Source organism: Streptomyces lucensis JCM 4490 (assembly GCF_014650035.1).
GTDB lineage: Bacteria > Actinomycetota > Actinomycetes > Streptomycetales > Streptomycetaceae > Streptomyces > Streptomyces lucensis.
In genome coordinates this window covers 855689-912161 of record NZ_BMUE01000001.1, presented here as the reverse complement: position 1 = coordinate 912161, position 56473 = coordinate 855689, and the positions used below count along the sequence as shown (strand labels likewise).

53 protein-coding genes (2 of these 53 cut by a window edge) are annotated in these 56473 nt (G+C 71.7%); 25 read left to right on the top strand and 28 right to left on the bottom strand.

Going from position 1 to position 56473, the window contains the following annotated elements; translation table 11 throughout:
* Nucleotides 1–475, bottom strand: partial view of a cation:dicarboxylate symporter family transporter gene (locus IE177_RS04140; protein WP_190013305.1) — the 5' portion only. 905 nt of this gene lie to the left of the window's left edge; 475 of the gene's 1380 nt are visible here — the first part of the coding sequence; its start codon is at nucleotides 473–475; its stop codon lies beyond the left edge, outside the window.
* A 161-nt stretch (nucleotides 476–636) separates the two neighbouring features.
* On the opposite strand from IE177_RS04140, the gene IE177_RS04135 reads away from it, so the two are divergent.
* Together IE177_RS04135 and IE177_RS04130 are read left to right on the top strand one after the other, a co-directional pair.
* Nucleotides 637–2286, top strand: a complete 1650-nt coding sequence (locus IE177_RS04135; RefSeq protein WP_190013304.1) for a sensor histidine kinase — start codon at nucleotides 637–639, stop codon at nucleotides 2284–2286.
* Entirely contained in the window at nucleotides 2283–2972 is a 690-nt protein-coding gene (locus tag IE177_RS04130; RefSeq protein WP_190013303.1) for a response regulator, read from the top strand. The genes IE177_RS04135 and IE177_RS04130 overlap by 4 nt, the downstream gene beginning before the upstream one ends.
* A 298-nt stretch (nucleotides 2973–3270) precedes the next feature.
* On the opposite strand, the gene IE177_RS04125 is transcribed toward IE177_RS04130, so the two are convergent.
* A complete protein-coding gene (locus IE177_RS04125; RefSeq protein ID WP_190013302.1) occupies nucleotides 3271–4296 on the bottom strand; it encodes an ATP-dependent 6-phosphofructokinase in 1026 nt (341 codons plus the stop codon).
* Between the two features lie 207 nt (nucleotides 4297–4503).
* Here IE177_RS04125 and pta point away from each other — a divergent pair, with 207 nt between their 5' ends.
* The 3 genes from pta (at nucleotide 4504) to pyk (ending at nucleotide 9373) form a co-directional block, all read left to right on the top strand.
* Complete coding sequence (pta, locus tag IE177_RS04120; RefSeq protein WP_190013301.1) at nucleotides 4504–6633, top strand: phosphate acetyltransferase; 2130 nt, start codon at nucleotides 4504–4506, stop codon at nucleotides 6631–6633.
* A 23-nt stretch (nucleotides 6634–6656) separates the two neighbouring features.
* Nucleotides 6657–7868: an acetate kinase gene (locus tag IE177_RS04115; protein WP_190013368.1), complete on the top strand. Its 1212-nt coding sequence runs from the start codon at nucleotides 6657–6659 to the stop codon at nucleotides 7866–7868.
* Between the two features lie 80 nt (nucleotides 7869–7948).
* Entirely contained in the window at nucleotides 7949–9373 is a 1425-nt protein-coding gene (gene pyk, locus IE177_RS04110; RefSeq protein ID WP_190013300.1) for a pyruvate kinase, read from the top strand.
* Between the two features lie 116 nt (nucleotides 9374–9489).
* Here the strand turns inward: pyk and IE177_RS04105 are convergent, their stop codons facing one another.
* The 4 genes from IE177_RS04105 to IE177_RS04090 form a co-directional block, all read right to left on the bottom strand.
* Entirely contained in the window at nucleotides 9490–10914 is a 1425-nt protein-coding gene (locus tag IE177_RS04105) for a hypothetical protein (RefSeq protein ID WP_190013299.1), read from the bottom strand.
* On the bottom strand, nucleotides 10904–11494 hold the full coding sequence (locus tag IE177_RS04100) for a DUF6114 domain-containing protein (protein ID WP_190013298.1): 591 nt from the start codon (nucleotides 11492–11494) through the stop codon (nucleotides 10904–10906). Before IE177_RS04100 ends, IE177_RS04105 begins: the two co-directional genes overlap by 11 nt.
* Nucleotides 11495–11612: 118 nt before the next feature.
* Nucleotides 11613–12260: a DUF6230 family protein gene (locus tag IE177_RS04095; RefSeq protein ID WP_190013297.1), complete on the bottom strand. Its 648-nt coding sequence runs from the start codon at nucleotides 12258–12260 to the stop codon at nucleotides 11613–11615.
* Between the two features lie 624 nt (nucleotides 12261–12884).
* A complete protein-coding gene (locus tag IE177_RS04090; RefSeq protein WP_190013296.1) occupies nucleotides 12885–13859 on the bottom strand; it encodes a tetratricopeptide repeat protein in 975 nt (324 codons plus the stop codon).
* A gap of 209 nt (nucleotides 13860–14068) precedes the next feature.
* On the opposite strand from IE177_RS04090, the gene IE177_RS04085 reads away from it, so the two are divergent.
* On the top strand, nucleotides 14069–14686 hold the full coding sequence (locus IE177_RS04085) for a TetR/AcrR family transcriptional regulator (RefSeq protein WP_190013295.1): 618 nt from the start codon (nucleotides 14069–14071) through the stop codon (nucleotides 14684–14686).
* 52 nt (nucleotides 14687–14738) lie between these two features.
* Here IE177_RS04085 and icmA read toward each other — a convergent pair whose 3' ends face one another.
* The 4 genes from icmA to IE177_RS04065 form a co-directional block, all read right to left on the bottom strand.
* Entirely contained in the window at nucleotides 14739–16442 is a 1704-nt protein-coding gene (gene icmA, locus IE177_RS04080) for a coenzyme B12-dependent isobutyryl-CoA mutase large subunit (RefSeq protein ID WP_190013294.1), read from the bottom strand.
* Between the two features lie 74 nt (nucleotides 16443–16516).
* Nucleotides 16517–16855: a DUF3817 domain-containing protein gene (locus IE177_RS04075; protein ID WP_190013293.1), complete on the bottom strand. Its 339-nt coding sequence runs from the start codon at nucleotides 16853–16855 to the stop codon at nucleotides 16517–16519.
* A 43-nt stretch (nucleotides 16856–16898) separates the two neighbouring features.
* Nucleotides 16899–17408 (bottom strand): MarR family winged helix-turn-helix transcriptional regulator, encoded by a 510-nt coding sequence (locus tag IE177_RS04070; protein ID WP_190013292.1) that lies wholly within the window; start codon nucleotides 17406–17408, stop codon nucleotides 16899–16901.
* 11 nt (nucleotides 17409–17419) lie between these two features.
* Nucleotides 17420–18727: an MFS transporter gene (locus IE177_RS04065; RefSeq protein WP_190013291.1), complete on the bottom strand. Its 1308-nt coding sequence runs from the start codon at nucleotides 18725–18727 to the stop codon at nucleotides 17420–17422.
* 75 nt (nucleotides 18728–18802) lie between these two features.
* On the opposite strand from IE177_RS04065, the gene IE177_RS04060 reads away from it, so the two are divergent.
* Nucleotides 18803–19783 (top strand): ArsR/SmtB family transcription factor, encoded by a 981-nt coding sequence (locus IE177_RS04060; RefSeq protein WP_190013290.1) that lies wholly within the window; start codon nucleotides 18803–18805, stop codon nucleotides 19781–19783.
* Between the two features lie 8 nt (nucleotides 19784–19791).
* Here IE177_RS04060 and IE177_RS04055 read toward each other — a convergent pair whose 3' ends face one another.
* Nucleotides 19792–20082, bottom strand: a complete 291-nt coding sequence (locus IE177_RS04055) for an MTH1187 family thiamine-binding protein (RefSeq protein WP_190013289.1) — start codon at nucleotides 20080–20082, stop codon at nucleotides 19792–19794.
* Complete coding sequence (locus IE177_RS04050) at nucleotides 20079–20423, bottom strand: DUF3817 domain-containing protein (protein ID WP_190013288.1); 345 nt, start codon at nucleotides 20421–20423, stop codon at nucleotides 20079–20081. The genes IE177_RS04055 and IE177_RS04050 overlap by 4 nt, the downstream gene beginning before the upstream one ends.
* A 183-nt stretch (nucleotides 20424–20606) precedes the next feature.
* Between IE177_RS04050 and IE177_RS04045 the strand changes: the two genes are divergently transcribed.
* The 4 genes from IE177_RS04045 (at nucleotide 20607) to IE177_RS04030 (ending at nucleotide 23263) form a co-directional block, all read left to right on the top strand.
* Nucleotides 20607–21239, top strand: a complete 633-nt coding sequence (locus IE177_RS04045; RefSeq protein WP_190013367.1) for an AIM24 family protein — start codon at nucleotides 20607–20609, stop codon at nucleotides 21237–21239.
* Between the two features lies 1 nt (nucleotide 21240).
* Nucleotides 21241–21891: an AIM24 family protein gene (locus IE177_RS04040; protein ID WP_190013287.1), complete on the top strand. Its 651-nt coding sequence runs from the start codon at nucleotides 21241–21243 to the stop codon at nucleotides 21889–21891.
* Nucleotides 21888–22694, top strand: a complete 807-nt coding sequence (locus tag IE177_RS04035) for an AIM24 family protein (RefSeq protein WP_190013286.1) — start codon at nucleotides 21888–21890, stop codon at nucleotides 22692–22694. The genes IE177_RS04040 and IE177_RS04035 overlap by 4 nt, the downstream gene beginning before the upstream one ends.
* Before the next feature lie 92 nt (nucleotides 22695–22786).
* Nucleotides 22787–23263, top strand: coding sequence for a MarR family winged helix-turn-helix transcriptional regulator (locus IE177_RS04030; RefSeq protein ID WP_190013285.1), 477 nt, complete (start codon nucleotides 22787–22789; stop codon nucleotides 23261–23263).
* Here IE177_RS04030 and IE177_RS04025 read toward each other — a convergent pair.
* From IE177_RS04025 to IE177_RS04015, 3 genes are all read right to left on the bottom strand, one after another.
* Entirely contained in the window at nucleotides 23238–24491 is a 1254-nt protein-coding gene (locus IE177_RS04025; protein ID WP_190013284.1) for an MFS transporter, read from the bottom strand. The genes IE177_RS04030 and IE177_RS04025 overlap by 26 nt on opposite strands.
* Before the next feature lie 145 nt (nucleotides 24492–24636).
* Nucleotides 24637–25593, bottom strand: coding sequence for a methylmalonyl Co-A mutase-associated GTPase MeaB (gene meaB, locus IE177_RS04020; RefSeq protein WP_190013283.1), 957 nt, complete (start codon nucleotides 25591–25593; stop codon nucleotides 24637–24639).
* Between the two features lie 59 nt (nucleotides 25594–25652).
* Nucleotides 25653–26852: an acetyl-CoA C-acetyltransferase gene (locus tag IE177_RS04015; protein ID WP_190013282.1), complete on the bottom strand. Its 1200-nt coding sequence runs from the start codon at nucleotides 26850–26852 to the stop codon at nucleotides 25653–25655.
* Between the two features lie 149 nt (nucleotides 26853–27001).
* Here IE177_RS04015 and mce point away from each other — a divergent pair, with 149 nt between their 5' ends.
* From mce to IE177_RS03975, 8 genes are all read left to right on the top strand, one after another.
* Nucleotides 27002–27442, top strand: coding sequence for a methylmalonyl-CoA epimerase (gene mce, locus IE177_RS04010; RefSeq protein WP_190013281.1), 441 nt, complete (start codon nucleotides 27002–27004; stop codon nucleotides 27440–27442).
* A 207-nt stretch (nucleotides 27443–27649) separates the two neighbouring features.
* On the top strand, nucleotides 27650–31564 hold the full coding sequence (scy, locus tag IE177_RS04005; RefSeq protein ID WP_190013280.1) for a polarized growth protein Scy: 3915 nt from the start codon (nucleotides 27650–27652) through the stop codon (nucleotides 31562–31564).
* A 184-nt stretch (nucleotides 31565–31748) separates the two neighbouring features.
* On the top strand, nucleotides 31749–32684 hold the full coding sequence (locus IE177_RS04000) for a coiled-coil domain-containing protein (RefSeq protein WP_190013279.1): 936 nt from the start codon (nucleotides 31749–31751) through the stop codon (nucleotides 32682–32684).
* Between the two features lie 207 nt (nucleotides 32685–32891).
* Complete coding sequence (locus tag IE177_RS03995) at nucleotides 32892–33155, top strand: DUF3253 domain-containing protein (protein ID WP_190013278.1); 264 nt, start codon at nucleotides 32892–32894, stop codon at nucleotides 33153–33155.
* 71 nt (nucleotides 33156–33226) lie between these two features.
* Nucleotides 33227–34180, top strand: a complete 954-nt coding sequence (locus tag IE177_RS03990) for an ABC transporter ATP-binding protein (protein WP_190013277.1) — start codon at nucleotides 33227–33229, stop codon at nucleotides 34178–34180.
* Nucleotides 34181–34183: 3 nt separating this feature from the next.
* A complete protein-coding gene (locus tag IE177_RS03985) occupies nucleotides 34184–34957 on the top strand; it encodes an ABC transporter permease (protein WP_190013276.1) in 774 nt (257 codons plus the stop codon).
* Between the two features lie 131 nt (nucleotides 34958–35088).
* The gene (locus IE177_RS03980; protein ID WP_190013275.1) at nucleotides 35089–36618 is read left to right on the top strand and encodes an ABC transporter ATP-binding protein; all 1530 of its coding nucleotides are present in this window, start codon (nucleotides 35089–35091) and stop codon (nucleotides 36616–36618) included.
* Nucleotides 36615–37496, top strand: coding sequence for an ABC transporter permease (locus IE177_RS03975; protein ID WP_190013274.1), 882 nt, complete (start codon nucleotides 36615–36617; stop codon nucleotides 37494–37496). Before IE177_RS03980 ends, IE177_RS03975 begins: the two co-directional genes overlap by 4 nt.
* A 28-nt stretch (nucleotides 37497–37524) precedes the next feature.
* Here IE177_RS03975 and IE177_RS03970 read toward each other — a convergent pair whose 3' ends face one another.
* Complete coding sequence (locus IE177_RS03970) at nucleotides 37525–37857, bottom strand: Rv1322 family protein (protein ID WP_190013273.1); 333 nt, start codon at nucleotides 37855–37857, stop codon at nucleotides 37525–37527.
* 224 nt (nucleotides 37858–38081) lie between these two features.
* Here IE177_RS03970 and IE177_RS03965 point away from each other — a divergent pair, with 224 nt between their 5' ends.
* Nucleotides 38082–39110, top strand: coding sequence for an LLM class flavin-dependent oxidoreductase (locus IE177_RS03965; RefSeq protein ID WP_190013272.1), 1029 nt, complete (start codon nucleotides 38082–38084; stop codon nucleotides 39108–39110).
* Between the two features lie 114 nt (nucleotides 39111–39224).
* Here IE177_RS03965 and IE177_RS03960 read toward each other — a convergent pair whose 3' ends face one another.
* Nucleotides 39225–39617 carry an SCO5389 family protein gene (locus tag IE177_RS03960; RefSeq protein ID WP_190013271.1) on the bottom strand — a complete coding sequence of 131 codons (393 nt, stop codon included), beginning with the start codon at nucleotides 39615–39617 and terminating at the stop codon, nucleotides 39225–39227.
* Nucleotides 39618–39893: 276 nt separating this feature from the next.
* Between IE177_RS03960 and nucS the strand changes: the two genes are divergently transcribed.
* A complete protein-coding gene (nucS, locus tag IE177_RS03955; RefSeq protein ID WP_190013270.1) occupies nucleotides 39894–40565 on the top strand; it encodes an endonuclease NucS in 672 nt (223 codons plus the stop codon).
* Nucleotides 40566–40615: 50 nt separating this feature from the next.
* Here nucS and IE177_RS03950 read toward each other — a convergent pair whose 3' ends face one another.
* The 4 genes from IE177_RS03950 to IE177_RS03935 form a co-directional block, all read right to left on the bottom strand.
* Nucleotides 40616–43180 carry an ATP-binding protein gene (locus IE177_RS03950; protein WP_190013269.1) on the bottom strand — a complete coding sequence of 855 codons (2565 nt, stop codon included), beginning with the start codon at nucleotides 43178–43180 and terminating at the stop codon, nucleotides 40616–40618.
* A gap of 251 nt (nucleotides 43181–43431) precedes the next feature.
* Nucleotides 43432–43755 carry an STAS domain-containing protein gene (locus IE177_RS03945; RefSeq protein WP_190013268.1) on the bottom strand — a complete coding sequence of 108 codons (324 nt, stop codon included), beginning with the start codon at nucleotides 43753–43755 and terminating at the stop codon, nucleotides 43432–43434.
* A gap of 212 nt (nucleotides 43756–43967) precedes the next feature.
* Nucleotides 43968–44816: a 3-hydroxyacyl-CoA dehydrogenase family protein gene (locus tag IE177_RS03940; RefSeq protein ID WP_190013267.1), complete on the bottom strand. Its 849-nt coding sequence runs from the start codon at nucleotides 44814–44816 to the stop codon at nucleotides 43968–43970.
* Between the two features lie 121 nt (nucleotides 44817–44937).
* Nucleotides 44938–45579: a TetR/AcrR family transcriptional regulator gene (locus IE177_RS03935; RefSeq protein ID WP_190013266.1), complete on the bottom strand. Its 642-nt coding sequence runs from the start codon at nucleotides 45577–45579 to the stop codon at nucleotides 44938–44940.
* A gap of 79 nt (nucleotides 45580–45658) precedes the next feature.
* Between IE177_RS03935 and IE177_RS03930 the strand changes: the two genes are divergently transcribed.
* Genes IE177_RS03930 through IE177_RS03920 form a run of 3 tightly spaced genes read left to right on the top strand, consistent with a single transcriptional unit; the run spans nucleotide 45659 to nucleotide 47805 of the window.
* Nucleotides 45659–46444, top strand: a complete 786-nt coding sequence (locus IE177_RS03930; protein WP_190013265.1) for an ABC transporter ATP-binding protein — start codon at nucleotides 45659–45661, stop codon at nucleotides 46442–46444.
* 25 nt (nucleotides 46445–46469) lie between these two features.
* Nucleotides 46470–47219, top strand: coding sequence for an ABC transporter permease (locus IE177_RS03925; RefSeq protein WP_190013264.1), 750 nt, complete (start codon nucleotides 46470–46472; stop codon nucleotides 47217–47219).
* Between the two features lie 13 nt (nucleotides 47220–47232).
* Nucleotides 47233–47805: a cob(I)yrinic acid a,c-diamide adenosyltransferase gene (locus tag IE177_RS03920; protein WP_190013263.1), complete on the top strand. Its 573-nt coding sequence runs from the start codon at nucleotides 47233–47235 to the stop codon at nucleotides 47803–47805.
* Between the two features lie 45 nt (nucleotides 47806–47850).
* Here the strand turns inward: IE177_RS03920 and IE177_RS03915 are convergent, their stop codons facing one another.
* Complete coding sequence (locus tag IE177_RS03915) at nucleotides 47851–48354, bottom strand: DinB family protein (RefSeq protein WP_190013262.1); 504 nt, start codon at nucleotides 48352–48354, stop codon at nucleotides 47851–47853.
* 317 nt (nucleotides 48355–48671) lie between these two features.
* Here IE177_RS03915 and IE177_RS03910 point away from each other — a divergent pair, with 317 nt between their 5' ends.
* Entirely contained in the window at nucleotides 48672–50492 is a 1821-nt protein-coding gene (locus tag IE177_RS03910) for a glycoside hydrolase family 18 chitinase (protein WP_190013261.1), read from the top strand.
* 58 nt (nucleotides 50493–50550) lie between these two features.
* Here IE177_RS03910 and IE177_RS03905 read toward each other — a convergent pair whose 3' ends face one another.
* From IE177_RS03905 to IE177_RS03880, 6 genes are all read right to left on the bottom strand, one after another.
* Nucleotides 50551–50997, bottom strand: a complete 447-nt coding sequence (locus tag IE177_RS03905) for a DUF2550 domain-containing protein (protein WP_190013260.1) — start codon at nucleotides 50995–50997, stop codon at nucleotides 50551–50553.
* 154 nt (nucleotides 50998–51151) lie between these two features.
* Nucleotides 51152–51526 carry a F0F1 ATP synthase subunit epsilon gene (locus IE177_RS03900; RefSeq protein WP_023546729.1) on the bottom strand — a complete coding sequence of 125 codons (375 nt, stop codon included), beginning with the start codon at nucleotides 51524–51526 and terminating at the stop codon, nucleotides 51152–51154.
* Nucleotides 51527–51636: 110 nt separating this feature from the next.
* Nucleotides 51637–53073, bottom strand: a complete 1437-nt coding sequence (gene atpD / locus IE177_RS03895; RefSeq protein WP_190013259.1) for a F0F1 ATP synthase subunit beta — start codon at nucleotides 53071–53073, stop codon at nucleotides 51637–51639.
* A complete protein-coding gene (locus IE177_RS03890) occupies nucleotides 53074–53991 on the bottom strand; it encodes a F0F1 ATP synthase subunit gamma (RefSeq protein WP_190013258.1) in 918 nt (305 codons plus the stop codon).
* A 21-nt stretch (nucleotides 53992–54012) separates the two neighbouring features.
* Nucleotides 54013–55605, bottom strand: coding sequence for a F0F1 ATP synthase subunit alpha (gene atpA, locus IE177_RS03885; protein ID WP_190013257.1), 1593 nt, complete (start codon nucleotides 55603–55605; stop codon nucleotides 54013–54015).
* A 141-nt stretch (nucleotides 55606–55746) separates the two neighbouring features.
* Nucleotides 55747–56473: the 3' portion of a F0F1 ATP synthase subunit delta gene (locus IE177_RS03880; protein WP_190013256.1), read on the bottom strand. 89 nt of this gene lie beyond the right edge of the window; the window shows 727 of its 816 coding nt (coding positions 90–816); its start codon lies off the right edge, out of view; the stop codon is at nucleotides 55747–55749.

Below are 56473 nucleotides of genomic sequence, written 5' to 3'. Positions count from 1 at the left end.
CCTCGGTGAAGGCGGACACGAAGGTCTTCGGGATGATCGACAGCACGAAGTCGACGGGCGGCAGCGCGTCCGCGGACACCTGCTCGTGCCCGGTCGCCTTGACGGCGCTGGTGATGTCCAAACCGTCACCCGGGTGCAGCACGTTGCCGACGACGAGCCCGATCGCGAGGGCGACCAGCGACATCACGAGGAAGTAGCCGAGGGCGATGCCGCCGACGGCGCCGACCTTGGCGGCCTTCCGTACGGAACCGATACCGAGCACGATCGTGCAGAAGATGATCGGCGAGATCATCATCTTGATCAGGTTCACGAAGCCGGTGCCCAGCGGCTTGAGCTCGACCGCGGCATCGGGCCAGATCAGCCCCACGGCGATGCCGAGCGCGACCGCCACGATGACGGCGATGTACAGATAGTGGGTCCGGTCCCGCTTCACGCGGGGTGCGGCAGGTGCCGTATCGGGAGTGCTGGCGGCCACGACTGCCCTCCTTGACGTCTTCGTCGGCGAACAACCGGCGTGCGGCTCACGTCCGGGCGTTCCGGGGAACGCCGTGACTATCTCCCGGCCCTGTGAGGGCGGTCACCCTTCCGTTCATTTAGTTCACGCCGGACGGCGGACGGCGGAGGCACACTGCTGACATGCGCCTCCCCACCCTCCCCCGACCCCGCAGCCTGGCGGGCCAGCTGTTCGCCATGCAGGCCGTGCTGATCGCGGTGGTCGTGGCCGGATACGCGCTGTTCACCTACATCAGCGACCAGCGGCAGGCCGAGGACGCGGCGGTCCGCCAGGTGACGGCGGTGGCCCGCTCCATCGCGGACGCGCCCTCGGTCCGCTCGGCGCTGCACACGCCCGACCCCTCGGCCGCGCTGCAGCCGTACGCCCTCCAGGTCATGCGGGACGCGGACGTCGACTTCGTCACGATCATGAACGCGGACGGCATCCGCTGGACCCACCCCGACCGCGCCGAGATCGGCAAGCGCTTCCTCGGCCGCATCGGCCCCGCCCAGCACGGCCACACCTTCACCGAGACCTACACCGGCACGCTCGGCCCGTCCGTCCGGGCGGTGACCCCGGTGGAGGAGAACGGCCGGGTCGTCGCCCTGGTCAGCGCCGGCATCAAGGTGGAGGCGATCAGCGCCCGGGTACAGGACCAGGTCACGGCCCTCCTCGGGGTGGCCGGCGCGGTCCTGCTGCTGGGCGCGGTCGGCACGTACGTCGTCAACGCCCGGCTGCGCCGCCACACCCACGGCATGAACGCCACCGAGCTGAGCCGGATGCACGACTACCACCAGGCCGCGCTGCACGCGGTGCGCGAGGGCCTGCTGATGCTGGACGGGCGGTACCGGGTCGCGCTGATCAACGACGGCGGACGGGAACTGCTGGGCGTGGGCGACGCCCCGGACGCGGACGTGATCGGCCGCCCGGTGACGGACCTGGGCCTGCCCGCCCCGCTGACGGGCGCGCTGCTGTCGGCGCAGCCCCGGGTGGACGAGGTCCACCTGACCGCGTCCCGGGTTCTGGTCGTGAACACCTCCCCGGTGTCGGGCGGGGAGCGGCGCGGCACGGTCGTCACCCTCCGGGACGTCACCGAGCTCCAGTCGCTCATGGGCGAGCTGGACTCGGAGCGCGGCTTCACGCAGGCGCTGCGCTCGCAGGCGCACGAGGCGGCGAACCGCCTGCACACGGTCGTGTCGCTGATCGAGCTGGGGCGGGCGGAGGAGGCGGTGGAGTTCGCGACGGCCGAGCTGGAGCTGGCCCAGGCGCTGACCGACCAGGTGGTCGCGGCCGTGAGCGAACCGGTGCTGGCGGCTCTGCTGCTGGGCAAGACGGCGCAGGCCAACGAGCGGGGCGTCGAGCTGGTGGTGTCGCCGGACAGCCGGCTGGACGACGGACTGCTCCCGGCCGGCCTGTCCGCGCGGGACCTGGTGACCATCCTCGGCAACCTGATCGACAACGCGGTGGACGCGGCCCAGGGCAGTGCCGGGGCCCGGGTGACGGTGACGGCGTACGCGTCGGACGCCGAGGTCGTGCTGCGGGTGACGGACACGGGCCCGGGTCTCGACCCCGCCCACGCCGACCTGGTATTCCAGCGGGGGTTCTCGACGAAGCCGGCCGGGCCGGGCGGGCGGGGGCTCGGACTGGCCCTGGTCCGGCAGGCGGTGCACCGCCACGAGGGCACGTTGACGGTGGCGGAATCCGGTGAGGGCGGAGCGGTGTTCGAGGTGCGGTTGCCGTTGCGCACGGCTGCGGTCGGTCCTTCCCCGCTGCCGGCGGGCGGTGGGGCATGACCGGCCCCAGACCCATCAGGGTCCTCGTGGTCGAGGACGACCCGGTGGCGGCCGACGCCCACATGCTGTACGTGGGCCGGGTCCCGGGCTTCGTCGCCGTCGGCAAGGCCCACACGGGCGCCGAGGCCCGCCGCTTCCTGGACCGCACACCGGTGGACCTGCTGCTGCTGGACCTGCACCTGCCGGACGTGCACGGCCTGCAGTTCGCCCGCTCGCTGCGCGCGGCCGGGCATCACGCGGACGTCATAGCCGTGACGTCGGCCCGGGACCTGGCGGTGGTCCGCGAGGGCGTCTCCCTCGGCGTCGTCCAGTACGTCCTGAAGCCCTTCACCTTCGCCACGCTCCGCGACCGCCTCGTCCGCTACGCCGAGTTCCACGCGGCGGCCGGCGAGGCGAGCGGCCAGGACGAGGTCGACCGCGCCCTGGCCGTGCTGCGCGCCCCGGCCCCGGCGGCCCTGCCGAAGGGGCTGAGCGGGCCGACGCTGGAGCGGGTGACGGGCGCCCTGCGGGAGGCCGCGCAGGGCCTCACGGCGGCGGGCGTCGCGGAGGCGGTCGGCATCTCCCGGATCACCGCCCGGCGCTACCTGGAGCACCTGGTGGACGCGGGCCGGGCGGGCCGCAGCCCGCAGTACGGGCAGGTGGGCCGGCCGGAGCTGGTGTACCGCTGGGTACCGCAGAGCCGGTGAGTCACCGTGGCGCGTCCGGCCGCGGGTCCGTGGGGGCCGGTCGCGCAGTTCCCCGCGCCCCTGAGGGGACTGCAGCGCCGTCGGCGTTCAGGTGCCCCCGCCGCTTAGGGCCACCGTCTCCGGCCGCGGGCCCGTGAGGGGCCGGTCGCGCAGTTCCCCGCGCCCCTGGGGAGCTGCAGCACCGTCGGCCTGCCGCGCCCCCGCCGTTGCGGGCAGTCGTGCCGCTGGGGCGGCACGGGTGGGCGCGGCGGCGGCCCGGCAGCGCCGGCGAGCGAACCGCCCACGGTCCGCGCGGGGTCTAGAAGACCGACTCCGCCTCGTCCATGCGGTCCTTCGGCACCGTCTTCAGTTCGGTGACCGCCTCCGCGAGCGGCACCATCACGATGTCGGTTCCGCGCAGCGCGGTCATCCGGCCGAACTCCCCGCGGTGCGCCGCCTCGACGGCGTGCCAGCCGAAGCGGGTGGCGAGGACGCGGTCGTAGGCGGTGGGCACGCCACCGCGCTGGACGTGTCCGAGGATGACCGGCTTGGCCTCCTTGCCGAGGCGCCGCTCCAGCTCGTAGGCCAGCGCCGTGCCGATGCCCTGGAACCGCTCGTGGCCGTACTGGTCGATCTCGCCCTTGCCGTAGTCCATGGTGCCCTCGGCCGGGTGGGCGCCCTCGGCGACGCAGATCACGGCGAACTTCTTGCCGCGGGCGAACCGCTCCTCGACCATCTTCACCAGGTCGGCGGGGTCGAAGGGGCGCTCGGGCAGGCAGATGCCGTGGGCGCCGGCGGCCATGCCGGACTCCAGGGCGATCCAGCCGGCGTGCCGGCCCATGACCTCGACGACCATCACGCGCTGGTGGGACTCGGCGGTGGTCTTCAGCCGGTCCATGGCCTCGGTCGCGACGCCGACGGCGGTGTCGAAGCCGAAGGTGCGGTCCGTGGAGGAGATGTCGTTGTCGATCGTCTTGGGGACGCCGACCACCGGGAGGCCGGCGTCGGAGAGCATGCGGGCCGCGGTCAGGGTGCCCTCGCCGCCGATCGGGATCAGCGCGTCGATGCCGAACGACTCGACCATGTCGGTCGCCCGCTCGCAGGCCTCGCGCAGCCGGTCGCGCTCCAGGCGGGAGGAGCCGAGGATGGTGCCGCCGCGCGCCAGGATGCCGCTGACCGCGTCCAGGTCGAGGGTGCGGTGGTGACGGTCGAGCAGACCCCGGTAGCCGTCCTCGAAGCCGATGACCTCGTCGCCGTACTGCGTCACCGCCCGGTGCACGACCGACCGGATCACGGCGTTCAGGCCGGGGCAGTCGCCGCCTGCGGTGAGAACTCCGATGCGCATCGTGCTGTGTCTCCTGCTCGCTGTCGGTGCCGGTGAGCCAGTGCCGATTGTTTCACGTCTGCCGGACGGGTGAAATCTTGACGGGCGCCTTAACCGGCAGCGGGGGTACTGTCAAGAGGGTTCTGCTCACCTCGGTGGGCGATTTTTGTGCCGACGACGCATTTACGCGACATGGACGTACGCGGACATGAGGAACGGAGTGGACACGTGACGCGCAGCGTGTACGTGACCGGCATCGACCGGGGGGACGGCCGTCAGGTCGTGGAGCTGGGGGTCATGGAGCTCCTGACCCGGCAGGTCGACCGGGTGGGGGTCTTCCGTCCGCTCGTGCACGACGGCCCCGACCGGCTGTTCGAGCTGTTGCGGGCCCGCTACCGCCTCGCACAGGATCCGGCGACCGTCTACGGCATGGACTACCAGGAGGCGTCCGCGCTCCAGGCCGAGCAGGGCACCGACGAACTGGTCTCCACGCTCGTCGACCGCTTCCACCTGGTCGCCCGCGACTACGACGTCGTCCTGGTCCTCGGCACCGACTTCGCCGACACCCAGCTGCCGGACGAGCTGTCCCTCAACGCCCGCCTCGCCAACGAGTTCGGCGCCTCCGTGATCCCGGTGGTGGGCGGCCGCCGGCAGAGCGCCGAGGCGGTGCGCGCCGAGACGCGCAACGCCTACCGGGCCTACGACGGCCTGGGCTGCGACGTGCTCGCCATGGTCACCAACCGGGTCGCCCGGGAGGACCGCGACGAGATCGCCGAGCGGCTCGCGAACCGGCTGCCGGTGCCCTGCTACGTGCTGCCCGACGAGCCCGCGCTGTCCGCGCCGACCGTCTCCCAGATCGCCCACGCCCTCGACGCCAAGGTCCTGCTCGGCGACGACTCGGGCCTGGCCCGGGACGCGCTGGACTTCGTCTTCGGCGGCGCGATGCTGCCCAACTTCCTGGCCGCCCTGACCCCGGGCTGCCTGGTGGTGACCCCGGGCGACCGCGCCGACCTGGTCGTCGGCTCGCTGGCCGCGCACAGCGCCGGCACCCCGCCCATAGCCGGTGTGCTGCTCACCCTGAACGAGGTGCCGAGCGACGAGATCCTCACCCTGTCCGCCCGCCTCGCCCCCGGCACACCGGTGCTGTCCGTGACCGGCAACAGCTTCCCCACCGCCGAGCATCTGTTCTCCATGGAGGGGAAGATGACCGCGGCCACCCCGCGCAAGGCGGAGACGGCGCTCGGTCTGTTCGAGCGGTACGCCGACACCGGCGACCTGGCCCGCCGGGTCTCCGCGCCGAGCAGCGACCGGGTCACCCCGATGATGTTCGAGCACAAACTGCTGGAGCAGGCCCGCGCCGACAAGCGCCGGGTCGTCCTGCCGGAGGGCACCGAGGAGCGGGTGCTGCACGCCGCCGAGGTGCTGCTGCGCCGTGGCGTGTGCGACCTGACCCTGCTCGGGCCGGTCGACCAGATCCGCAAGAAGGCCGCCGACCTCGGCATCGACCTCGGCGACACCCAGCTGATCGACCCGGCCACCTCCGAACTGCGCGACGCCTTCGCCGAGCAGTACGCGAGGCTGCGCGCCCACAAGGGCGTGACCGTGGAGCTGGCCTACGACGTCGTCTCCGACGTCAACTACTTCGGCACCCTGATGGTGCAGGAGGGCCTGGCCGACGGCATGGTGTCCGGGTCGGTGCACTCCACGGCGGCCACCATCCGGCCGGCCTTCGAGATCATCAGGACGAAGGAGGCCGCGCCGAGCACGCCGGACGCGGTGGCCGCGGGAGCGGGGCGGGCCACGCCGCACTCCTCGATCGTGTCGTCGGTGTTCTTCATGTGCCTGGCCGACAAGGTGCTGGTCTACGGCGACTGCGCGGTCAACCCGGACCCGGACGCCGAGCAGCTCGCCGACATCGCGGTCCAGTCGGCGGCCACGGCCGCGCGGTTCGGGGTGGAGCCGCGGATCGCCATGCTGTCGTACTCCACCGGCACCTCCGGCTCGGGCGCCGACGTGGAGAAGGTGCGCGAGGCCACCGAACTGGTGCGCGACAGGCGGCCGGACCTCAAGATCGAGGGGCCGATCCAGTACGACGCGGCCGTCGAACCGTCCGTCGCCGCCACCAAGCTGCCCGGCTCCGAGGTCGCCGGACAGGCCAGCGTGCTGATCTTCCCCGACCTCAACACCGGCAACAACACCTACAAGGCCGTGCAGCGCTCGGCCGGCGCCATCGCCGTCGGCCCGGTCCTGCAGGGCCTGCGCAAGCCGGTCAACGACCTGTCCCGTGGCGCGCTCGTCCAGGACATCGTCAACACCGTCGCCATCACGGCGATCCAGGCCCAGACGTCCGCCAGCTGAGCACAGAGAGCATGCCCATCACCGTGACCGCGACCCGTGTCCTCGTCCTCAACTCCGGCTCCTCGTCGGTGAAGTACCAGCTGCTCGACATGCGCGACGCCCGCCGGCTCGCCGTCGGCCTGGTGGAACGCATCGGCGAGCAGACGTCCCGGCTCCAGCACACCCTCGTCGGCAGCGGCGACACCCGCGAACGCAGCGGTCCGATCGCCGACCACGACGCCGCCCTCAAGGCCGTCGCCGAGGAGCTGCGCCGGGACGGCCTCGGCCTGGACTCACCCGAACTGGCCGCGATCGGGCACCGGGTGGTGCACGGCGGCATGTTCTTCACCGAGCCCACCGTCATCGACGACGAGGTGCTCGCCGAGGTCGAGCGGCTGATCCCGGTCGCCCCGCTGCACAACCCGGCCAACCTCACCGGCATCCGCACCGCGCGGGCGCTGCGCCCTGACCTGCCCCAGGTCGCCGTGTTCGACACGGCGTTCCACACGACCGTGCCGGAGCCGGCGGCGCGCTACGCGATCGACCCGAAGATCGCCGACCGCCACCGCATCCGCCGGTACGGCTTCCACGGCACCTCGCACGCCTACGTCTCGCGGGAGACCGCGCGGCTGCTGGGCAAGGAGCCGTCCGAGGTGAACGTCATCGTGCTGCACCTGGGCAACGGCGCCTCGGCGTCGGCGGTCGAGCGGGGCCGGTGCGTGGAGACCTCCATGGGGCTGACGCCTTTGGAGGGGCTCGTGATGGGTACGCGATCCGGAGATCTGGACCCGGCCGTCATCTTCCATTTGGCCCGTGTCGGCGGAATGTCCATGGAGGAGATCGACACTCTTCTCAACAAGAGGAGCGGCCTGTTCGGTCTGTGCGGGGACAACGACATGCGGGAGATCCGCCGCCGGATCGACGACGGCGACGAAGAGGCCGCGCTCGCCTTCGACATTTACATTCACCGGATCAAGAAGTACATCGGCGCCTATTACGCCGTGCTCGGCACCGTCGACGCGGTCGCCTTCACCGCGGGCGTCGGCGAGAACGCGGCGCCGGTGCGCCAGGCGGCGATCGCGGGCCTCGAAGGCCTGGGGCTGGCCGTGGACCCGGAGCGGAACGCGGTGCGCGGCGGCGGGCCGCGACTGGTCTCGCCCGGGTCCGCACGGGTGGCCGTGGCCGTGGTGCCGACGGACGAGGAACTGGAGATCGCGACGCAGACCTACGCACTGGTCGGAAAGAACAAGGAATAGCACCTGAGCGCCGTGGCACTCATTTGTATCTTCCGCCAGACGGAATATTCCGTTGCGAAACAAACCGATAGGATCGCCCCATGCGCCGTTCGAAAATCGTCTGTACTCTCGGCCCCGCGGTCGACTCCCACGAGATGCTCGTCGCCATGATCGACGCGGGCATGAATGTGGCCCGGTTCAACTTCAGCCACGGCACCCACGCCGAGCACCAGGCGCGGTACGACCGCGTCCGGGCCGCGTCCAAGGAGACCGGCCGGGCCATCGGTGTCCTCGCCGACCTGCAGGGCCCGAAGATCCGCCTGGAGACCTTCGCCGAGGGTCCGGTCGAACTCGAGCGTGGTGACGAGTTCGTCATCACGACCGAGGACGTGCCGGGCGACAAGAACATCTGCGGCACGACGTACAAGGGGCTGCCCGGCGACGTCTCCCGCGGCGACCAGGTCCTGATCAACGACGGCAACGTCGAGCTGAAGGTCCTGGACGTCGAGGGCCCGCGCGTGCGGACGATCGTCATCGAGGGCGGTGTCGTCTCCGACCACAAGGGCATCAACCTGCCCGGCGCGGCCGTCAACGTGCCCGCGCTCAGCGAGAAGGACATCGAGGACCTGCGCTTCGCCCTCCGCATGGGCTGCGACATGGTCGCCCTGTCCTTCGTCCGGGACGCCAAGGACGTGCACGACGTCCACCGGGTGATGGACGAGGAGGGCCGCCGGGTCCCGGTGATCGCCAAGGTGGAGAAGCCGCAGGCGGTCGAGAACATGGAGGACGTCGTGGCGGCGTTCGACGCCGTCATGGTGGCCCGTGGCGACCTGGCCGTCGAGTATCCGCTCGAGAAGGTCCCCATGGTGCAGAAGCGCCTGATCGAGCTGTGCCGGCGCAACGCCAAGCCGGTGATCGTGGCGACCCAGATGATGGAGTCGATGATCACCAACTCCCGCCCGACCCGCGCCGAGGCCTCCGACGTGGCCAACGCGATCCTGGACGGCGCCGACGCGGTCATGCTGTCGGCCGAGTCGAGCGTGGGCGCGTACCCCGTCGAGACGGTCAAGACCATGTCGAAGATCGTCGCCGCGGCGGAGCAGGAGCTGCTCTCCAAGGGCCTGCAGCCGCTGGTGCCGGGCAAGAAGCCGCGCACCCAGGGCGGCTCGGTGGCCCGCGCGGCCTGCGAGATCGCCGACTTCCTCGGCGGCAAGGGACTGATCGCCTTCACCAACTCCGGTGACACCGCGCGCCGGCTGTCCCGCTACCGCGCGACCCAGCCGATCGTCGCCTTCACCACGGAGGAGGCCACCCGCAACCAGCTCACCCTGAGCTGGGGCGTCGAGTCGCACGTGGTGCCGTTCGTGAACACCACCGACGAGATGGTCGACCTGGTGGACCAGGAGGTCGCCAAGCTCAACCGGTTCGACGCGGGCGACACCGTCATCATCACCGCCGGCTCGCCCCCCGGCGTCCCGGGCACCACCAACATGCTGCGCGTGCACCACCTCGGCGGCGGCAACTGACCCAGCCCGCCCGGGTCGCGGACACGGCCGAGGGCCTCGTACGGCGCTGAGGGCGCCCCCTGTGACAGGGGGCGCCCTCAGCTGTGTGCGGCTCCCGGAGAGGCTCGTACGACCGCTCAGCCGGTCGTGTACACGTGCATGCCGGGCACGTGCAGGTTGCCGCCGAACTGCGCCGCCTGGACCACCTTCACGTTGGTGAAGTAGATCAGCGGGATGTTCAGCGGGGGCGGGCTGTCGGGGCTGAACGTGACCGGGATCAGCCCGAGCAGGTTGCCGGAGATGCTCTCGGTGTACATCACGGTCTTGCCGCCGGTGATCGTGGACTTGGATCCCTTGGCCGCCTGCACGTGGTACGTCTTGCCGGCCTGCTTGTCGTTCACCGTCTGGTGCAGGTCGCCGATCTCCGTGCCGTCGGAGATGACGTACTTCAGCACCTTCTTCTTGGTGCCGTTGGCCGTCTTCACCTCGACGATGCCCTGGTAGTCGGCGCCCTTGAGCAGCAGCGAGCTGGCGTTGAGGTACCAGGGGTCGTCCGCGACCAGCGTCTTGTTGTCGACGCCGCCCTCGTCGTCGGTGGCCACCGGGCAGTCCTCCGCGGACGTGGAGGCGCTCGCGGACGGTGCCGGCGTCGCCGACTCGGTCGCGTCCTTCACCTTGCCGGTGGTGTCCTCGGCCGTCCTGGAGGCCTTGTCGGTGGTGTTCTTCACCGTGTCCTCGACCGTCTTGCCGGCCTTGGAGGCGGTGTCCTTGACGGTGTCGGAGGCAGTGTCCGTGCCGGACTTCGACGTGTCGCTCCCGGGCTGCGGGGCCGAGGACGCGTCCGCCGAGGGGGAGGCGGACGGCGTCGGGCTCGCGGACGCCGTGGCGGAGTCCTTGTCCCCGCCGGTGAGGATGTCACCGAGGGTGTCGCCGATCTTGTCCAGCACACCGCCGCCGCTGCTCTGGGACGCGGACGGGCTGGGCGTGGCCGTGTCACCACCGGAGCCCGTGCCGGAGCCCGAGTCGGAACCCGTGCCGGAACCCGTGCCGGAGCCCGAGTCGGAGCCCGAGTCGGACGAGCCGGAGCCGGAGGTGCCGGAGTCCGAGGACCCGGAGGTGTCGGCGGGCTTGGGCGCGGCCTTGTCGTCGGAACCTGAATCCGGCGAAGAGGTCTTGCCCGAGGCCTTGGAGTCCTCGGCACCGGTGTCCGTCGACGGCGTCGCGGTGTCCGGCGTCCCGGTCGTCTCCGAGGCGGACGGCGACGGCGAGGCCGAGGGGTCCTTGGCGTCGTCCAGCGCCTTGACGCAGTCCTTGTACTCGTCGGCCGTGAGGCTCTTGGCGGTCGTCGACGGGGACGGGCTGCCGTTGTCGGCCAGCGCGAGCGTCGACGTGAAGCCCATGCCCATGAGCACCGCGGTCGGCATCGCCACGGAGGCTATCGCCTTGCCGGCAGGCATGTGGAACCTGGTGAACAGCGGCTTCCTGGGTGCCGCGTGGCGGGGCCCGGTTCTCGCGCGGGGCTCCTCCACGTCGCTCCCGCGGGTCACCTCGTCAGCCGGCACTGTGCCTCCCGTTCGCCCCGTTGGCCGGGCTCGTTCCTGACAGGTCGTTCTTCTCCAGTGCCACAGCGGCCTGGGAGGTGTCCCCGTCGCCGACCGGCTCCGTCCCCTGCCGGGGCAGCGGCGCGGTCCCGGGAGCGCCGCCCTCGGCCGGCGCGGCCTCGGCCGGCGGCTGCGGCTGCTCCGGTGCGCCGGGCACCCAGGCGATCGCCATCGCTCCGCCGATGAGGGCGAGCAGGAAGCCCATGAGGAAGCCGCCGAAGTTGGACACGGGGAGCGACACCAGCGCGAGCAGGATCGCGGCGACTCCCGCGAACGTGCGCACGTGCTTCTGGAACCAGAGGCTGATGCCCAGAACGACGAGCAGCACGCCGATGATCAGGGAGCCGGCTCCGGCCGTGGTCGCCATCGCCAGCGTCAGGTGACCGAGCTGGAGGTGGAAGTACGGGAAGTACATGATCGGAAGACCGCTGAGCAGGACGTACAGGCCGGCCCAGAACGGACGCGTGCCCCGCCAGGCGCGGAACTGCAGCTTCCGGCTGGTGTGCTGGCCGGATTCGGCGGCAGGAGTCTCGGCGCTCATGGAAAACAGCTCCCTGGTGCGGCGTTGCTGTGGTGGTGATGTGTGCCGCGCGTGAAGGCACGGCCGGTGATGGAACGGGCGGGGGCGCCGTCGGCTCCCCCGCCCGATCACCGAGTGCCTAGTAGCACTCGATTCCCTTGCCGTCGCCCTTGTGCAGCGACATGTGGAGACCGCTGAGCTTGAAGGTTCCGGCGGTGGTCGCCCACGCCGTCTGCTTCACGTTGGTCAGGTCGGCCGAGTCGGCCTGCTGAGCGAAGCCGTAGGGGTTGGCCTGCTCGCCGTTGCCCTTCATGCCCGGACCCTTGCTGGCGTCCTTGGCGGCCACACCGATGTCGATGCCGTTGAACGTGGCGTCCGCGTTCAGGTCGTCGACGTCGATGTACAGGTTGTGGGCCGAGACCGCGTCGTGACCGGCGCCACCAGCCTCCAGGCGGAGGGTGATCGAGCCGAGGAACGGCACGTCCGGGGTGACCACGGACTGGCACATGTTCTTGATCGTCGCGTCCTTGAAGGACGAGACGGCGACGGCGTGGGCCGTCTTCTTGCCGTCGAGCGTGTAACCGCTGTCGACCGCTCCGTACTGCGCGAAACCCTCACCGTGCAGGGTGTCGGCCGTGACCTTGAACTCCTGGCCCGACACGCTGAACGAAGCAGCGAGAGCGCCCTGCGCGAGGGCGACACCTATCGCGGCCGTAGCGGCGACGCTGGGGACCATGACCACAGCGAAGCGCTTCCATCTGGTCCCGCCACGCACCTGGGACTCCATATTTCCTCCTTCTCGGACGTACATCTCCTGGCCCGGACTCGCCCCAGTCGGCGGCTCAGCCAGGCAGGGATGGGAGAAGTGCTACGTCCTCGGGAAGGAGAGCGCCTGCACTCGGCGGCGCGAACCGCGCCCGAATCACCGGCGATCACCCCCGAGCGACAACCACTGGTCGCGCCTGACACGCATCACGCACAACCTTGCTGGACAGGCTTCACCGGACGGCGAAGACCCCCCTGCCCAAGAGCCGGCACCACTGCCGCCGGCTCTGCTCGGTGGGGACCCAGAGTCTCCCGTGACCCGACCGGCTGCCGGGGTATTGGGATAGGACCGAGCGTCGCCGATCGTGGTGCATTCTCGGCCCGGACACAAGGGGGTTCGTTACTGGCTAGTAACGGCCGGATAACCGGAGGACGACCGACCGGTCTCGGAAAGCCACCCTGGGTGGCACTTCAGGGCAGAACAAAGCCGTTGATCCCTGGACGAATCCAGACAGACCAACGGCTCGGATTTACTCGGAGTAACAGCGACCGCGATTACCAAGATTTGGTAAAGCGCGGTCGCCTCGACGCCTCTCGGCGAATGTTTCACCCCGGCATCACAAGCCCGTGGCGTGTCCGGCGCCGGTCAGAACAGGGCGCGTGCCAGCGCCCGGCGCGCCGCGATCACCCGCGGGTCCTCGGGGCCCACCACCTCGAACAGCTCCAGCAGCCGGCGCCGTACCGTGTCACGGTCGTCACCCGCCGTGCGCCGCACGGTCTCGATCAGCCGCCCGAAGGCGTCCTCGACATGACCGCCCACCAGGTCCAGGTCGGCGGCGGCGATCTGGGCGTCCGCGTCGGCCGGCTTCTCGGCCGCCTCCCGGCGCACCTTCTGCGGGTCGAAGTCCTGCACCCGCTGGAGCAGTTCGGCCTGTGCGAGGCCGAGCTTCGCCTCGGGGTGGGCCGGGTCGTCGGCCAGCACGTTCTTGTAGGCCTGGACGGCGCCGCCCAGGTCGCCCGCGTCCAGGGCCTGTGCGGCGGCGTTCAGGAGCGCGTCGTACGGCCCCTCCGGCGCGGCGGTCGCGACGGGGGCGCCGCCCGGCTCCGCGTCCGGGTCGACGGTCAGACCGGTCAGGCCGAAGCGCTGCTCGGCGACCTGCACGAGCTGGTCCAGCGTCTGCCGGATCTGCTGCTCGCCGGCCGCGCCCTGGAACAGCGGCAGGGCCTGTCCCGCCACCACGGCGAAGACGGCCGGGATGCCCTGCACCCCGAACTGCTGCATCAGCATCTGGTTGGCGTCGACGTCGATCTTGGCGAGGAGGAAGCGCCCGTCGTACTCGACGGCCAGCCGTTCCAGGACCGGGCTCAGCTGCTTGCAGGGCTGGCACCACTCGGCCCAGAAGTCGATGACGACGGGTACTTCGGCGGAGCGCTGGAGGACGTCGCGCTCAAAACCGGCTTCGTCGACGTCGATGACGAGATCGGCCGGGGAGACGGCCCCCGCGCCGCCCTGCCGGGCGGCTTCGGCGCGCGTCTGCTCGGCCTTGGCCTTGGCCTCCTGGGCCGCCTTCACCGCGGCGAGGTCGACGACGCCGCTCATGGACATGTTCCGTGGCTGCATGCGTCTATCCTCCCCCGTTCCCGCGCCTGAATGAAAAACCGTGTGCTGCGGCGCCGGGTCCCCACCCCACGCCATGGTCGTCGCCCGCGTACGTCCCTCGCGAGCTTTCGCTACGACCCGTAGCGTAATGGCATGAGGGCGCCTCGCGACACCACAGCCCGGTGATCTCCCTCACCACGCCACAGGAACCGTCGGTTTATGGTCAGGTCATGCAGAGCCGCACCCCCGCCAGCCGTACCGGACGCCCGCGCAGCGCGGCCGCGGACGCCGCGATCCTGGCGGCGACGCGGGAGGCGCTGGTCGAACTGGGCTGGTCGAAGCTCACCCTGGGGGACGTCGCCACCCGGGCCGGGGTCGCGAAGACCACGCTCTACCGCCGCTGGGCGGGCAAGAACGAACTGGTCGTGGACGCGGTGGCCGAGCTGTTCGACGAGCTGGAACTGCCCGACCGCGGCAGCCTCGCCGCCGACATCGAGGGCGTGGTGCTGCAGTTCGCGGCCATCCTGGCCCGCCCGGAGGCCAAAAGTGGCCTGATGGCGGTGGTCGCGGAGTCGACCCGCGACGACGCCCTGCGCGAGCGCATCCGCGCCTCGATCGTCGAGCGCCAGATGCGCCTGGTCCTGGAGGGCCGCGCGCGGGCCCAGCGCCGCGGCGAACTCCCCTCTGTGCCGGACCCCGCCGAGGCCACCCGTACGGGGGACCTCATCTTCGACGTGGTCGCGGGCGCGGTGGTCCACCGCACCCTGGTGAGCGGCAAGCCGGCCGACGAGGAGTGGGTGCGCTCCTTCACGCGCGTCCTGCTGCTGGGCCTGGCCTCCTCGGCCTGAGCGGGGCCGCGGGGTCTCAGATCCCCGCCGGGTCCCAGAACCCCGCCGCGTCTCAGAACCCCGCCGGCTCCGTGTACACCCCCCACTCGTCCCGCAGCACCCCGCAGATCTCGCCCAGCGTGGCCTCGGCGCGGACGGCGTCGAGCATGGGCTCGATCATGTTGGCGCCGGAGCGGGCGGCGGCCAGCATGCCGTCCAGCGCGGCACGCACCGCGCCCTCGTCCCGGGCCGCCTTGCGCTCGGCGAGCACCCGCACCTGCTCGCGCTCCACCTCGTGACTGACCCGCAGGATCTCCAGGTCGCCGGTGACGGAACCGGTCGCGACGTTGACGCCCACGACCCGCTTCTCGCCCTTCTCCAGCGCCTGCTGGTAGCGGAAGGCGGACTCCGCGATCTCGCCGGTGAACCAGCCGTCCTCGATCCCGCGCAGGATGCCGGAGGTGATCGGCCCGATGGGGTGCCGCCCGTCCGGGTGCGCCCTGAGCCCCCGCTCCTTGATCTGTTCGAAGATCTTCTCCGCGTCGGCCTCGATCCGGTCCGTCAGCTGCTCGACGTACCAGGAACCGCCCAGCGGGTCGGCGACGTTGGCGACCCCGGTCTCCTCCATCAGCACCTGCTGGGTGCGCAGCGCGATCTCGGCGGCCTGCTCGCTGGGCAGCGCCAGGGTCTCGTCCAGGGCGTTGGTGTGCAGGGAGTTGGTGCCGCCGAGCACCGCCGCGAGCGCCTCCACGGCCGTGCGCACCACGTTGTTGTACGGCTGCTGCGCGGTCAGCGAGACCCCGGCGGTCTGCGTGTGGAAGCGCAGCCACTGCGCCTTCTCGCTCTTCGCGCCGTACACGTCCCGCATCCAGCGGGCCCAGATCCGGCGCGCGGCGCGGAACTTGGCGATCTCCTCGAAGAAGTCCACGTGCGCGTCGAAGAAGAAGGAGAGGCCCGGGGCGAAGACGTCGACGTCCAGCCCGCGGCTGAGCCCCAGCTCGACGTAGCCGAAGCCGTCGGCGAGCGTGTACGCCAGCTCCTGCGCCGCCGTGGCGCCGGCCTCGCGGATGTGGTAGCCGGAGACGGACAGCGGCTTGTAGGCGGGGATGCCGGCCGCGCAGTGCTCCATCAGGTCGCCGATCAGGCGCAGGTGCGGCTCGGGCTGGAAGAGCCACTCCTTCTGCGCGATGTACTCCTTGAAGATGTCCGTCTGCAGGGTGCCGTTGAGCACCGCCGGGTCCACGCCCTGCCGCTCGGCCGCGACCAGGTACATGCAGAAGACGGGCACGGCGGGGCCGCTGATCGTCATGGAGGTGGTGACGTCGCCGAGCGGGATGTCCTTGAACAGGACCTCCATGTCGGCGGCCGAGTCGATGGCGACCCCGCAGTGGCCGACCTCGCCGAGGGCGCGGGGGTCGTCGGAGTCGCGCCCCATGAGGGTCGGCATGTCGAAGGCGACGGACAGCCCGCCGCCGCCCGCGGCCAGGATCATCTTGTACCGCTCGTTGGTCTGCTCGGCGTTCCCGAACCCGGCGAACTGCCGGATGGTCCAGGTGCGCCCGCGGTAGCCGGTCGGATGGAGCCCGCGGGTGAAGGGGTACTCACCCGGCCAGCCGATCCGCTCGAATCCCTCGTACGTGTCGCCCGGTCGGGGCCCGTACACCGGCTCCACGGGATCGCCGGAGAGCGTGGTGAAGTCAGCGTCGCGCTTGCGCGCGGCGTCGTAGCGGGCCTGCCAGCGCTGGCGGCCCTCCTCGATGGCGTGAGCATCGTCCATACCCTCGAATTTACTTGGACGTCCTAGTAAATGTCGATGGGAGACCGCCGTACGGTGCCGTACGGCGGTGCGGGCTAGGCCTTGGCGACGGCCGGGGCCTCGTCGGCGACCCGGTCCTGCAGCTCGTGGCTGATCTTGCGCTCGACGAAGAAGGCGGCGGTGGGAACGGTGCCCGCGAGCAGCACCCACAGCTGCTTGCCGACCGGCCACTTCGCCTTGGAGCCCAGGTCGAAGGCGAAGACCAGGTAGACGACGTACAGCCAGCCGTGGGCGATGGCGACGACCCGGGTGAAGTCGGCGGCACCGTCGATGTCCAGCCCGTACTTCGCGATCATGCCCAGGCACAGCAGCACCAGGAGGACGCCGGTGAGGTAGGCCATGACGCGGTAGCGGGTCAGCACGCTTTTCTTCATGCGGTCGAGCGTAACCACCCGTTCCGGGAGATCTTGCCCGGGGTCACCCCTCGTCGAAGTCGTGTGCGGAGACCCGCAGCGGACGCAGCATGGCGAAGATCTCCTTGCACTCCTCCGCGTCGTACACCCCGAGCCCGAAGTCCATGGCCATGAGGTCGCGGGTGGCCGCGTCGACCACCTCGCGGCCCTTGTCGGTGATGACGGCGAGGGTGCCGCGGCCGTCGTTCGGATTGGGCCGCCTGGCCACCAGACCCGACTTCACCAGCCGGTCCACCGTGTTCGTCACGGACGTGGGATGCACCATCAGCCGCTCACCGATCTTGGACATCGGCAGCTCGCCGGCCTTGGAGAAGGTGAGCAGCACCAGCGCCTCGTAGCGGGCGAACGTCAGCCCGTACGGCTTGACCACCGCGTCCACCTCGCCGAGCAGGATCTGCTGGGCACGCATGATCGAGGTGATGGCCGCCATGGACGGCACGTTCCCCCAGCGCTGCTTCCAGAGCTCGTCGGCGCGGGCGATGGGGTCGAAGGGCAGGCTCAGTGGCTTCGGCACGTCATCAGACCCTACCGGCCGGTCATTTTCCGGGCAGCCCCGTCTCGGCCTTCGGTCGCCCTCCCCACGCGGCCCGCCCGCCGCTCCGGCTCCCCGGCCGCCTCGCGTTCTGCGGTCGCCCGGGCCGCCGCGGCCAGTCCGCAGCAGCACAGGGCGCCCAGCACCCCGGCGCCGGCCACCGCCGTGCGCACCCCCGCCGCCTGCGCCACCACCCCGGCCAGCGCCATGCCGACGCCCTGGACGGTCATCAGCCCCGCGCTCAGCACGGTCATGGCCCGCCCGCGGACCTCCTCCGGAACGGCCCGCACCAACCACTGGTCCAGGCCCAGCGTGTACGCCGACCCGGCCCCGGACAGCAGCAGGAGCAGCAGCGAGACGCCGAGCCCGGGGCGCAGGGCGTAGCCGAGGTACGGCAGCAGGGTCAGGCACAGCAGGGGCAGCGCGACGCGCTCGCGGGCCGCGGGCCCGAGTCGGGCCCCGGCGAACAGCTCGCCGGCCACCGTGCCGACGGGCAGGGCGCACATCAGCAGCCCGAGACCGGCGGACCCGCTGCCCAGCTGGTCGGCGTACGGCGCCGCCAGCGCCTCGGGGACGACGGAGAACGCGGCCGGCACCCAGAACATCGGCATCAGCGTCCGGACGCGGCGGTCGGCGAACAGCCGGCGGACGCCCGGCGGGGTCTGCGCGGCCGGGCGGGTGCGGCCGGGGCGGTGCCGGGTGCCGCAGCGCAGCAGCGCGGCGGAGGCCAAGAAGGTGGTGACGGTGATCAGCAGCGCGTGGCGCGGGCTGACGGCGGTCAGCAGCAGCCCGCCGACGCCGTAGCCGACGAGCAGGGCGCTCTGGGCGACGATCCGCAGCAGGGAGCGGCCGAGCACGAACAGGTCTCCGGCGCCGAGGACGTCGGCCAGAGTGGCCATGCGGGTGCCGGAGAAGACCGGCGAGACGACGGCGAGCGCACAGCGCAGCGCGAGCAGGACGCCGATGCCGGTGCCCGGAACCGTCATGACGGCCACGCACCCGGCGCACACCAGGTCGCAGGTGACGAGCACGCGCCGGGCCGGGAAGCGGTCGGCCACGGGTGCGAGGAGGGTGCCGCCGACGGCGTACGGCAGGAAGCCCAGCGCGAAGGTGAGCGCGCTCATCAGCGGTGAGCGGGTGAGGTCGTACACGAGGACGGACAGGGCGATCTCGCTCACGATCACGCCGAGCATGGACAGCACGTGAGCGGCGAACACGGCCCGGAACTCGGGCACGGCGAGGACACGGCCGTAGCCGGCGGGCGCCGGGGCGGTCCCGGGGGCGGCGGAAGGGGCGGACATGCGGGGCAGCGTGCCGGGAGGCGGCCGGGGAGCCGTAGAGTTTCGGCTCCAGGCGAATCTTCCGGGAGGCGGGCCGTGCCCTCACGACTGCGCTTCGGCGACGACGACTTCCTGCGCTGCCGGTTCGCGATCTCCCCGCTGTGGGAGACGCAGGACGCGGTGCGCACCCTGCGCCGGCCGGACCGGCACGCCTACCAGGCGCCCTGGCTGCGCCGGATCAGGGGCGCGGCGGCCGGTCTCGACCTGACCCCGCTGTGGCTGCTGATGCCCCGCCGCGGCCACTCGCCGGACTGGCTGGGCGCGCCGCCGATCGGCCCGGCGGCCACGTTCGCGGAGGAGATCGCGGCCGTGCGGGCGTCCGACCCGGAGGCGGCCCGCGAGGACACCGCCCGCGCGCTGGCCTGCACCCCGGGGGCTGCCGGCACACCGCAGGCCCGGGCCTGGCTCGCGGACCCGGAGCGGATGATCAGGGAACTGGCGGACGCCCTGGAGGAGGCCTGGCAGGCGCTGATCGCCCCCGACTGGCCCCGGCTGCGCGCCCTGCTGGAGGCGGACGTGGCCTTCCACTCCCGGCGGCTGGCCGAAGTGGGTCTCGGCACCCTGCTGCCCGAGCTGGACACCCGGCTGTCCTGGGACGGCCGCACGCTGACGCTCGCCCTGGACACCGAACACACCCGCGACCTCGGCGGGCAGGGCCTGGTGCTGATGCCGAGCGTGTTCGCCTGGCCCGACGTGGTGACCGGCTTCGAACCGCCCTGGCAGCCCACCCTGGTCTATCCGGCACGGGGCATCGCGGGTCTGTGGACGGAGCCGGCCGAGCGGCTGCCACAGGCCCTGGTACGGCTGCTGGGCCGCAACCGGGCGGCGGTGCTGACCGCGCTGGACGAACCGGCGACGACCAGCGCCCTGGCCCACCGCTCGGGCCTGGCTCCGTCGTCGGTCTCGTCCCACCTGACGATCCTGCGGGACGCGGGCCTGCTGGTCTCCCGCCGCTACGGCCACCAGGTGCTGTACGAACGGACGCCTCTCGGGACCGCCCTGGCCCGGCCGGCCTGAGCCGGACGTCAGGCCAGGTGCCGCTCCACGGTCTCCACCTTGGAGGTCAGCCCGTCGGTCACGCCGGGCCGGATGTCGGCCTTGAGGACGAGCGACACGCGGGGAGCGCGCTCCTCCACGGCGGCCACGGCCCTCCTGACCACGTCCATGACCTCGTCCCACTCCCCCTCGACGGACGTGAACATGGCGTCGGTGCGGTTGGGCAGGCCGGACTCGCGCACGACGCGGACGGCGTCGGCGACGTACTCCCCGACGTCCTCGCCGACGCCCAGGGGCGTTACGGAGAAGGCGACGATCACGCGTTCACGACCCCTTCCTTGCGGGCGCGCGCGGCGATGACCGCGTCCTCGGCCTCGCGGCGCAGCCTGCGCTCGGCGAAGAAGCCGCCGGTGGGCAGCACCGACAGGGCGAAGTAGACGGCCGCGGTCGTCAGCGGCCACTTGGTCCGGTTCCAGGCGTCCGCCCAGAAGAGCACGTACAGCACGAAGAGGACACCGTGGATCGCGCCCATCACGGGCACCGCGTTGAAGTCCGTGGTCCGCTTGAGCACCGAGCAGACGATCAGGATCAGGAAGGACACGGCCTCGGGGGCCGAGACCAGGCGGAGGCGGCGGAGGGCGGTGGCGGTCTTGATGTCCACGGGTCACCTTCGGGGGGAGTGTCGACGACGGTCTGCCGGGGTGCGGCCCGCCGGTTTGTGAACGCACGCACAAGCGTCCCCCCATTGTGGCAAACGGCGCCCGTAAGGGTCCGCTCAGGGTGGCTCTCCACCTACGGGACCTGTTCCGTCCACCCGCCCGGCCGCTACTTTCGCAGCGTGGCGATGTTCCGACTCCAAGGCAGCAAGGTGCTCGCCGTCGACATGACCGGGGACGCCGTCAAGGCGAAGAACAGCTCGATGGTCGCGTACGACGGGCGGATGTCCTTCAAGAAGCTGAGCGGCGGCGGCGAGGGGCTGCGCGGGATGGTGACCCGGCGGCTCACCGGCGAGCAGATGACGGTGATGGAGGTGAGAGGAGAGGGGACCTGCTGGTTCGCGGACCGGGCGTCCGAGATCAACCTGGTGCACCTCCGGGGCGACAAGCTCTGCGTCGAGTCGAGCAATCTGCTGGCGACGGACGCGGCGCTCAGAACGGGCACGACGTTCACGGGGCTGCGCGGCGCCTCGCAGGGAAACGGGCTGTTCACGACGACCGTCGAGGGGCACGGACAGGCGGCGATCATGTCCGACGGGCCGGCCGTGGTGCTCCGGGTCAGCCCGCAGTACCCGCTGACCGTGGATCCCGGCGCCTACATCGCCCACCAGGGCGACGTGCGGCAGTCCCTGCAGTCCGGTGTGACGTTCCGCACGCTCCTCGGGGAGGGCGGCGGCGAGGCCTTCCAGATCCGGTTCGAGGGCGACGGGCTGGTGTACGTGCAGCCGAGCGAGCGGAACACGATCGCGGGGGACCTGTGACATGACCTTCCGAGAGATCAACTCCAAGATGGTCGAGGCCACCCTGCTGCCTGGGCAGCGGCTGTTCAGCCAGCGCGGGGCCATGCTCGCCTACCGCGGGGACGTGTCCTTCACGCCCAGCGTCCAGGGCGGGCAGGGCGGGCTGATGTCCATGATCGGCCGCCGGGTGGCCGGCGAGGCGACCCCGCTCATGTCGGTCGAGGGCAGCGGCACCGTCTTCTTCGGGCACGGCGGCCACCACGTCCACGTCATCGGCCTCTCCGGCGACACCCTGTACGTCGAGGCCGACCGGCTGCTCGCCTTCGAGGGCACGCTGCGCCAGGGCACGATGTTCATGGGCTCGCAGGGCGGGGTCATGGGACTGGTGCGGGGCCAGGTCACCGGGCAGGGGCTGTTCACCACCACCCTCCAGGGCCACGGCTCCGTCGCCGTGATGGCGCACGGCGGCGTCTTCGAGATCCCGGTCACCCCGCGGCGCCCGGTCCATGTGGACCCGCAGGCCTACGTCGCCCACCACGGCGACGTCCGCAACAGACTGTCCACCGCGCTGGGCTGGCGCGACATGGTGGGCCGCGGCTCGGGCGAGGCCTTCCAGCTGGAGCTGAGCGGCGATGGCACGGTGTACGTCCAGGCCTCGGAGGAGAAGCTGTGAGCGCGTACGGAAATCCCGGCGGCCCGGTGGTGCACGACCCGGTGACGCTGCCCGCCGACGACAACGTGAACCCGTACACGTTCTGCGTGGAACTCAAGAGCGGGCAGTGGTTCCTGCAGAAGGGGAAGATGATCGCCTACTACGGGGCGATCGAGTTCGACGGCATCGGGCACGGGCGACTCGACCGACTTGTCCGTACGTCGTTCCATTCGCCACTGCACGCGAGCGACTGGGTCGTGGCGCAGGGCTCGGGGAAGATGCTGCTGGCCGACCGGGCCTTCGACGTCAACTCCTATGACCTGGACGACGGGAACTTGACCATTCGCGCGGGCAATCTGCTCGCTTATCAGCCAAGTCTCGCACTCAAGCAATCGATCGTGCCGGGCTTTCTGACCCTGATCGGAACCGGGAAGTTCGTGGCCGCATCTAACGGTCCGGTGGTCTTCGTCGAACCCCCGGTCCGGGTGGACCCCCAGGCGCTGGTCGGCTGGGCCGACTGCCCGTCCCCCTGCCACCACTACGACCACGGGTACCTGACGGGGATCATGGGCGGTCTACGTGCGATGACGGGCCTGGGCGGGGCCTCCGGCGAGGAGCACCAGTTCGAGTTCGTGGGGGCGGGGACGGTCCTTCTGCAGTCGAGCGAGACACTGATGGCGGAGCAGGCCACGGGTCTGGTTCCGGCGGAATCGGGGGTGCCCGGCGGTGGCGTAGCGGCACCGGTCGGACACGGTCCGCAATCGTCGGGTGCACCGCGCCTTCCCGGACAGCTGGGGGACCTCCAGCGTCGCTTCGGGCTGTGAGCGGTAGTCTGCGGAGTGTGACGTCGAACGCGTGCGCACTGTCACACCACCCGAAGTAGTTCGTCATTCAACTTCTTAGGTAGACTTCATTCATGGAGACCGAGACGGCCACGCGCTGGCTGACCGATGCGGAGCAGTGCGCCTGGCGCACCCACCTGGAGGTCAACAGGCTGTTGACGTACCAGCTCGAAAAGGATCTGCAGCCGTTCGGCCTGACAATGAACGACTACGAGATCCTCGTGAATCTCTCCGAGTCCGACGACGTGCGGATGCGGATGAGTGATCTCGCCTCGGCGACCCTTCAGTCCAAGAGCCGGCTGTCGCACCAGATCACGCGCATGGAGAACGCCAACCTGGTGCGCCGGGAGAACTGCGAGTCCGACCGCCGGGGGCTCTACGCCGTGCTGACCGAGCACGGCATGGAGACGATGCGGAAGGTGGCGCCGCACCACGTGGCGTCGGTGCGGCGGCACTTCATCGATCTGCTCTCCGCGGAGTCGCTGATGGAACTGGACAAGGCGCTCAAGCCGATCGCCGAGCATCTCAGAGGGCAGCGGGGGCGTCCCTGACGTCGGCCGGGCCTCCGGGGTACGGGTGCGACCCGGGCTCCGGGGGCCGGCGCCGCCACGGCGCCGCGAGCAGCGCGGCCGACACCGCCACCGCGCCCGCCAGCAGGAAGCAGACCACCAGCGGCAGCCGCCCGACCAGCAGCCCCGCCACCATCGCTCCCGCCGAACTTCCGGCGTTCACGGCCATGTTCACCCAGGCCCCGGCCTGAGTGCGGGCCTCTTCGGCCGCCGTTTCGTCGGCCAGGAGGTACGCCGTGGTCAGAGCCGGGGCGATGAACGCCCCCGCGCAGGCCATGGCCGCCGTGAGCGTCCACAGGCCGGGGGCCAGGCCCGCCGCCGCGATCACCAGGCCGAGGCCGGCGGTGAGCCGGCACAGCCGGGTGCGGGCCGGCGCCCGCCACGTCACCACCCCGTTGGCCAGCCCGCCCACCGCGCTGCCGGCGGAGAGCGCGCCCAGGACCCAGGGCACGAGCGTGGTGCCGTGGGAATGTTCCGCGGCGAAGGCCATCACCAGCAGGTCCACGCCGCTCAGGGCCAGCCCCACCCCGGCGGCCACGGCGACCGGGGCGAGCAGCCCGCGCACCGCGCCCAGCCGCCTGCCGGGGACCGATGGGCGCGGGCCGGTCATCGCCGGTGACGTGACGAAGACCCAGGTGCCCACCACGACCAGCACCGCGCTGAACAGGATGCCGGACGCCGGGGGCGCGACGCCGACGAGCGCGCCGACCAGGGCGGGGCCGGAGACGAACAGCAGTTCCTCGGCGACTCCGTCCAGGCTGTAGGCACGTTGCAGCAGGTCCCGGTCGTGCACGAGTTCGGACCACAGGGCGCGCATGGTCGGGCCCAGCGGGGGCGCGCAGCAGCCCGCGAGGGCGGCCGCGGCGCCGACGGCCACCGCCGGCGCCCCGGGCCGCCAGGTCAGGACGGCCAGGACGCTCAGCAGGGCGCCGTACAGCGCCGCCATGGGCAGCAGGGCCCGGCGGGGGCCGTGGCGGTCGATCAGCGAGGCCCTGAGCGGCATCAGGAACACCGTCGTGGCGCCGAACAGGGACAGCACGACGCCGGAGACGGCGTAGGACCCGGTGGAACGGGTGACGGAGAGCATGACCGCCAGGGAGACCGTGCCGTAGGACAGGCGGGCGGTCAGGGCGGCGGCGAAGGTGCGGCGCGCGTGCGGGACGCGCAGGACGGCGGCGTACGACGGACGCCGCTGGGGATGCGTGGACACGCTGGAGTTCCTCTGCGGGAGGCGGGAGAGGGGACACCGAAGGACGCGGTGGCTCCGTGCGGGGCCCCGCGATCCGGTGCGCGCTCTACGCCAGGGAGAGGAACATGCCGGTCAAGCTAGCAGCTTGATCACCGGCCGGCCACCCTCAGCCCTGGGTCAGGCCCGCCACCAGTTCGTCCGCCGCGCGGTAGGGGTCCAGTTCGCCGGCGACGATGCGCTCGGCGAGGGAGCTGAGGCGGCGGTCGCCGTGCAGGTCGCCGATGCGTTCGCGCAGGGCGGTGACCGCGATGGTCTCCACCTCGCGGGCCGCGCGGGCCCTGCGGCGCTCGGCGAGAACGCCGCGCTCCTCCATCCAGGCCCGGTGCTTCTCCAGGGCCTCCACGACCTCGTCGACGCCCTCGGCGCGGGCCGCGACCGTCTTCACGATCGGCGGGCGCCAGTCGCCGGGGCCGCGGGCCTCGCCCAGGCCCAGCATGTGGTTCAGTTCGCGGGCCGTGGCGTCGGCGCCGTCCCGGTCGGCCTTGTTGACGACGTAGACGTCGCCGATCTCCAGGATTCCGGCCTTGGCGGCCTGGATGCCGTCGCCCATGCCGGGGGCCAGGAGGACGACGGAGGTGTCCGCCTGCGAGGCGATCTCCACCTCGGACTGGCCGACACCGACCGTCTCGACGAGGATCACGTCGCAGCCCGCCGCGTCCAGCACCCGGATCGCCTGCGGCGCCGCCCACGCGAGGCCGCCGAGGTGGCCCCGGGTGGCCATCGAGCGGATGTAGACGCCGGGGTCGGAGGCGTGGTCCGACATCCGGACGCGGTCACCGAGCAGGGCGCCGCCGGAGAACGGCGAGGACGGGTCGACGGCCAGGACGCCGACCCGCCTGCCCTGCTTGCGGTACGCCGTGACGAGCGCGGAGGTCGAGGTGGACTTGCCGACGCCGGGCGAGCCGGTGAGGCCCACCACGTAGGCGTTGCCGGTCAGCGGGGCCAGCGCCGCCATGACCTCCCTGAGCTGCGGGGACGCCCCCTCCACGAGGGAGATCAGCCGGGCCACGGCCCGCGGCCGGCCTTCCCTGGCCTGGGTCACCAGAGAGGAGACGTCCTGCATCACAGCTCCGTTCAGCTAGAAGAACTCGAAGGCGCCGTGAGGCGCCCCGGAAGGAGGGCTCAGGCCTTCGGTACCCGCACGATCAGCGCGTCACCCTGGCCGCCGCCACCGCACAGCGCGGCCGCGCCGACACCGCCGCCACGCCGCTTGAGCTCGAGCGCCAGGTGGAGCACGAGACGGGCGCCGGACATGCCGATCGGGTGACCCAGGGCGATCGCACCACCGTTCACGTTCACCTTTTCGGTGGACACGCCGAGGTCCTTCATCGACTGCACGGCGACGGCGGCGAAGGCCTCGTTGATCTCGACGAGGTCGAGGTCGGAGACCTCCAGGCCCTCCTTCTTCAGGGCGTGGGCGATGGCGTTGGAGGGCTGGGACTGCAGGGAGTTGTCCGGGCCCGCCACGTTGCCGTGGGCGCCGATCTCGGCGAGCCACTCCAGGCCCAGCTCCTCGGCCTTGGCCTTGCTCATCACGACCACGGCCGCCGCACCGTCCGAGATCTGCGAGGAGGAGCCGGCGGTGATCGTGCCGTCCTTGGCGAAGGCCGGGCGCAGCTTGCCGAGGGACTCGGCGGTGGTCTCGCCGCGGATGCCCTCGTCCTTGCTGAAGACGACCGGCTCGCCCTTGCGCTGCGGGATCTCCACCGGGGTGATCTCGGCCTCGAAGATGCCGTTCTTCTGCGCGGCGGCGGCCCGCTGGTGGGACAGGGCGGCGATCTCGTCCTGCTCGGCGCGGCCGATGCCGAGGCGGGTGTTGTGCTTCTCCGTGGACTCGCCCATGGCGACGTTCTCGAAGGAGTCGGTCAGACCGTCGTACGCCATCGCGTCGAGCATCTGGACCGCGCCGTACTTGAAGCCCTCACGGGACTTCGGGAGCAGGTGCGGGGCATTCGTCATGGACTCCTGGCCGCCGGCCACCACGATGTCGAACTCACCCGCGCGGATCAGCTGGTCGGCCAGCGCGATGGCGTCCAGGCCCGAGAGACAGACCTTGTTGATGGTGAGCGCCGGGACGCTCATCGGAATGCCGGCCTTGACCGCAGCCTGGCGCGCCGGGATCTGCCCCGCCCCGGCCTGCAGCACCTGGCCCATGATCACGTACTGCACCTGGTCGCCGCCGATACCCGCGCGGTCGAGGGCGGCCTTGATCGCGAAGCCGCCCAGATCGGCCCCGGAGAAGGACTTGAGCGAGCCCAGCAGTCGTCCCATGGGCGTACGGGCGCCCGCGACGATCACAGAGCTGGTCGTTCCTGAAGACATGAGCTGCGATCCCCTTACCGGCCTGCACAGCCGAGGAGTGAACGAGGGTTTACTTCGAATGTACTGAGCGGTAGAGCGCGCCGTCATCGGCCTGTCGGTGTGATCGCGCGCACGTTGCGTAACCAACGCGGGAGCGCTGCACTGAAACCATGCTGACGCGAATCGACCACATCGGGATCGCCTGCCACGACCTCGACGCCACCGTCGAGTTCTACCGGGCCACGTACGGCTTCGAGGTGTTCCACACCGAGGTCAACGAAGAACAGGGCGTGCGCGAGGCCATGCTCAAGATCAACGAGACCTCGGACGGCGGCGCCTCCTACCTCCAGCTGCTGGAGCCGACCCGCGAGGACTCCGCGGTGGGCAAGTGGCTGGCGAAGAACGGCGAGGGCGTCCACCACATCGCCTTCGGCACGGCGGACGTCGACGCGGAGGCCGCCGGCATCCGCGACAAGGGCGTTCGCGTGCTGTACGACGAGCCACGACGCGGTTCCATGGGGTCGCGGATCACCTTCCTGCACCCCAAGGACTGCCATGGCGTCCTCACGGAACTGGTCACTTCGGCCCCGGTTGAGTCGCCCGAGCACTGACCCCCGTACATAAGGGCCGGTAGGGTTGGGGGCGGTCGCCCTCGAAGTGCCGGGCGACCGCATGCCGGGGTCCGGGTTTCGGGGGACGAGCGTCGGGGCAGCAGCCCGTGCTCCGCCGTTGATCTGACACCATTCCCCGGGGGCCCCGTTCGGCGGATGGACGGAGCTCGTAGGAGAAGCTGACCAGGGGACGGATGGGACCGCGCAGTGCGGGGCTACGAGAGCCAGGAGCGAGAGCCGGCGGCTGACGTCGACCACCTCTCTCGGTTCGAGGCCGAGATGAAGCGGCTGAAGACCGAGCGGGAAAAGGCGATCCAGCACGCCGAGGACCTCGGCTACCAGGTCGAGGTGCTGCGCGCCAAGCTGCACGAGGCGCGGCGCACCCTCATGACCCGGCCCGCCTACGACGGCGGTGACATCGGCTACCAGGCCGAGCAGTTGCTGCGCAACGCCCAGATGCAGGCCGAGCAGCTGCGCCAGGACGCCGAGCGCGAGCTGAGCCAGGCCCGCGCGCAGACCCAGCGCATCCTGCAGGAGCACGCCGAGCAGGCCGCCCGCCTCCAGACCGAGCTGCACCAGGAGGCCGTGACCCGGCGCCAGCAGCTCGACCAGGAGCTGGCCGAGCGCCGTGCCACCGTCGAGTCGCACGTCAACGAGAACGTGGCCTGGGCCGAGCAGCTGCGCGCCCGCACCGAGCAGCAGGCCCGCCGGCTGCTGGAGGAGTCCCGGGCGGAGGCCGAGCAGGCCATGGCGGCCGCCCGCGCGGAGGCCGAACGGCTGACCCGGGAGGCCCGGGAGCGGCTGCAGAACGACGCCGAGTCGGCCCGGGCGGAGGCCGAGCAGATCCTGCGCCGGGCCCGCACGGACGCCGAGCGGCTGCTGAACGCCGCCTCCACGCAGGCCCAGGAGGCCACCGAGCACGCCGAGCAGCTGCGCACCGCGACGGTCAGCGAGTCGGACACCGCCCGCCGCCAGGCCGCGGAGCTGAGCCGGGCCGCCGAGGAGCGGATGGCGGCGGCCGAGGAGGCGCTGCGCAAGGCGCAGGCCGAGGCCGAGAAGGTGGTCACGGAGGCGAAGGAGGCCGCCGCCAAGGCGCTGACGAGCGCCGAGTCCGCCAACGAGACGCGCACGCGCACCGCCAAGGAGCAGGTCGCCCGGCTGGTCGAGGAGGCCACCAAGGAGGCCGAGAACACCAGGTCCGAGGCCGAGCAGCTGGTCGCCGACGCGCGGGCCGAGGCGGAGAAGATCCTCGCCGAGGCCGCCGAGAAGGCCCGCTCCGCCACCGCCGAGGAGACGGCCACCCAGTTGTCCAAGGCGGCCAGAACCGCCGAGGACGTGCTGAACAAGGCGTCCGAGGACGCCCAGAAGACCACGCGGGCCGCGACCGAGGAGGCCGAGCGGATCCGCAGCGAGGCGGAGGCCGAGGCCGACCGGCTGCGCGCCGAGGCGCACGACATCGCCGAGGAGCTCAAGGGCGCGGCGAAGGACGACACCAAGGAGTACCGCGCCAAGACGGTCGAGCTGCAGGAGGAGGCCCGCCGGCTGCGCGGCGAGGCCGAGCAGCTGCGCGCCGACGCGGTAGCCGAGGGCGAGTCGATCCGCGCCGAGGCGCGCCGCGAGGCGGTCGCGCAGATCGAGGAGGCGGCCAAGTCCGCCGAGGAGCTGCTGGCCAAGGCCAAGGCGGACGCCGACGAGCTGCGGCAGAAGGCGACCACGGACAGCGAGAAGGTCCGCACCGAGGCCATCGAGCGCGCCACGGCGCTGCGCCGGCAGGCCGAGGAGACCCTGGAGCGCACCCGCAAGGAGGCCGAGCGGCTGCGCGCCGAGGCCGACGAGCAGGCCGAGACGGTCCGGGCGGACGCCGAGCGGGCCGCGCGGGAGCTGCGCGAGGAGACCGAGCGGGCCGTCGAGACCCGCCGCGGCGAGGCCGCCGAGGAACTGACGCGGCTGCAGACGGACACCCGGGAGCGGCTGGAGGCCGCCGAGCAGGCGCTCACCGACGCGCGCGAGGAGGCCGCCCGGATCCGCCGGGAGGCCGGCGAGGAGACCGAGCGGCTGCGCGCGGAGTCCGCCGAGCGGATCCGCGCGCTCCAGCAGCAGGCCGAGGCCGAGGCCGAACGCCTGCGCGACGAGGCCGCGGCCGACGCGTCCGCCTCCCGCGCCGAGGGTGAGGCCGTCGCCGTACGGCTGCGCTCCGAGGCCGCCGCCGAGGCCGAGCGGCTGAAGGTGGAGGCCCAGGACACCGCGGACCGGGTGCGCGCCGAGGCGCAGGCCGCCGCGGAACGGCTCGGCACCGAGGCGTCCGAGACGCTGGCCGCCGCGCAGGAGGAGGCCGCCCGGCGCCGCCGCGAGGCCGAGGAACTCCTCGGCTCCGCCCGCGAGGAGGCCGACCAGGAGCGCGAGCGGGCCCGCGCGCAGAGCGAGGAGCTGCTCGCCGTGGCGCGCGGTCGCGTCGAGGAGGCGCAGACCGAGGCGACCCGGCTGGTGGAGGAGGCCGACCGGCGCGCCACCGAGATGGTCGCCGCCGCCGAGCAGCACGCACAGCAGGTACGCGACTCCGTCGCCGGGCTGCACGAGCAGGCGCAGGAGGAGATCGCCGGGCTGCGCTCGGCCGCCGAGCACGCGGCGGAGCGTGCGAGGCGGGAGGCCGAGGAGGAGGCGGACCGCGTCCGCGCCGACGCCTACGCCGAGCGGGAGCGGGCCAGCGAGGACGCCTCCCGCATCCGGCGCGAGGCGAACGAGGAGTCCGAGGCCGCCAAGGGGCTGGCCGAGCGGACGATGGCGGAGGCGATCACGGAGGCCGAGCGGCTGCGCTCGGACGCCTCCGACTACGCGCAGCGGGTGCGTACCGAGGCCTCGGACGCGCTCGCCGAGGCCGACCAGGCGGCCGCCCGCACCCGCGCGGACGCCCGCGAGGACGCCAACCGCATCCGCTCGGACGCGGCCGCGCAGGCGGACACCCTCATCACCGAGGCCCGCAGCGAGGCGGAGCGCCTGCAGAACGAGACGGTCGCGGAGGCCGAGCGGCTGCAGACGGAGACCGCCGCCGAGGCCGAGCGGGTGCGCACCGAGGCCCTCACCGAGGCGGACCGGGTCCGCGCCGAGGCCGTCGCGGGCGCCGAGCAGCTCCTCGGGGACGCCACCGGCGAGGCCGAGCGGCTGCGCGCCGCGGCGGCCGAGACGGTCGGGACCGCGCAGGCGCACGCGGAGCGGCTGCGGGCCGAGGCCGAGCGGGTCAAGGTGGACGCCGAGGCCGAGGCCGACCGGCTGGTGAGCCTGGCCCGTGAGGAGGCCGAGCGGACCCTGGACGAGGCCCGCAAGGAGGCCAACAAGCGGCGTTCGGAGGCGGCCGAGCAGGTCGACACGCTCATCACGGAGACCGCGGCCGAGGCCGACAAGCTGCTCACCGAGGCCCAGCAGCAGGCCCAGAAGGCCACGGCCGACGCCGAGGCGCAGGCCGACACGATGGTCGGCGCGGCCCGCAACGAGGCCGAACGGATCGTGTCCGAGGCGACCGTCGAGGGCAACTCCCTGGTGGAGAAGTCCCGTACGGACGCCGACGAGCTGCTGGTCGGCGCCCGCCGGGACGCGACCGCGATCAGGGAGCGCGCGGAGGAGCTGCGCGACCGCGTGACCTCGGAGATCGAGGAGCTGCACGAGCGGGCCCGCCGCGAGGCCGCCGAGACGATGAGGTCCACCGGCGACCGGTGCGACGCGCTCATCAAGGCCGCCGAGGAGCAGCTGGAGAAGGCGCAGGCCAAGGCCAAGGAGATCCTGTCCGACGCCAGTTCGGAGGCGGGCAAGGTGCGCATCGCCGCCGTCAAGAAGGCGGAGGGGCTGCTGAAGGAGGCCGAGCAGAAGAAGGCCAGCCTGGTCAAGGAGGCCGAGGAGCTGAAGGCCGAGGCGATCCGCGAGGCGCGGCGCACGGTCGAGGAGGGCAAGCGGGAGCTGGAGGTCCTGGTGCGCCGGCGCGAGGACATCAACGCCGAGATCTCCCGGGTCCAGGACGTCCTGGAGGCGCTGGAGTCCTTCGAGGCGCCGTCGGCGGGCAAGGACGGCGGGGTCAAGGCGGGCGCGGCCGTGGGCGCACCCCGATCGGGTGGGAAATCGCCGGACGGCTAGCGGCCGGGAGGCGTTCCGGTGTCTTCTGGGGGGCTTTGCCCGAGTCGTTGGCAAGCCGTCCGCCGGTCAGCCACTCAAAAGAGGTGCCATTCTCCAGATCAAAACCGTATCCGCTCGATGACACACCGCTTCGGCCCCTAGGATTCCCCTTATCACCTCACCGGTCTCATTCGACAGGAACCCCATGAGCGACACTTCCCCCTACGGCTTCGAGCTTGTGCGGCGTGGGTACGACCGCGCTCAGGTGGACGAACGCATCTCCAAGCTCGTCTCCGACCGTGACAGCGCTCTCGCCCGCATCACCGCTCTGGAGAAGCGCATCGAGGAGCTGCACCTCGAAACGCAGAACGCCCAGGCCCAGGTCACCGATGCGGAGCCGTCGTACGCGGGCCTCGGCGCGCGGGTCGAGAAGATTCTGCGGCTGGCCGAGGAAGAGGCCAAGGAGCTCCGTGAGGAGGCCCGGCGCGCCGCCGAGCAGCACCGCGACCTCGCCGAGTCGGCGGCCCAGCAGGTCCGCAACGACGCCGAGGCCTACGCCGCCGAGCGCAAGTCCAAGGCCGAGGACGAGGGCGTCCGGATCGTCGAGAAGGCCAAGGGCGAGGCCTCGCAGCTGCGTGCCGACGCGCAGAAGGACGCGCAGTCCAAGCGGGAGGAGGCGGACGCCCTCTTCGAGGAGACCCGCGCCAAGGCCGCGCAGGCCGCCGCCGACTTCGAGACCAACCTGGCCAAGCGCCGTGAGCAGTCCGAGCGCGACCTGGCCTCGCGCCAGCAGAAGGCGGAGAAGCGCCTGGCCGAGATCGAGCACCGTGCCGAGCAGCTGCGCCTGGAGGCGGAGAAGCTGCGCACGGACGCCGAGCGCCGCGCCCGCCAGACGGTGGAGACGGCCCAGCGCCAGGCCGAGGACATCGTGGCCGACGCCAACGCCAAGGCCGACCGGATCCGGTCGGAGTCCGAGCGTGAGCTGGCCGCCCTCACCAACCGCCGCGACTCCATCAACGCGCAGCTGACGAACGTCCGCGAGATGCTCGCCACGCTGACCGGCGCCGCTGTCGCCGCGGCCGGCACGTCCACCGACGACGAGCCGGTCTCCCGCGGCGTTCCGGCGCAGCAGACCCGCTAGGGTCCGGCACGCACGACGCCTCGAGGGGCGGTGGGGCATGGTCCCGCCGCCCCTTCTCGCGTGCGCGGTCCCGGCGGCGGACGCCCGCGGCGCCTTGGTCCGCGGACGGGCCGTCCGGGGCGCGCGTAGCCTGACGGAGGAAGCGCGGGCCGTCCGGGACCGGGCGCGGGCCGACCGGCGCGGGCCGACCGGGAAGGGGCCGTTCGTATGCCAGTCACCGATCGGGCCCTCGAAGACGCCATCCTCGGCCTGCTCGACCGGCGGGCCCCCGGTGCGTCCGTCTGTCCCTCGGACGTCGCCCGCGCGGTGCACCGGTCCGCGGACGAGGGGTGGCGGGAGCTGATGGAGCCCGTCCGCCGCGCCGCGGCCCGGCTCGCGGCCCGGGGCCAGGTGGAGATCACCCAGCGCGGCACGCCCGTCGACCCCGCCGGAGCCCGCGGGCCCATCCGGATCCGGCGGCCGGCCCGGTGACCCCCGCGAGCGGCCGTGCCCGCCGGCGGCCCCGAGTGGCAGGGGCCCCGAGCCCGTCCTAGCGTGGCCGCATGATCGAGCTGGAGGGACTGACCAAGCGGTACGGCGACACGGTGGCGGTCGACCGTCTCACCTTCACGGTCCGGCCGGGCGTCGTGACCGGGTTCCTCGGGCCCAACGGTGCCGGCAAGTCCACGACCATGCGGATGATCCTCGGGCTCGACCACCCCACCGCCGGCGACGTCCGCATCGACGGCAGGCACTACGACCGGCTGAAGGACCCGCTGACGTACATCGGCGCGCTGCTGGACGCCAAGGCGGTGCACGGCGGGCGCAGCGCCTACAACCACCTGCTGTGCCTCGCGCAGAGCAACGGGATCCCCGAGCGCCGGGTGGCGGAGGTGCTGGACACCGTCGGGCTCACCTCGGTGGCGCGGAAGAAGGCCAAGGGGTTCTCGCTGGGCATGGGGCAGCGGCTGGGGATCGCCGGGGCGCTGCTCGGCGATCCGCGGATCCTGATGTTCGACGAGCCGGTCAACGGGCTCGACCCGGAGGGCATCCACTGGATCCGGACGCTGATGAAGTCGCTGGCCGCGCAGGGGCGCACGGTGTTCGTGTCGAGCCATCTGATGAGCGAGATGGCGCTGACGGCGGAGCACCTGGTCGTCATCGGGCAGGGGCGGCTCCTCGCGGACACCTCCATGGCCGACTTCATCCGGCAGAACTCGCGCAGTTACGTCCGCATCCGCTCCCCGCAGCGCGAACGGCTGCTCGACGTGCTGCACGAGGCCGGGATCACCGCGGTGCAGGCGGGCGGCGGGGCGCTGGAGGTGGAGGGCGACAAGGCCGAGCGGATCGGCGAGCTGGCGGCCCGCTCCGGGTTCGTGCTGCACGAGCTGAGCCCGCGGCAGGCCTCGCTGGAGGAGGCGTTCATGAGGCTGACGGCGGACGCGGTGGAGTACCACGCGCACTCCCGTCCCGATCCGGCACCGCAGGACTGGGGCGCCGGCTGGAAGGGGGCGTGAGCCATGGCGGCCGTCCAGGTCATCCGGTCCGAGTGGACCAAGATCCGGTCCGTGGCGTCCACGGTGTGGACGCTGTCGCTGGCCGTGGTCGTCACGCTCGCCCTGGGCATGCTGATCTCCGCCCTGACCCGGAGTCAGTACGGCGGCATGCCCCTGCGCGAGCGGCTCTCCTTCGATCCCACCGTCATCAGCTTCGCGGGCATGACCCTCGGCCAGCTCGCCATGATCGTGTTCGGGGTGCTGGTCGTCTCGAACGAGTACAGCACCGGCATGATCCGGGTCTCGCTGGCCGCCGTGCCGCAGCGCGGCACCTTCCTGTTCAGCAAGATCGCGGTGGCCGGCGCGCTGGCGCTGGTCGTGGGCATGGTGACGAGCTTCGCCGCCTTCTTCCTCGGGCAGGCGATGCTGGGCTCCCTCGGCACCCGGATCGGCGACCCCGGCGTGCTGCGCGCGGTGGTCGGCGGCGGGCTGTACATGACGCTGATCGCCCTGTTCTCCATGGGCGTCGCCGCGATGCTGCGCTCGCCCATGCTGTCGCTCGGCATCCTCATGCCGTTCTTCTTCCTGATCTCCAACATCCTCGGCAACGTCGACGCCACGAAGAGGATCGGCCGTTTCCTGCCCGACCAGGCCGGCAGCCGGATCATGCAGGTGGTGCCGAGGTTCGGCGACGACACCCCCTACGGGCCCTGGGGCGGGCTCGGCATCATGGCGCTGTGGGTGATCGCCGCACTGGCGGGAGGTTACGCACTCCTGAAGCGGCGGGACGCCCAGTAGCCCATGGCGTCACGCAAAGTAGCGCTTTGGCTTTACCTTTACTTGAGCGGAACCGTCAGCGCCCCGATATCCTCCTAACCCTTACGGGGGCGTGTGCCCCGCTGTCCTGAACCTTTCGATGGGTGCGGAGCATGATCGAGGCTGTCGGCCTGACCAAGCGCTACGGCGACAAGACCGCCGTGTACAACCTTTCCTTCCGGGTGCGGCCCGGTACCGTCACCGGCTTCCTCGGGCCGAACGGCTCCGGCAAGTCGACGACGATGAGGATGATCCTCGGGCTGGACAACCCCACGTCCGGCTCGGTGACCATCGGCGGCTACCCGTACCGCAAGCTGCCCAACGCCCCTCGCCAGGTCGGCGCGCTGCTCGACGCCAAGGCCGTCCACGGCGGCCGGTCCGCCCGCAACCACCTGCTCAGCCTCGCCCAGCTCTCGGGCATCCCGGCCCGGCGCGTGGACGAGGTGCTCGGGGTCGTCGGCCTCCAGGACGTGGCCAAAAAGCGCTCCAAGGGCTTCTCGCTCGGCATGGGCCAGCGCCTCGGCATCGCCGCCGCGCTGCTCGGCGACCCGCAGGTGCTGCTCTTCGACGAGCCGGTCAACGGACTCGACCCCGAGGGCATCCTGTGGGTCCGCAACCTGATGCGGTCCCTCGCCGCCGAGGGCCGTACCGTCTTCGTCTCCTCGCACCTGATGAGCGAGATGGCGCTGACCGCCGACCACCTCATCGTGATCGGCCGCGGGCAGCTGCTCGCCGACATGAGCGTGCGGGACTTCATCTCGGCCAACTCCGCGGACTTCGCCCGGGTGCGCACCCCCGACACCGAGCCGCAGCTGCGCGAGAAGCTGACCTCCGCGCTGACCGGGGCCGGCGGCCATGTGCTGCCCGAGCAGGACGGCGCCCTGCGCATCACCGGGCTGCCGCTGCCCCGCATCAGCGACCTCGCGCACGAGGCGGGCGTACGGCTGTGGGAGCTGTCGCCGCACCAGGCCTCGCTGGAGGAGGCGTACATGCGGATGACGCAGGCCGTGGTCGACTACCGGTCGACCGTCGACCAGAAGGCGGGCCTTCAGCAGCAGCTGCCTCCCGGCGCCCAGCCGCCGGTGCCGGTGCCCGGCCAGGGCCAGCCCGGCTGGTACGCCCCGCCGCCGCCCCAGCAGGGCGGCCAGCCGTTCGCGATGCCGGGAGCACCGGCGAACCCGTACGGCACCGCTCCCGCCCACGCGTACGCCGCGCCGGGCGCCCCCGCCCCCAACCCGTACGCCCAGCCCCCGGCCCAGCCGGCCCAGGCCCCGCAGGCGGTTCAGGCCGCCGGTGCCCCGCAGCCGGCACAGGCCCCGCAGGCGGGTCAGGCGCCGCAGCAGCCCACCCCGGCCCAGCCGGCCCCGGCGGCGCCGCGCGACGAGGCACCGGCCGCCGCCCCGGGAGCCCCGGCCACGCCGCCGGCCGCGGACGCCGCGCCGCGGCAGACGCCCGCCACTCCCCCGGCCCCCGCGACCGCCACGCCGGACACCCCGGCGGCACCGCCGGTCCCGGCCGCCGCGCCCGCGCCCGCCGCTCCCCCGGCCGCCGGCCCCGAGACCCCTGCCACGGCCCCGGCCTCCGTCGCCGCCCCCGCCGCTTCCTCCCCCGCCGACCCGACCCAGACCGAGGACGCCCGATGAGCACCCACCAGCCTCCGATGCCGCAGGCCCCCGCCGCGACCGACTGGCAGGCGGCGCCCGGCGGGCCGTACCCCGGCTACACGTCGCCGATCCCGGTCGTGCGCACCCACCTCGGGCACGCGCTCGCCTCCGAGTGGACGAAGATCAAGTCGGTGCGCTCGACGATGTGGACGCTCGGCGTCTTCCTGCTGCTCGTCGTCGGCATCGGCCTGCTGACCGGCGCGGTGGTCGAGGCCAACTCCGACTCCGAGAGCCTGAGCGGCGAGAACATGCTGTCCTTCGGGTTCTTCGGACTGCTCCTCGGCAGCATGTGCATCATGACGCTCGGCGTGCTGACCACGGCCTCGGAGTACAGCACCGGCATGATCCGCACGACGGCGACCGCCTGCCCGAGCCGGGGCCGGGTGCTCGCCGCCAAGTCGATCGTCTTCTTCACCGTCGCCTTCGTCACCACGCTGGCCTCCTCCGGCTTCGTGGCCATGCTCCACTCGTCCATGCTGGGCAACGCCGGCGCCGACAGCCCCACCGGCGGGCAGTGGCTCAAGGCCACCGTCGGCGTCAGCCTCTACATCGCGCTGCTCGGCCTGCTGTCGCTGCTCATCGGCTCGATCATCCGGCACTCGGCGGGCGCCATCACGATCATGATCGGTGCGGTGCTCGCTCCGCTCGTCATCGCGCTGTTCATGGCCGCGTCGTCGATGCAGAAGCTCCAGGAGTGGCTGTTCGAGTACTCCATCCCGAGCCAGCTCGGGGCCTTCTACGACAACGGCCTGACCGGTTCCGGCCCCAGCGGCTGGGACCCGCTGTGGATCATGCTGGGCCTGACGGCGGTGGTGTACGCCGGGGCCTACGCGCTGCTGGAGAAGCGGGACGTCTAGGGCCTTACCGGAAGGCTCCGGCCCGCGGTCAGAACCGCGGCGCGTTACGGGACCGCTGCACCCGCGTGGTGCGGCGGTCCCTCGCGTTCCAGCACGCCTTGTGCCAGTGGCGGCGGTCGTCGACGCCCGCGTGCTCCGGCCACGCCACCACGTGCGGGACGCCGGAGGGGATCATCTGTTCGCAGCCGGGGCACCGGTACGTCTTGCCCTCCGCGCCGGCGCCGGCGACGTGGCGCACACTCCAGTCCTCGCCCTGCCAGCTCTCCGTGGACTGCCAGCCGCCGTACCGGCCCGCGCGGTCGTCCTCGGCGCTGCGGCCCGACGATCCGGCTGCCTTCGGTCGGTTGCGGCGCGGCGACACGGGACACCTCTCGGGGCTATACAAGGAGCACTGACTGCCTCCAGCCTACGCGCCGCCGAGAGGGGTACGCGTACGGCTCCAAACCGCACAAGTCACCCTCCCGGGCGACCCATTCTGCAGACAATCCGCAAATCTCCCCGCCAGGCCGTGTCCTGGGCACGTGTCAGACGGTTATGCCGGGTGTGGGGGAGCTCCGGGTCGGAGCCAAGGAAGCAGGAAGAGCGATGCGTGTAGGAAGTTTTGTGCTGGCGGCCCAGTTCCCGGGCCAGGGCCAGGGGGAGGCCCTGCACCGGGCGGTCCGCTCGGCGGAGGTCGCCGAGGAGGCCGGGCTGGACACCGTATGGCTGGCCGAGCACCACTTCGTGCCCTACGGCACATGTCCGTCGGCGGTCACGCTGGCCGCCCTGCTGCTCGGCCGCACCCGCCGGGTGCGCGTCGGCACGGCCGTCAGCGTACTGCCCACCGCGCACCCGGTCGCCCTGGGCGAACAGGCCGCGCTGCTGCACCTGACGAGCGGCGGACGGTTCACGCTGGGCGTGGGCCGCGGCGGGCCCTGGGTGGACCTGGAGGTGTTCGGCGCGGGACTCGGGGCGTACGAACACGGGTTTCCGGAGTCACTCGATCTGCTGCTGCGCTGGCTGCGGGAACCGTCCGTGGCGGCCTCCTCGGAGCGGTACTCCTTCCGCGAGGTGCCGGTCGTGCCCCGGCCGTCGGAGGCGCTGACGGACGCCCCGGGCCCCGAGGTCGTCGTCGCGTGCACCTCGCCGGCGAGCGTCCGGCTGGCCGCCGAGCGCGGACTGCCCATGCTGCTGGGCATGCACGTGGGGGACGAGGAGAAGGCCGAGATGGTGGCCCTGTGGCGGCGCACCGCCCGCTCGGCGGGCCGCACCGCCGACGAGATCACGGGGGCGGCCCACGTGTCGGCCGGCGTCTGCCAGCTCGCGGACCGGCGCACGGACGCGGCGGAGACGCTGCTGAAGGCGATGCCGGGGTGGCTGAGGCAGGGCCTGGAGGCGCACGTGACGGTGGACGGACGGGTACGCGCGATGCGCGACCCGCACGCCTACACCGAACTGCTCTGCGGGCTGCACCCGGTGGGCACCCCGCGGCTCGCCGCCGACCGGCTCGCGGCCACGTCGGAGCGCACCGGCATCTCCCGCTTCGCCCTCCTCGTGGAGGGCTCGGGCGACCTCGCCGCCACGGAGGAGAACCTGCGGCGCATGGGCGCCGAGGTGCTGCCCCAGTTGCGCTGACCCGTGTCCGGACCCACGTCACCGGGGCGCTTGCCGCCCCGGCGCCGATCACGCCTTTCGCGGGTGGAGCGGCAAGCAGGCGGCTCATGGCCTCGGCCGTACCGGAACCGCGCGTCAGCAGTCCCTGAGCTCCGGCGACTGGTTGAGCAACTGGTTGCGCACCGACGTGAAGCGGGCCAACGTCTCGTCCACCGAGGCGTCCAGCGGGAAGACCGCCACGCGGTGGCAGTTCTGGAAGGCCAGCCGCACGCCGAAGTGCCGCTGCAGCGCACCGCGTATGGCGTCACTCGCGAGCGCACGCAGCAGCTGACCGCGTGCCTGCTCGTCCGGCGGGGGCGTCTGGTTGTCGGCGAAGGGACCGCCGTCCACCTTCAGCTGGGCCACCAGGGAGCTGATCATCTCCCATGCGTAGGGCAGGGAGGTCCGGACGCAGTCGACGAAGTCTGCTTCGTCGACCTCGCCTCGCTCGGCCTGTTCGAGTAGGGCCGGTGAGACGTCGAGCGACATGGGTTCTCCTCTCGCACCCCCGCGGAGCAGGGGTTGCCGGACAGGTGAGGGAGTTCGCGATGTCGAACACGCTCAGTACAGACGCCGCGACCTCCCGTTCCCTACGGTAGGCAACGGTCGGTGACCACACCAGCAGATTGCGTATATGGAACGGTCCAGTTACGCCCACAATCGGCCAGGGATGAACAAGAGTTTCCAGGGACAAACGGGGCGATCCACAGGGAGCGGGACGGGCGGATCGCGCCGGGCCTCGGGCGTCGAGTAGCGTTGCCGACCATGCGTCTCGTCATTGCCCGGTGCTCGGTCGACTACGCCGGCCGGCTCACCGCCCACCTGCCCTCGGCGCCCCGCCTGATCCTGGTCAAGGCGGACGGCAGCGTCTCCATCCACGCCGACGACCGGGCCTACAAGCCCCTCAACTGGATGTCGCCGCCCTGCACGCTGAAGGAGGGCACGGGCGAGGACGAGGGCGTGTGGACCGTCGTCAACAAGGCGGGCGAGAAACTGATCATCACGATGGAGGAGATCCTCCACGACTCCTCGCACGAACTGGGCGTGGACCCGGGTCTGATCAAGGACGGCGTGGAAGCCCACCTCCAGGAACTGCTCGCCGACCGCATCGACACGCTCGGCGAGGGCTACACACTCATCCGCCGCGAGTACATGACCGCGATCGGCCCGGTGGACATCCTCTGCCGGGACGCCGACGGCGCGACGGTCGCCGTCGAGATCAAGCGGCGGGGCGAGATCGACGGCGTCGAGCAACTCACGCGCTATCTGGAGCTGTTGAACCGCGACCCTCATCTGGCGCCGGTGCGCGGGGTGTTCGCCGCGCAGGAGATCAAGCCCCAGGCCCGCGTCCTCGCCACCGACCGTGGCATCAACTGCCAGATCCTGGACTACGACGCGCTGCGCGGCATCGAGGACGACAAGCTGCGCCTGTTCTGACACCGGCCCGTCACGCCGCCGCCCGCCGTCACCCGGCGGGCGGCGCCGCCTCACATCACGGAGCCGGCCGTGCCGTAGCCGCTCTGGGGCGCTGACGCGCTGCTCGACGTCCCGGCGTCCGAGCCGGCCGTCGTGCCCGAGTCCGTGCCGGTCGTGGTGCCGCCGGTGTCGCCCGCCGTGGTGCCGCCCGTGGTGGTGCCCCCGGTGGTCGTCGTACCGCCGGTGTCGCCGCTCGTGGTGCCACCGGTCGAGCCCGTGCTGGTGCCGCCGGTGGAGCCGCCCGTGGAGGTGCCGCCCGTACTGCCGCCGGTGGAGCCACCGGTGGTGGAGCCGCCCGTGCTGCCCCCGGTGGAACCACCGGTCGTCCCCCCGCTCGGCTTGCTCGTCGGCGATTTCGACGGCTTGGGCGACTTGGTGGGCTTGCGGGTGGGGGTGCCGGAGCCGGACGGCACGACGCTCTCCGACGGCTGGACGGTGTCCGCCGGCGGCGCGGGGTCGTCGGCCGTGCCGTACGTGCCGTCGGGGCCCGGCGAGGTGGGCCGGCCGGACGCCGTCCGGGTGCCGCCGGAGCCGGTGTCCCCGGGGTCCGTGCCCAGGCTGCCGTCGTCCAGGCCCTGGGTCGCGGACGGGTTGACGTCGACCGTGCCGGCCGGGTTCCTGCCCGCGTTCTCGTCGGACGTCATGCCCAGGGTGACGACCGTGCCGAGCACGGCGACGAGCAGCACGCCCGAGCCTGCCGCCACCAGGTTGCGGCGGGCCAGCCGGCGGAGGCCGCCCCGGGCGCCGGCGGCCGGGGGCTGCCGGGTGATCACCGGACCGCCGGCGGGGGCGTAGGGGGGCGGCGCCGGGGCCTCGTGCCGCACCTCCGGCGTCTCCTCGCCCGCCGCCGGCAGCGCGGGCACCTCGCCCGCGCGGTCGGCGACCAGCGCCAGGGCGCGCCGTCCGGCGACGGTGCCCCGCTTGTCGGCGAGCGCTCCGCGCAGCCCGATGGAGGCCTCCAGCTCGGAACGAGCGCGGTCGAGCCGGCCCTCGCAGAGCGCGAGGATCCCCAACTCGTGGTGGAAGTAGGCTTCTTCTGACACGTCGCCGACCGCACGGGAGGCTTCCGCGCCGGACCGCAGGGCCCGTTCCCAGGCGCTCCAGCGGAGTCCGGCGGCGAAGGCGGGACCGGCCGTGCGGGCGAGCCTGATCGCGCAGGGCTCCTCGTCCTCGGTGGGCGGGACCGTCTGCGGCACGGCGGCGGTGAGCGCGGCGAGGACCGCGTCGGCCTCCGCGCACACCCGCTCGGGCGTGACCGAGGGGTGTCCCGCCCACCAGGCGTAGTGCTGCGCCGCGGCGAGGGCCTGGGCCGGAGCGTCGTCGGCGTACCCGGCGGCCTCCAGCTGGGTCCGCACTCCGGCGGCGAGGCGGTAGCGGGGGCCGGCCGGGGAGACCAGCCCGCAGCCCGCCAGCTCGCCGAGGGCGGCGTCGGCGTGGGTGTCGCCGACCAGGGCCGGCAGATGGGCCTGGTGGGGCACCTCGCCGCCGAGGGCGACGGCGAAGCGGAGGGTGGCGCGGGCGGCGGCGCTGAGCCGGGAGGCGAGCAGCGGAGCCGGGGCCGCGGCCTCTCCGAGGGAGGGCAGCGGGACGTCGTCCTCCAGTGCGGCGGCCGCTTCCGCCGCGGGGGCGTCGGCCGGGTGGCGCACGTCCTCGAAGACGCCGTACTCGTCGACCGCCCCGGTGCTGGCCCGCAACTGGTCGCGCTGCAGCAGCAGGGCGCCGGCCTGGACGAACCGCAGCGGCAGCCCCTCGGACTCGAACCACAGGTCGCCGGCCCAGTTGGCCTCGTCCTCGCTGAGGACGCGGCCCACGGACCGTTCCAAAATCTCCACCCCGGCGGCGCGGTCGAGGCCGCCGAGGAAGACCTCCTCGACGTCCGACTCGGCGGAGGGCGCGGGAACGTCGGGGGTGGCGCCCAGCAGGAAGGCGCACTCCGGGGTGGCGTCGAGCAGTTCGTCCAGGGCGGCGCCGCCGAACTCCAGGTCGTCCACGACGACGACCGCGCCGATCTCCCGGACGAGGGCGAGCAGTTCGTCCTGTTCCGGGCGGTGTCGCGGGGCCTCGTGGACCGCGTGGAACAGGTCGTCCAGGAGGTCGCCGGCGGTGCGGTGCAGGCCGTTCAGGCGGACGACGCCGTCGGGGGCGAGGTCCAGGCAGTCCTCGGCCACCAGGTCGAGGAGCGCGGTGCGGCCGGAGCCGCCGGGGCCGGTCAGCCGTACCGAGCGGCCCCGGGCCAGCAGCCGGACCATGCGCTCGCGTTCGTCCTGGCGCTCCAGCAGGGAGTACGCCGGCCGGGCGGGTCCGGCGGGTGCCGGCGGCCGGGCGGCGCGCTCGGCCTCGGCGCGCTCGGCGGCGGTGCGCTTGCGGGGGCGCCCGGGCCGCTCGGCGGGCGGGCAGGGCTCTATCTCGCTGCCGTCGACCGGGTTGACGGTCAGCAGCAGGTCGCCGACGGCGAGCCGCGCCGTGCGGGCCAGTGCGGGCGAGTGCGGGACGAGGTCGGAGGCGAGGGGATCCCGGGGCGGGCGGCGGCTGTGTGACTGGCCGTGCTCCTCGGGTCCCGGGGTGTTCGGGTCCATGGGTTCAAGCCCCCCAAAGCGTCGTGCGTGATCCGGCCCCTCCCGGCCTGCCGCACACCGCGCCGTCGCTTCTGGTCCGGGCCCGCTCGGTCGAGGGTTGGAGGCGGCGGGCACCGAACCCTAAACCTTCGCTCAGTATCTCCGACAGGGCGGGGTGCCGTGCCGTCCGAGACATCACGGTCTCGTGAGGATTGCCCCCGACGTGCGCTTCGCTGGCTGCGTCCGGTTCCCGCCCGCGCCCGTCGGCGTGTTCACACCCGGGGCAGCGACTCCACGCCGATGCCGCCCTCGATCGCGAGGATGCGGTGCAGCCGGGTGGCGACCAGCAGGCGCTGCATCTGCGGCGGCACGCGGCGCAGCACCAGGCGGCGACCGCAGCGGCCGGCCCGCCGGTGGGCCCCCATGATCACCCCGAGCCCGGTGGCGTCCCAGGAGTCCAGTTCGGACAGGTCGAGCACCAGGTCGCCGACTCCGCCGTCGACGGCCGAGTGCAGGGCCGTACGGGCGTCCGCCGCGCTGCGGACGTCGAGGCGGCCCCCGACGACCAGCTCGGCGTGGTCGCCCCTGATGTACATAAGCGCTCCCCGTTGAGTGCGGTTGGCGTACTCGTGACGATGCTGTGCAACGTCTGACTGCGTGAGTGGCGATGCGGTTGCTGCTTGTAAGCGAACCGATACCGAATTCACCCCAGGGGGTGATGTTCCCGGGGTGAATGTCCGGTGTGTGCGCGTACAGGTGGTGTGCGTACGTCGTTCCGACGGGTCCCGGTACGACGCCCGCGCGGACCTCAGTACGTGTAGAAGCCCTGCCCGCTCTTGCGGCCGATGTCACCGGCGTCCACCATCCGGCGCATCAGCTCCGGCGGGGCGAACTTCTCGTCCTGGCACTCCGTGTAGATGTTGCCGGTGGCGTGCATCAGGATGTCCACGCCGGTGAGGTCGGCGGTGGCGAGCGGGCCCATGGCGTGGCCGAAGCCCAGCTTGCAGGCGAGGTCGATGTCCTCGGCCGTGGCGACGCCGGACTCGTAGAGCTTGGTCGCCTCGACCACGAGGGCCGAGATGAGGCGGGTGGTGACGAAGCCGGCCACGTCCCGGTTGACGACGATGCAGGTCTTGCCGACGGACTCGGCGAACCGCCGGGCGGTGGCGAGGGCTTCGTCGCTGGTCTTGTAGCCGCGGACGAGCTCGACGAGCTGCATCATCGGCACCGGCGAGAAGAAGTGCACACCGACGACCCGCTCGGGGTGCTCGGTGGCCGCCGCGATCTTGGTGATCGGGATGGCGGAGGTGTTGGAGGCGAGCACGGCGTCCTCGCGCACGAGCTTGTCGAGCGCGCGGAAGATCTCGTGCTTGACCTCGAGCTTCTCGAAGACGGCCTCGACGACGATGTCGGCGTCGGCGGCGGCGTCCAGGTCGGTGGTCGGGGTGATGCGGGCCAGGGCGGCCTCGGCGTCCTGCGCCGCCAGCTTGCCCTTGGCGACGAACTTGTCGTACGACGCCTTGATGCCGTCGGTGCCACGCGTGAGTGCCTCGTCGGTGACGTCACGCAGGGCGACGTCCCAGCCGGCCTGCGCGGCGACCTGGGCGATACCGGACCCCATGAGACCGGCCCCGATGACGGCGAGCTTCCCTGCCACTCCGACTCCTTGAACGCTGTTGACGTCTGCCTATCGGCGGACCATAGCGCTCCGGAGCCGCTGTGTGACCGGTAAGTAACGCGCGTCACGTCTCATTTGACGGACATCACACCGCCACGGCTCAGAACGAGCCACGGACGGCGTAGTTGAGCACCTTTTCACTCAACAGGTCCTCGATGTCGTCGAGGAGGACCAGTACCTCTCGTGACACTTCGGCCGGTTTGCGCCCGGCGAGCATCTCGCGGCCGATGGCGACGAAGGCGGCCTGGTGGATCCAGCAGATCTGACCGGCCATCAGGTCGGGCAGCGGGTCGCCGTCGGCGGCGCCGGTCTCCTCGCGCAGGGCCGCCTCCAGGGTGTCGTGGATCTCCTGCTGCAGGCTCCACAGCCGGGAGCGCAGCGACGGCGCCTCGTGGATGACGCGCATGAACCGGTCGTAGCCCTCCATCAGCCCGACCCGCGGCGAGACGGCCTCGACCTCGCCGCGCAGTTCGCGCAGCACGGCGCGCGCGGCGGACTCCCCGACATCCCGGCCGCGCACCCAGCGCGCCAGCCGCTCGGTCATGCCGGCCGAGCGGTCGAGGAAGAGGTCCTCCTTGGCGGGGAAGTAGTTGTAGACGGTGTTGACGGAGACGTCGGCGGCCTCGGCGATCTCGGCGACCGTCACCGCGTCGAACCCGCGCTCCAGGAACAGGCCCGTGGCGACGTCGGAGATGTACTGCCGAGTCTGCCGCTTCTTGCGCTCCCTGAGCCCCTCTGCCATGCCCGCATCCTAACTTCGGTGCTCCGGCTGAAATTTTGGAGTCATTGCAAAATTTTAGTGTCTCTGTTTTTCTGGGGGCATGGCAGCAGTCATCAGTGCGGCGGGCCTCGCCCGCACCTTCCAGACCAAGGCCGGGCCCGTGGAGGCCGTGCGGTGCGTCGACCTGACCGTCCGGGAGGGCGAGATCGTCGGCCTCCTCGGACCCAACGGCGCCGGCAAGACGACCACCCTGCGGATGCTCACCACCCTGCTGCGGCCGACCGGCGGCGCGGCCACCGTCGCCGGGCACGACCTGACCGCCGATCCGGCCGGGGTGCGCCGGGTGATCGGCTACGTCGCCCAGTCCGGCGGGGTCGATCCGCACGTCACCGTGCGGGAGGAGCTGGTCACCCAGGGCCGGATGTACCGCCTGCCGAAGGCCGAGGCGGTCGGGCGGGCGGGCGAACTGGCCCGGGAGCTGGACCTCGCCGGCCTGCTCGACCGGCGCACCGGCGCACTCTCCGGAGGCCAGCGGCGCCGCCTGGACATCGCGATGGCGCTCACCCACCGCCCCAGGGTGCTCTTCCTGGACGAGCCGACGACCGGCCTGGACCCCGCGAGCCGCGCCGGCCTGTGGGACCTGGTCCGCCGGCTGCGCGACAGGCACGGCACCACCGTCTTCCTGACCACCCACTACCTGGACGAGGCCGACGCCCTCGCCGACCGCCTGGTCGTCGTCGACCGGGGCGTCGTCGTGGCCGACGGCACGCCGGGCGCGCTCAAGCTGGAGCACACGGGCTCGGCCGACGCAACGCTCCAGGACACGTTCCTCGCCATCACCGGGCGCGGCCCGGCGCCCGCCGACGGCGCCCCCGTCGCCGTCTAGCCCCGCCGCCGGAAAAGGACCCGGAATGCTTCTCCACGACACGGCCCTCGTCTACGGCCGTTATCTGCGCCAGTCCCTGCGCTCCCGCTTCGCCCTGCTCTTCGGGGTGCTGACGCCGTTGCTGTACCTGCTCTTCTTCGGTCCGCTGCTCACCGGCCTGCCGCTGGGCGGCAGGGGCACTTCCTGGCAGGTGCTCGTGCCCGGCCTGCTGCTGCAACTCGGCCTGCTCGGCGCGCTGTTCGCGGGCTTCACGGTCATCGTCGAGAAGGGCCAGGGGGTGGAGGAGCGGATGCGGGTGACCCCGGTCAGCCGCCTCGCGCTGCTCCTCGGCCGGGTCCTGCGCGACGCCACCGTCTTCGTGTTCCAGGCGGTGCTGCTGGTGCTGGCCGCGCTGGCGATGGGGCTGCGCGCGCCGGCCGGCGGCGTCCTGATCGGCTTCGCCTTCGTCGCCCTGCTCACCCTGTCGCTGGCCTCGCTGTCGTACGCGCTGGGCATGAAGGTCGCCTCGCCGCAGGAGTTCGGCCCGCTGATCAACGCGGTGTCGATGCCGTCGATGCTGCTGTCCGGTCTGGTGCTGCCGATGACCCTCGCCCCGGGCTGGCTGGACGTCCTCTCGCACTTCGTGCCGTTCCGCTACCTGGTGGACGCCGTGCGCGACGCCTACGTCGGCCGGTACACGAGCGCGCACATGCTCTGGGGCGTCCTCGTGGCGGTCGCTTCCGCGGTGGGTGCCGTGACGGTGGGCACACGAGTGTTCCGGAGGGCCGGGGCGTAACTACGCTGGGCTCATGGTCAATCTGACGCGCATCTACACCCGGACCGGCGACAAGGGCACCACCAACCTCGGCGACATGAGCCGGGTGCCCAAGACGGACCTCAGGATCTCCGCCTACGCGGACGCCAACGAGGCCAACGCGGTGCTCGGCACCGCGATCGCCCTGGGGAACCTCCAGGAGGACGTCGTCGAGGTCCTCACCCGCGTCCAGAACGATCTGTTCGACGTGGGCGCGGACCTGTCGACACCGGTGGTGGAGAACCCGGAGTTCCCGCCGCTCAGGGTGGAGCAGTTCTACATCGACAAGCTGGAGGCGGACTGCGACCGCTTCAACGAGCGCCTGGCGAAGCTGCGTTCCTTCATCCTGCCGGGCGGGACGCCGGGCGCGGCGCTGCTGCACCAGGCCTGCACGGTCGCCCGCCGGGCCGAGCGCTCCACCTGGGCGGCCCTGGAGGCGCACGGCGAGACCATGAACCCGCTCACCGCGACCTACCTCAACCGCCTCTCCGACCTGCTGTTCATCCTGGCCCGGATCGCGAACAAGCAGGTCGGCGACGTGCTGTGGGTGCCGGGCGGGGAGCGTTAGGGGGCCTCTTCGCACCGGAAGGACGCCCCCGGGCCGCCGGCCCGTTCAGACGCCGGTGCGCCCGTCGGCCAGCTCGCGCAGGATGTCGAGGTGGCCGTTGTGCCGGGCGGTCTCCTCGATGAGGTGGAGCAGGATCCAGCGGAGGTCGACCGCGCGGCCGTCGCTCTGCTTGCGCCGGGCGCCGGTGTCCAGGTCGTGCGCGGCGATCAGCTCGTTGTGCCGCGCGGACTCCTCGGCGTACTCGGCGAGCAGCTGGGACAGCGGGAGGTCCACGGCGATGCGCATCTCGCGGTCCGGGTCCTCGTCGGTCCAGGGGCCCTCGTCCTCCTCCCCGAGGAAGACGACCCGGAACCAGTAGTACTCGACCCAGCGCAGGTGGTTGATCAGCCCGCTCAGGGTCATCAGCGGAGAGTCCGGCAGGAGCGCCTTGCGGGCGTCCTCGGCGGAGAGGTCCTCGCACTTGTCGCGCGCGGTGGCGCGGACGTAGTCGAGGAAGGTGGTCAGCTGCGTGCGCTCGTCCCAGGCGGGAGGCATGTCGGTGCGTGTCATCGCGACGATCATGTCCGGTCGCCCGCTGGTTGTCGACCGTGTTTTCGAGCGCCCGTCCCTCGCGTTCGCGCATCGGAGGCCGCCGACGCCGGGGGCGCGGCGAAGGCGCACGTCAGCCGTGTGCCGACCGGGCCGGAGTCGTGCGCTCGGGGTCAAGCGGACGCTCCGGCCGCGTAGTTGGGGGCCCGATCGGGCGTCCGGGGTGAGTGGTCCAGACCTATTGACCTGTGGTCCAGACCTTTCTACTCTCGCAGCACCCGGGGCGTGAAGGCTCAGTCATGCCCCTGACACTCACCCCATGACGAGGGAGGCGCAGCATGCGCTTCAGACACAGAGCCGCGGCAGGGTTCGCGACCCTGATGCTCCCCCTGGCCGGCCTGGTCGGTCTCGCGAGCCCCGCACAGGCCGCGACGAACGCGACGGCCACCTTCACCAAGACCAGCGACTGGGGAACCGGCTTCGGCGGTCAGTGGACCGTCAAGAACACCGGCACCTCAAGCATCAGTTCCTGGACCGTCGAGTGGGACTTCCCCTCCGGTACGTCCGTCACCTCCGCGTGGGACGCGGACGTCACGAACTCCGGCACCCACTGGACCGCCAAGAACAAGTCCTACAACGGCACCCTCGCTCCCGGCGCCGCCGTCTCCTTCGGCTTCAACGGCGCGGGCTCCGGCTCCCCGTCCAACTGCAAGCTGAACGGCGACAGCTGCGACGGTGCGACGGTGCCGGGTGACGCGGCACCGTCCGCGCCGGGCACCCCGACCGCCTCCGGCATCACGGACACCTCGGTCAAGCTCGGCTGGAGCGCGGCCACCGACGACAAGGGCGTCAAGAACTACGACGTCCTGCGCGACGGAAAGGTCGTCGCCACGGTGACGACCACCTCCTACACCGACACCGGCCTGAGCGCCGGCACCGACTACTCCTACTCCGTGCGGGCCCGCGACACCGCCGACCAGACCGGCCCGGCCAGCGGCGCGGTCGCCGTCCACACCACCGGCGGCGGCACCACTCCCCCGCCCCCCGGCGACAAGGTCAAGCTCGGCTACTTCACCGAGTGGGGCATCTACGGACGCAACTACAACGTCAAGAACCTGGTGACGTCCGGCTCCGCCTCCAAGATCACGCACATCAACTACGCCTTCGGCAACGTCACGAACGGCAAGTGCGCGATCGGCGACTCCTACGCCGACTACGACAAGGCGTTCACCGCCGACCAGTCCGTCAGCGGCGCCGCCGACACCTGGGACCAGCCGCTGCGCGGCAACTTCAACCAGCTGCGCCAGCTCAAGGCCAAGTACCCGAACATCAAGGTGCTGTGGTCCTTCGGCGGCTGGACCTGGTCCGGCGGCTTCGGCGAGGCCGCGAAGAACCCGGCCGCCTTCGCGCAGTCCTGCTACGACCTGGTCGAGGACCCCCGCTGGGCCGACGTCTTCGACGGCATCGACATCGACTGGGAGTACCCGAACGCCTGCGGGCTCAGCTGCGACACCAGCGGGGCGGCCGCCTTCAAGAACCTGATGTCCGCGCTGCGCTCCAAGTTCGGCGCGAACAACCTGGTCACCGCGGCCACCACCGCCGACGGCTCGGCCGGCGGCAAGATCGAGGCCGCCGACTACGCGGGCGCCGCCCAGTACGTCGACTGGTACAACGTGATGACGTACGACTTCTTCGGCGCCTGGGACGCCAAGGGCCCGACCGCCCCGCACTCCCCGCTCACCTCGTACTCCGGCATCCCGAAGGACGGCTTCACCACCGCCGACGCGATGGCCAAGTTCAAGGCGGCCGGTGTGCCCGCGAAGAAGCTGCTCATCGGCATCGGCTTCTACGGCCGCGGCTGGACCGGCGTCACCCAGGACGCCCCCGGCGGCACGGCCACCGGACCGGCGGCCGGCACCTACGAGCAGGGCATCGAGGACTACAAGGTCCTCAAGTCGTCCTGCCCGGCCACCGGCACCGTCGCCGGCACGGCCTACGCCCACTGCGGCAGCAACTGGTGGTCGTACGACACCCCGGCCACCATCGCCGGCAAGATGACCTGGGCCAAGAACCAGGGCCTCGGCGGAGCCTTCTTCTGGGAGTTCAGCGGCGACACCGGCAACGGCGAGCTGGTGAGCGCCATCAGCAGCAACCTGTAGGCGAGTGTCAGCCGAGCCGCATTCGCTCCCCCGGCCCCGGCCGGGCGAGCGGATGCGGCTACGCCACGTTCACCCGCTGCCCGGGCGGGGCCGCCTCAAGCCACGCGAGGAACCCGGTCAGCGCGTCCTCGCTCATCGCCAGCTCCAGGCGCGTGCCCCGGTGCGTGCAGGCGAGGACCACCGAGTCGGACAGCAGCGCCAGCTCCTCCTCGCCGTCGGGCAGCCGGCGCCCGGCCACCTCGATCTGCGCACGCTCCAGGGTGCGGCGGGGGCGGAAGGCGTAGGAGAAGACGCGGTACCACTCGATGCGGTCGCCGTTGTAACGGGCGACGCCGTAGCTCCAGCCCTTGCCGCCCGTGTCCGGTTTCTCGGGCACGTCCCAGCGCAGGGAGCAGTCGAAGGTCCCGCCGGAGCGCTGGATCAGCCTGCGGCGCAGTCCGAACAGGAACAGCCCCACCACCACGAGCGCGACCACGATCCCGCACACAGTCAGAGCGAGGATCATCGGCACCGACCTCCTCGTCTCCTAGGTAGCGAAGCTGCTTCTATGACTGAGTAATGAAACGGAAAAAACACCTACATCTGCCTCAGCCGCGACCGGCACCGGATTGCTCCGGGCCGGCCGCGGCTGAGTGACGTCAACGTACAGCGCGGCTGGTTCAGCGCGCCGCCGCGGCACGCAGTCGGACGTCCGCGCGGCGCTCGGCGGCGGCGTCGCCCTCCGCCTTCGCGCGCTCCAGCTCCCGCTCCGTGCGCTGGACATCGATCTCGTCCGACAGCTCGGCGATCTCGGCCAGCAGGGACAGCTTGTTGTCCGCGAACGAGATGAAACCGCCGTGCACCGCGGCGACGACCGTTCCACCTTCACTCGTACGGATGGTCACCGGGCCCGACTCCAGCACACCGAGCAGCGGCTGGTGACCGGGCATGACGCCGATGTCGCCGGACGTGGTGCGCGCGACGACCAGGGTGGCCTCACCGGACCAGACCTGGCGGTCGGCGGCGACCAGCTCGACGTGCAGCTCAGCAGCCAAGGGTGGCTCCTCGGGTCACCACCCGGCGGTAGTGCCGGGTGTTGGGGTCAATTCTAATGGGCGTGGGAGAGGGGGCGGGACGCGCCCGCCCCCTCACACGAGCGCGGGGCTCAGGAGACGCCCAGCTCCTTGGCGTTGGCCTTGAGGTCCTCGAGGCCACCGCACATGAAGAACGCCTGCTCCGGGAAGTGGTCGTACTCGCCGTCGCAGATCGCGTTGAACGCGGCGATCGACTCGTCCAGCGGCACGTCCGAACCGTCCACGCCGGTGAACTGCTTGGCGACGTGGGTGTTCTGGGACAGGAAGCGCTCCACGCGACGGGCACGGTGGACGACGAGCTTGTCCTCCTCGCCGAGCTCGTCGATACCGAGGATCGCGATGATGTCCTGGAGGTCCTTGTACTTCTGCAGGATCGTCTTCACGCGCATGGCCGCGTTGTAGTGATCCGCGGCGATGTAGCGCGGGTCCAGGATCCGGGACGTGGAGTCCAGCGGGTCCACGGCCGGGTAGATGCCCTTCTCGGAGATCGGACGGGACAGAACCGTCGTCGCGTCGAGGTGGGCGAAGGTGGTGGCCGGGGCCGGGTCGGTCAGGTCGTCGGCGGGGACGTAGATCGCCTGCATCGAGGTGATCGAGTGACCGCGGGTCGACGTGATGCGCTCCTGGAGGAGGCCCATCTCGTCGGCCAGGTTCGGCTGGTAACCCACCGCGGACGGCATGCGGCCGAGCAGGGTGGAGACCTCGGAACCGGCCTGCGTGAAGCGGAAGATGTTGTCGATGAAGAACAGCACGTCCTGCTTCTGGACGTCACGGAAGTACTCGGCCATGGTCAGGCCGGCCAGCGCGACGCGCAGACGGGTGCCCGGGGGCTCGTCCATCTGACCGAAGACCAGCGCGGTCTTGTCGATGACGCCCGAGTCGGTCATCTCCTCGATGAGGTCGTTGCCCTCACGGGTGCGCTCACCGACACCGGCGAACACGGAGACACCGTCGTGGTTGTTGGCGACACGGTAGATCATCTCCTGGATGAGCACCGTCTTGCCGACGCCGGCGCCGCCGAACAGACCGATCTTGCCGCCCTTGACGTACGGGGTCAGCAGGTCGATGACCTTGACGCCGGTCTCGAACATCTCGGTCTTCGACTCGAGCTCGTCGAAGTTCGGGGCCTTGCGGTGGATGCCCCAGCGCTCGCCCTCGTACCGCTCGTCGACGTTCAGCACCTCACCGAGGGTGTTGAACACCTTGCCCTTGGTGAAGTCGCCCACGGGCACCGTGATGGAGTTGCCGGTGTCCGTCACCGGGGCCTGGCGGACCAGACCGTCGGTGGGCTGCATGGAGATCGTGCGGACCAGGCCGTCACCCAGGTGCTGGGCGACCTCCAGGGTCAGCGTCTTCTTCTCGCCGGCGTTGGCCGGGTCGGCCACCTCGACGTGAAGGGCGTTGTAGATGTCCGGCATCGCGTCGACGGGGAACTCCACGTCGACGACCGGGCCGATGACCCGGGCGACGCGGCCCGTAGCCGTCGCGGTCTCAACAGTGGTGGTCATTTATCGGTCACTCCCCGCGGTCGCGTCGGCCAGGGCGCTCGCGCCACCGACGATCTCGCTGATTTCCTGGGTGATTTCGGCCTGGCGGGCCGCGTTGGCAAGACGGGAGAGCGTGTTGATCAGCTCGCCCGCGTTGTCGGTGGCCGACTTCATCGCGCGCCGCGTGGCGGCGTGCTTCGAAGCGGCCGACTGGAGCAGCGCGTTGTAGATCCGGCTTTCCACGTACCGCGGCAGCAGGGCGTCGAGGACGTCCTCCGCCGAGGGCTCGAAGTCGTACAGCGGCAGGATCTCGCCCTTGGGCGCTGCCTCCGCGGCGACCTCGTCCAGACGCAGCGGCAGCAGCCGGGCGTCGAGCGCGGTCTGCGTCATCATCGAGACGAACTCGGTGAAGACGATGTGGAGCTCGTCCACGCCGCCCTCGGCCGTCTCCTTCTCGATGGCCTCGATCAGGGGCGCCGCGACCTTCTTGGCGTCCGCGTACGACGGCTCGTCGGTGAAGCCCGTGAACGACTCCGCGATCTTGCGCTCGCGGAAGTTGTAGTGGGCGACACCGCGCCGGCCGACGATGTACGTGTCGACCTGCTTGCCCTCGCGCTCCAGGCGCTCGGTCAGCTGCTCCGCGGCCTTGATGGCGTTGGAGTTGAAGGCACCGGCCAGACCGCGGTCGCTCGTGAGGAGCAGGACCGCGGCACGGACCGGGTTCTCCGCCTCAGTGGTGAGCGAGTGCTTGGTGTTCGAACCCGTACCGACCGCCGTGACCGCGCGCGTCAGCTCGGTCGCGTACGGCGTGGAGGCCGCCACCTTGCGCTGCGCCTTGACGACGCGCGAGGCGGCGATCATCTCCATCGCCTTGGTGATCTTCTTGGTCGCGCTGACGGATCGGATGCGACGCTTGTAGACCCGGAGCTGGGCTCCCATGAGTCAGGTCCCTTCCTTACGTCACTTGGAAGCAGCGGCAGGAGTGTCCTCGCCGAGCAGCTTGCCGTCCGAGGTCTCGAACTGCTTCTTGAACTCCGCCACCGCGTCGTCGATCGCCTGGATCGTGTCGTCCGACATCTTGGCGCCCTCGCGGATGGAGGTCAGCAGGCCCGACTCCTTGCGGTGCAGGTAGTCCAGCAGCTCGCGCTCGAAGCGGCGGACGTCGGCGACCGGCACGTCGTCCATGCGGCCGTTGGTGCCGGCCCAGACGGAGACGACCTGGTCCTCGGTCGACATCGGCTGGTACTGGTCCTGCTTCAGCAGCTCGACCATGCGCTGGCCGCGCTCCAGCTGGGCCTTCGAGGCCGCGTCCAGGTCGGAACCGAAGGCTGCGAACGCCTCCAGCTCACGGAACTGGGCGAGGTCGACACGGAGGCGGCCGGAGACCTGGCGCATCGCCTTGTGCTGCGCGGAACCACCGACTCGGGAGACGGAGATACCGACGTTCAGCGCGGGGCGCTGACCGGCGTTGAACAGGTCCGACTCCAGGAAGCACTGGCCGTCGGTGATGGAGATGACGTTGGTCGGGATGAACGCCGAGACGTCGTTGGCCTTGGTCTCGACGATCGGCAGACCGGTCATCGAACCGGCGCCCATGTCGTCGGAGAGCTTGGCGCAGCGCTCCAGCAGACGGGAGTGCAGGTAGAAGACGTCACCCGGGTAGGCCTCACGGCCCGGCGGGCGGCGCAGCAGCAGCGACACGGCGCGGTAGGCGTCGGCCTGCTTCGACAGGTCGTCGAAGATGATGAGGACGTGCTTGCCCTCGTACATCCACTGCTGACCGATGGCCGAACCGGTGTACGGCGCCAGGTACTTGAAGCCGGCCGGGTCGGACGCCGGGGCGGCGACGATGGTCGTGTACTCCAGGGCGCCGTTCTCCTCCAGCGCGCGGCGCACGCCGGCGATGGTGGAGCCCTTCTGGCCGATGGCGACGTAGATGCAGCGGACCTGCTTCTTCGGGTCGCCCGAGCGCCAGTTGTCGCGCTGGTTGATGATCGTGTCGACGGCCAGGGCGGTCTTGCCGGTCTGGCGGTCACCGATGATCAGCTGACGCTGACCACGGCCGATCGGGGTCATCGCGTCGACGGCCTTGTAGCCGGTCTCCATCGGCTCGTGCACCGACTTGCGCTGCATGACCGTGGGGGCCTGCAGCTCGAGGGCGCGGCGGCCGGACGTCTCGATCTCGCCGAGGCCGTCGATCGGGTTGCCGAGCGGGTCGACGACACGGCCGAGGTAGCCCTCGCCGACCGCGACGGAGAGGACCTCACCGGTGCGCGTGACCGGCTGACCCTCCTCGATACCGCTGAACTCGCCGAGTACGACGGCACCGATCTCGCGCTCTTCCAGGTTCAGCGCGAGACCGAGGGAGCCGTCCTCGAACTTCAGCAGCTCGTTCGCCATGGCCGAGGGCAGACCCTCGATCTTGGCGATACCGTCGCCGGCGACGGTGACCGTACCGACCTCCTCGCGCGAGGCCGCGTCCGGCTTGTACGACTGGACGAAATTCTCCAGCGCGTCCCGGATCTCCTCCGGCCGGATCGTGAGCTCCGCCATCTGGGTTCCCTGCTCTCCTTGTTGGGCCCGAAGTTTCACTTGGGGGGGATGGGGACTCCCCCCTGAAAGAGGTGAATCCTCTGCACGGCCCAACCAGGGCCGTAAGTACGTCTTGCGTTTTCTCGAATTACCGAGGTGCTGCTAGCTCGCCATGCGGCGGGCCGCGTCCTCCAGCCGGTCCGCGAGGGAGCCGTTGATGACCTCGTCACCGACCTGCACCCGGATCCCGCCGACGACCTCGGGGTCGACGTCCAGGTTGAGGTGCATCCGGCGGCCGTAGAGCTTGGTCAGGGCGGCGCCGAGGCGCTGCTTCTGCCCGTCGCTCAGCGGCACCGCCGAGGTCACGACGGCGACCATGCGGTCCCGGCGGTCGGCGGCGAGCTTGGACAGGGACTCCAGTCCCGTCTCCAGGCTACGTCCACGCGGCGCGGTCACGAGGCGGGCGACCAGGCGCTCGGTGGTGGGCTTGGCCCGTCCGCCGAGGAGCCGGCGCAGCAGCTCGTTCTTGGCCTGCGCTCCGGCGCTGCGGTCGGTCAGTGCCGCGCGCAGCTCGGTGCTGGAGGAGACGATCCGGCCGAACCGGAACAGCTCGTCCTCGACGTCGTCGAGCGTGCCCGCCTTCTGCGCGGCCGTGAGGTCGGCGATGTTCGCCAGCTCCTCCAGCGCGTCCACCAGGTCGCGGGGCTGCGACCAGCGGGACCGGGCGGTCCCGGACACCAGGTCGGCGGTCGTACCGCTGACCTGGCCGCCGATCAGGCGCTGGACCAGCTGCGCCTTCGCCTCTCCGGGCTGCGCCGGGTCGGTGAGGACCCGTCGCAGGCCGGCCTCGCGGTCGAGCAGCGCGGTGACGGCCGCCAGCTCGTCGGCG

Coding starts and splice junctions, on each gene's coding strand:
- mce (WP_190013281.1), top strand. CDS start 27,002: ATGCTGACGCGAATCGACCACATCGGGATCGCCTGCCACGACCTCGAC.
- IE177_RS04075 (WP_190013293.1), bottom strand. CDS start 16,855: ATGAAGAAAAGCGTGCTGACCCGCTACCGCGTCATGGCCTACCTCACC.
- IE177_RS04040 (WP_190013287.1), top strand. CDS start 21,241: ATGACCTTCCGAGAGATCAACTCCAAGATGGTCGAGGCCACCCTGCTG.
- IE177_RS03910 (WP_190013261.1), top strand. CDS start 48,672: ATGCGCTTCAGACACAGAGCCGCGGCAGGGTTCGCGACCCTGATGCTC.
- IE177_RS04090 (WP_190013296.1), bottom strand. CDS start 13,859: ATGCAGCCACGGAACATGTCCATGAGCGGCGTCGTCGACCTCGCCGCG.
- icmA (WP_190013294.1), bottom strand. CDS start 16,442: ATGGACGATGCTCACGCCATCGAGGAGGGCCGCCAGCGCTGGCAGGCC.
- IE177_RS03905 (WP_190013260.1), bottom strand. CDS start 50,997: ATGATCCTCGCTCTGACTGTGTGCGGGATCGTGGTCGCGCTCGTGGTG.
- IE177_RS04095 (WP_190013297.1), bottom strand. CDS start 12,260: ATGGAGTCCCAGGTGCGTGGCGGGACCAGATGGAAGCGCTTCGCTGTG.
- IE177_RS03985 (WP_190013276.1), top strand. CDS start 34,184: ATGGCGGCCGTCCAGGTCATCCGGTCCGAGTGGACCAAGATCCGGTCC.
- IE177_RS03975 (WP_190013274.1), top strand. CDS start 36,615: ATGAGCACCCACCAGCCTCCGATGCCGCAGGCCCCCGCCGCGACCGAC.
- IE177_RS04045 (WP_190013367.1), top strand. CDS start 20,607: ATGTTCCGACTCCAAGGCAGCAAGGTGCTCGCCGTCGACATGACCGGG.
- IE177_RS03990 (WP_190013277.1), top strand. CDS start 33,227: ATGATCGAGCTGGAGGGACTGACCAAGCGGTACGGCGACACGGTGGCG.
- IE177_RS03930 (WP_190013265.1), top strand. CDS start 45,659: ATGGCAGCAGTCATCAGTGCGGCGGGCCTCGCCCGCACCTTCCAGACC.
- IE177_RS03925 (WP_190013264.1), top strand. CDS start 46,470: ATGCTTCTCCACGACACGGCCCTCGTCTACGGCCGTTATCTGCGCCAG.
- IE177_RS03935 (WP_190013266.1), bottom strand. CDS start 45,579: ATGGCAGAGGGGCTCAGGGAGCGCAAGAAGCGGCAGACTCGGCAGTAC.
- atpA (WP_190013257.1), bottom strand. CDS start 55,605: ATGGCGGAGCTCACGATCCGGCCGGAGGAGATCCGGGACGCGCTGGAG.
- atpD (WP_190013259.1), bottom strand. CDS start 53,073: ATGACCACCACTGTTGAGACCGCGACGGCTACGGGCCGCGTCGCCCGG.
- IE177_RS04085 (WP_190013295.1), top strand. CDS start 14,069: ATGCAGAGCCGCACCCCCGCCAGCCGTACCGGACGCCCGCGCAGCGCG.
- IE177_RS04030 (WP_190013285.1), top strand. CDS start 22,787: ATGGAGACCGAGACGGCCACGCGCTGGCTGACCGATGCGGAGCAGTGC.
- IE177_RS04015 (WP_190013282.1), bottom strand. CDS start 26,852: ATGTCTTCAGGAACGACCAGCTCTGTGATCGTCGCGGGCGCCCGTACG.
- IE177_RS04065 (WP_190013291.1), bottom strand. CDS start 18,727: ATGTCCGCCCCTTCCGCCGCCCCCGGGACCGCCCCGGCGCCCGCCGGC.
- meaB (WP_190013283.1), bottom strand. CDS start 25,593: ATGCAGGACGTCTCCTCTCTGGTGACCCAGGCCAGGGAAGGCCGGCCG.
- pyk (WP_190013300.1), top strand. CDS start 7,949: ATGCGCCGTTCGAAAATCGTCTGTACTCTCGGCCCCGCGGTCGACTCC.
- IE177_RS03945 (WP_190013268.1), bottom strand. CDS start 43,755: ATGTACATCAGGGGCGACCACGCCGAGCTGGTCGTCGGGGGCCGCCTC.
- IE177_RS03915 (WP_190013262.1), bottom strand. CDS start 48,354: ATGACACGCACCGACATGCCTCCCGCCTGGGACGAGCGCACGCAGCTG.
- IE177_RS04130 (WP_190013303.1), top strand. CDS start 2,283: ATGACCGGCCCCAGACCCATCAGGGTCCTCGTGGTCGAGGACGACCCG.
- IE177_RS03995 (WP_190013278.1), top strand. CDS start 32,892: ATGCCAGTCACCGATCGGGCCCTCGAAGACGCCATCCTCGGCCTGCTC.
- IE177_RS04125 (WP_190013302.1), bottom strand. CDS start 4,296: ATGCGCATCGGAGTTCTCACCGCAGGCGGCGACTGCCCCGGCCTGAAC.
- IE177_RS03950 (WP_190013269.1), bottom strand. CDS start 43,180: ATGGACCCGAACACCCCGGGACCCGAGGAGCACGGCCAGTCACACAGC.
- IE177_RS03920 (WP_190013263.1), top strand. CDS start 47,233: ATGGTCAATCTGACGCGCATCTACACCCGGACCGGCGACAAGGGCACC.
- IE177_RS04135 (WP_190013304.1), top strand. CDS start 637: ATGCGCCTCCCCACCCTCCCCCGACCCCGCAGCCTGGCGGGCCAGCTG.
- IE177_RS04000 (WP_190013279.1), top strand. CDS start 31,749: ATGAGCGACACTTCCCCCTACGGCTTCGAGCTTGTGCGGCGTGGGTAC.
- nucS (WP_190013270.1), top strand. CDS start 39,894: ATGCGTCTCGTCATTGCCCGGTGCTCGGTCGACTACGCCGGCCGGCTC.
- IE177_RS03890 (WP_190013258.1), bottom strand. CDS start 53,991: ATGGGAGCCCAGCTCCGGGTCTACAAGCGTCGCATCCGATCCGTCAGC.
- IE177_RS03980 (WP_190013275.1), top strand. CDS start 35,089: ATGATCGAGGCTGTCGGCCTGACCAAGCGCTACGGCGACAAGACCGCC.
- IE177_RS04100 (WP_190013298.1), bottom strand. CDS start 11,494: ATGAGCGCCGAGACTCCTGCCGCCGAATCCGGCCAGCACACCAGCCGG.
- IE177_RS03965 (WP_190013272.1), top strand. CDS start 38,082: ATGCGTGTAGGAAGTTTTGTGCTGGCGGCCCAGTTCCCGGGCCAGGGC.
- IE177_RS03960 (WP_190013271.1), bottom strand. CDS start 39,617: ATGTCGCTCGACGTCTCACCGGCCCTACTCGAACAGGCCGAGCGAGGC.